Origin of the sequence: Roseovarius sp. (assembly GCF_040219995.1) — a bacterium.
GTDB lineage: Bacteria > Pseudomonadota > Alphaproteobacteria > Rhodobacterales > Rhodobacteraceae > Roseovarius.
The window spans coordinates 1-55,766 of sequence record NZ_JAVJUC010000011.1 but is presented as its reverse complement, the minus strand read 5'-3'; the positions used below and the strand labels follow the sequence as shown (position 1 = coordinate 55,766).

At 58.1% G+C, this 55,766-nt stretch carries 58 protein-coding genes and 4 pseudogenes (1 of these 62 running past the window's edge); 30 read left to right on the top strand and 32 right to left on the bottom strand.

The window, feature by feature from the left end:
- The 3 genes in view from RID11_RS02565 to RID11_RS02555 are tightly spaced (at most 48 nt apart) and all read right to left on the bottom strand, a layout consistent with a single transcriptional unit that may run on beyond the window.
- Positions 1-1,210, bottom strand: partial view of a heme biosynthesis protein HemY gene (locus RID11_RS02565; protein WP_350135739.1) — the 5' portion only. Its footprint begins 272 nt before the window's first position; 1,210 of the gene's 1,482 nt are visible here — the first part of the coding sequence; the start codon lies at positions 1,208-1,210; its stop codon lies beyond the left edge, outside the window.
- A 19-nt stretch (positions 1,211-1,229) separates the two neighbouring features.
- The gene (locus RID11_RS02560; protein WP_350135737.1) at positions 1,230-2,621 is read right to left on the bottom strand and encodes a hypothetical protein; all 1,392 of its coding nucleotides are present in this window, start codon (positions 2,619-2,621) and stop codon (positions 1,230-1,232) included.
- Positions 2,622-2,669: 48 nt separating this feature from the next.
- Positions 2,670-3,404, bottom strand: coding sequence for a uroporphyrinogen-III synthase (locus RID11_RS02555; protein WP_350135735.1), 735 nt, complete (start codon positions 3,402-3,404; stop codon positions 2,670-2,672).
- A 73-nt stretch (positions 3,405-3,477) separates the two neighbouring features.
- Between RID11_RS02555 and tsaD the strand changes: the two genes are divergently transcribed.
- Genes tsaD through RID11_RS02535 form a run of 4 tightly spaced genes read left to right on the top strand, consistent with a single transcriptional unit; the run spans position 3,478 to position 6,216 of the window.
- On the top strand, positions 3,478-4,575 hold the full coding sequence (tsaD, locus tag RID11_RS02550; RefSeq protein ID WP_350135808.1) for a tRNA (adenosine(37)-N6)-threonylcarbamoyltransferase complex transferase subunit TsaD: 1,098 nt from the start codon (positions 3,478-3,480) through the stop codon (positions 4,573-4,575).
- Complete coding sequence (locus tag RID11_RS02545; protein ID WP_350135733.1) at positions 4,572-5,528, top strand: NAD(P)H-dependent glycerol-3-phosphate dehydrogenase; 957 nt, start codon at positions 4,572-4,574, stop codon at positions 5,526-5,528. The genes tsaD and RID11_RS02545 overlap by 4 nt, the downstream gene beginning before the upstream one ends.
- Entirely contained in the window at positions 5,528-5,797 is a 270-nt protein-coding gene (locus RID11_RS02540; RefSeq protein WP_074785087.1) for a YciI family protein, read from the top strand. The genes RID11_RS02545 and RID11_RS02540 overlap by 1 nt, the downstream gene beginning before the upstream one ends.
- The gene (locus tag RID11_RS02535; protein ID WP_350135730.1) at positions 5,797-6,216 is read left to right on the top strand and encodes an EVE domain-containing protein; all 420 of its coding nucleotides are present in this window, start codon (positions 5,797-5,799) and stop codon (positions 6,214-6,216) included. Before RID11_RS02540 ends, RID11_RS02535 begins: the two co-directional genes overlap by 1 nt.
- A 536-nt stretch (positions 6,217-6,752) precedes the next feature.
- Here the strand turns inward: RID11_RS02535 and RID11_RS02530 are convergent.
- The 4 genes from RID11_RS02530 to ectA are packed head-to-tail and all read right to left on the bottom strand — an operon-like array spanning position 6,753 to position 10,483.
- Positions 6,753-8,189 carry an aspartate kinase gene (locus RID11_RS02530; RefSeq protein WP_350135728.1) on the bottom strand — a complete coding sequence of 479 codons (1,437 nt, stop codon included), beginning with the start codon at positions 8,187-8,189 and terminating at the stop codon, positions 6,753-6,755.
- 35 nt (positions 8,190-8,224) lie between these two features.
- Positions 8,225-8,617, bottom strand: a complete 393-nt coding sequence (locus RID11_RS02525) for an ectoine synthase (protein WP_350135726.1) — start codon at positions 8,615-8,617, stop codon at positions 8,225-8,227.
- A gap of 6 nt (positions 8,618-8,623) precedes the next feature.
- A complete protein-coding gene (gene ectB, locus RID11_RS02520; RefSeq protein ID WP_350135724.1) occupies positions 8,624-9,916 on the bottom strand; it encodes a diaminobutyrate--2-oxoglutarate transaminase in 1,293 nt (430 codons plus the stop codon).
- Between the two features lie 48 nt (positions 9,917-9,964).
- The gene (ectA, locus tag RID11_RS02515) at positions 9,965-10,483 is read right to left on the bottom strand and encodes a diaminobutyrate acetyltransferase (RefSeq protein WP_350135722.1); all 519 of its coding nucleotides are present in this window, start codon (positions 10,481-10,483) and stop codon (positions 9,965-9,967) included.
- Between the two features lie 250 nt (positions 10,484-10,733).
- Between ectA and RID11_RS02510 the strand changes: the two genes are divergently transcribed.
- Complete coding sequence (locus RID11_RS02510) at positions 10,734-11,207, top strand: MarR family winged helix-turn-helix transcriptional regulator (protein ID WP_350135720.1); 474 nt, start codon at positions 10,734-10,736, stop codon at positions 11,205-11,207.
- Between the two features lie 50 nt (positions 11,208-11,257).
- On the opposite strand, the gene RID11_RS02505 is transcribed toward RID11_RS02510, so the two are convergent.
- The 3 genes from RID11_RS02505 to RID11_RS02495 all read right to left on the bottom strand — a co-directional run bounded on the left by RID11_RS02505 (position 11,258) and on the right by RID11_RS02495 (position 13,582).
- Positions 11,258-11,599 carry a DUF2853 family protein gene (locus RID11_RS02505; protein WP_350135718.1) on the bottom strand — a complete coding sequence of 114 codons (342 nt, stop codon included), beginning with the start codon at positions 11,597-11,599 and terminating at the stop codon, positions 11,258-11,260.
- A gap of 201 nt (positions 11,600-11,800) precedes the next feature.
- Positions 11,801-13,195, bottom strand: coding sequence for an adenosylhomocysteinase (gene ahcY / locus RID11_RS02500; protein ID WP_350135716.1), 1,395 nt, complete (start codon positions 13,193-13,195; stop codon positions 11,801-11,803).
- Positions 13,196-13,267: 72 nt separating this feature from the next.
- A complete protein-coding gene (locus RID11_RS02495; RefSeq protein WP_350135714.1) occupies positions 13,268-13,582 on the bottom strand; it encodes a hypothetical protein in 315 nt (104 codons plus the stop codon).
- Between the two features lie 158 nt (positions 13,583-13,740).
- Between RID11_RS02495 and RID11_RS02490 the strand changes: the two genes are divergently transcribed.
- The 10 genes from RID11_RS02490 (at position 13,741) to RID11_RS02445 (ending at position 21,595) form a co-directional block, all read left to right on the top strand.
- Positions 13,741-14,658, top strand: coding sequence for an FkbM family methyltransferase (locus RID11_RS02490; RefSeq protein WP_350135712.1), 918 nt, complete (start codon positions 13,741-13,743; stop codon positions 14,656-14,658).
- Positions 14,659-14,687: 29 nt separating this feature from the next.
- A complete protein-coding gene (locus RID11_RS02485) occupies positions 14,688-15,281 on the top strand; it encodes an HD domain-containing protein (RefSeq protein ID WP_350135710.1) in 594 nt (197 codons plus the stop codon).
- 202 nt (positions 15,282-15,483) lie between these two features.
- Complete coding sequence (locus RID11_RS02480) at positions 15,484-16,710, top strand: tyrosine-type recombinase/integrase (RefSeq protein ID WP_350135708.1); 1,227 nt, start codon at positions 15,484-15,486, stop codon at positions 16,708-16,710.
- A gap of 32 nt (positions 16,711-16,742) precedes the next feature.
- The gene (locus RID11_RS02475; RefSeq protein WP_350135706.1) at positions 16,743-16,928 is read left to right on the top strand and encodes a helix-turn-helix transcriptional regulator; all 186 of its coding nucleotides are present in this window, start codon (positions 16,743-16,745) and stop codon (positions 16,926-16,928) included.
- A 208-nt stretch (positions 16,929-17,136) separates the two neighbouring features.
- The gene (locus RID11_RS02470; RefSeq protein WP_350135704.1) at positions 17,137-17,643 is read left to right on the top strand and encodes a hypothetical protein; all 507 of its coding nucleotides are present in this window, start codon (positions 17,137-17,139) and stop codon (positions 17,641-17,643) included.
- Positions 17,640-19,280, top strand: a complete 1,641-nt coding sequence (locus RID11_RS02465; protein WP_350135702.1) for a sodium:solute symporter family transporter — start codon at positions 17,640-17,642, stop codon at positions 19,278-19,280. The genes RID11_RS02470 and RID11_RS02465 overlap by 4 nt, the downstream gene beginning before the upstream one ends.
- Positions 19,281-19,288: 8 nt before the next feature.
- Positions 19,289-19,777: a hypothetical protein gene (locus RID11_RS02460; RefSeq protein ID WP_350135700.1), complete on the top strand. Its 489-nt coding sequence runs from the start codon at positions 19,289-19,291 to the stop codon at positions 19,775-19,777.
- Positions 19,778-19,820: 43 nt separating this feature from the next.
- Complete coding sequence (locus RID11_RS02455) at positions 19,821-20,600, top strand: haloacid dehalogenase type II (protein WP_350135698.1); 780 nt, start codon at positions 19,821-19,823, stop codon at positions 20,598-20,600.
- Positions 20,597-20,890 carry a nitrate/nitrite transporter NrtS gene (nrtS, locus tag RID11_RS02450; protein ID WP_350135696.1) on the top strand — a complete coding sequence of 98 codons (294 nt, stop codon included), beginning with the start codon at positions 20,597-20,599 and terminating at the stop codon, positions 20,888-20,890. The genes RID11_RS02455 and nrtS overlap by 4 nt, the downstream gene beginning before the upstream one ends.
- 123 nt (positions 20,891-21,013) lie before the next feature.
- Entirely contained in the window at positions 21,014-21,595 is a 582-nt protein-coding gene (locus RID11_RS02445; RefSeq protein ID WP_350135694.1) for a TetR/AcrR family transcriptional regulator, read from the top strand.
- Here RID11_RS02445 and RID11_RS02440 read toward each other — a convergent pair.
- Positions 21,589-21,762: pseudogene (locus tag RID11_RS02440) on the bottom strand (DDE-type integrase/transposase/recombinase); the annotation flags it as partial. The gene RID11_RS02445 and the pseudogene RID11_RS02440 overlap by 7 nt on opposite strands.
- A gap of 62 nt (positions 21,763-21,824) precedes the next feature.
- Complete coding sequence (locus RID11_RS02435; RefSeq protein ID WP_350135692.1) at positions 21,825-22,295, bottom strand: prepilin peptidase; 471 nt, start codon at positions 22,293-22,295, stop codon at positions 21,825-21,827.
- A 348-nt stretch (positions 22,296-22,643) separates the two neighbouring features.
- Between RID11_RS02435 and RID11_RS02430 the strand changes: the two genes are divergently transcribed.
- From RID11_RS02430 to RID11_RS02400, 7 genes are all read left to right on the top strand, one after another.
- Positions 22,644-22,856, top strand: a complete 213-nt coding sequence (locus RID11_RS02430; RefSeq protein WP_350135690.1) for a Flp family type IVb pilin — start codon at positions 22,644-22,646, stop codon at positions 22,854-22,856.
- 71 nt (positions 22,857-22,927) lie between these two features.
- Positions 22,928-24,130, top strand: a complete 1,203-nt coding sequence (locus tag RID11_RS02425) for a CpaE/TadZ family protein (protein WP_350135688.1) — start codon at positions 22,928-22,930, stop codon at positions 24,128-24,130.
- A complete protein-coding gene (locus RID11_RS02420; RefSeq protein WP_350135686.1) occupies positions 24,127-25,776 on the top strand; it encodes a TadA family conjugal transfer-associated ATPase in 1,650 nt (549 codons plus the stop codon). Before RID11_RS02425 ends, RID11_RS02420 begins: the two co-directional genes overlap by 4 nt.
- A 3-nt stretch (positions 25,777-25,779) precedes the next feature.
- Positions 25,780-26,721, top strand: coding sequence for a type II secretion system F family protein (locus tag RID11_RS02415; RefSeq protein ID WP_350135684.1), 942 nt, complete (start codon positions 25,780-25,782; stop codon positions 26,719-26,721).
- Positions 26,714-27,688 (top strand): type II secretion system F family protein, encoded by a 975-nt coding sequence (locus RID11_RS02410; protein WP_350135682.1) that lies wholly within the window; start codon positions 26,714-26,716, stop codon positions 27,686-27,688. Before RID11_RS02415 ends, RID11_RS02410 begins: the two co-directional genes overlap by 8 nt.
- Before the next feature lie 4 nt (positions 27,689-27,692).
- Positions 27,693-28,124, top strand: coding sequence for a TadE/TadG family type IV pilus assembly protein (locus tag RID11_RS02405; protein ID WP_350135680.1), 432 nt, complete (start codon positions 27,693-27,695; stop codon positions 28,122-28,124).
- Positions 28,111-29,877 carry a pilus assembly protein TadG-related protein gene (locus RID11_RS02400; RefSeq protein ID WP_350135678.1) on the top strand — a complete coding sequence of 589 codons (1,767 nt, stop codon included), beginning with the start codon at positions 28,111-28,113 and terminating at the stop codon, positions 29,875-29,877. Before RID11_RS02405 ends, RID11_RS02400 begins: the two co-directional genes overlap by 14 nt.
- 9 nt (positions 29,878-29,886) lie before the next feature.
- Here the strand turns inward: RID11_RS02400 and RID11_RS02395 are convergent, their stop codons facing one another.
- The 3 genes and pseudogenes from RID11_RS02395 to RID11_RS02385 form a co-directional block, all read right to left on the bottom strand.
- Entirely contained in the window at positions 29,887-30,441 is a 555-nt protein-coding gene (locus RID11_RS02395; RefSeq protein WP_350135676.1) for a helix-turn-helix transcriptional regulator, read from the bottom strand.
- 201 nt (positions 30,442-30,642) lie between these two features.
- Positions 30,643-30,981: pseudogene (locus RID11_RS02390) on the bottom strand (transposase domain-containing protein); the annotation flags it as partial.
- 37 nt (positions 30,982-31,018) lie between these two features.
- Positions 31,019-31,594: pseudogene (locus RID11_RS02385) on the bottom strand (integrase core domain-containing protein); the annotation flags it as partial.
- A gap of 273 nt (positions 31,595-31,867) precedes the next feature.
- Between RID11_RS02385 and RID11_RS02380 the strand changes: the two are divergent.
- Positions 31,868-33,103 (top strand): tyrosine-type recombinase/integrase, encoded by a 1,236-nt coding sequence (locus RID11_RS02380; protein ID WP_350135674.1) that lies wholly within the window; start codon positions 31,868-31,870, stop codon positions 33,101-33,103.
- Positions 33,104-33,283 (top strand): helix-turn-helix transcriptional regulator, encoded by a 180-nt coding sequence (locus tag RID11_RS02375; RefSeq protein ID WP_350135672.1) that lies wholly within the window; start codon positions 33,104-33,106, stop codon positions 33,281-33,283.
- A gap of 97 nt (positions 33,284-33,380) precedes the next feature.
- On the opposite strand, the gene RID11_RS02370 is transcribed toward RID11_RS02375, so the two are convergent.
- The 5 genes from RID11_RS02370 to RID11_RS02350 form a co-directional block, all read right to left on the bottom strand.
- A complete protein-coding gene (locus tag RID11_RS02370; RefSeq protein ID WP_350135670.1) occupies positions 33,381-35,582 on the bottom strand; it encodes an AAA family ATPase in 2,202 nt (733 codons plus the stop codon).
- 117 nt (positions 35,583-35,699) lie between these two features.
- A complete protein-coding gene (locus tag RID11_RS02365; RefSeq protein ID WP_350135668.1) occupies positions 35,700-36,317 on the bottom strand; it encodes a hypothetical protein in 618 nt (205 codons plus the stop codon).
- Between the two features lie 358 nt (positions 36,318-36,675).
- A complete protein-coding gene (locus RID11_RS02360) occupies positions 36,676-37,611 on the bottom strand; it encodes an IS1595 family transposase (protein ID WP_350135666.1) in 936 nt (311 codons plus the stop codon).
- A gap of 137 nt (positions 37,612-37,748) precedes the next feature.
- Complete coding sequence (locus tag RID11_RS02355; RefSeq protein WP_350135664.1) at positions 37,749-38,327, bottom strand: hypothetical protein; 579 nt, start codon at positions 38,325-38,327, stop codon at positions 37,749-37,751.
- Positions 38,328-38,411: 84 nt separating this feature from the next.
- A complete protein-coding gene (locus tag RID11_RS02350) occupies positions 38,412-38,903 on the bottom strand; it encodes a hypothetical protein (protein WP_350135662.1) in 492 nt (163 codons plus the stop codon).
- A gap of 121 nt (positions 38,904-39,024) precedes the next feature.
- Between RID11_RS02350 and RID11_RS02345 the strand changes: the two genes are divergently transcribed.
- The gene (locus RID11_RS02345) at positions 39,025-39,216 is read left to right on the top strand and encodes a ribbon-helix-helix protein, CopG family (protein ID WP_350135660.1); all 192 of its coding nucleotides are present in this window, start codon (positions 39,025-39,027) and stop codon (positions 39,214-39,216) included.
- Between the two features lie 220 nt (positions 39,217-39,436).
- Here RID11_RS02345 and RID11_RS02340 read toward each other — a convergent pair.
- A pseudogene (locus RID11_RS02340) lies at positions 39,437-39,835 on the bottom strand (YHS domain-containing (seleno)protein); the annotation flags it as partial.
- An 87-nt stretch (positions 39,836-39,922) separates the two neighbouring features.
- Between RID11_RS02340 and RID11_RS02335 the strand changes: the two are divergent.
- Positions 39,923-40,531 carry a hypothetical protein gene (locus RID11_RS02335; protein WP_350135658.1) on the top strand — a complete coding sequence of 203 codons (609 nt, stop codon included), beginning with the start codon at positions 39,923-39,925 and terminating at the stop codon, positions 40,529-40,531.
- Here the strand turns inward: RID11_RS02335 and RID11_RS02330 are convergent.
- The 4 genes from RID11_RS02330 to RID11_RS02315 all read right to left on the bottom strand — a co-directional run bounded on the left by RID11_RS02330 (position 40,523) and on the right by RID11_RS02315 (position 44,275).
- Positions 40,523-40,861, bottom strand: coding sequence for an E2 domain-associated cysteine-rich protein (locus tag RID11_RS02330; RefSeq protein WP_350135806.1), 339 nt, complete (start codon positions 40,859-40,861; stop codon positions 40,523-40,525). The two genes, RID11_RS02335 and RID11_RS02330, sit on opposite strands and share 9 nt — an antisense overlap.
- A gap of 346 nt (positions 40,862-41,207) precedes the next feature.
- The gene (locus RID11_RS02325; RefSeq protein WP_350135656.1) at positions 41,208-42,593 is read right to left on the bottom strand and encodes a sensor histidine kinase; all 1,386 of its coding nucleotides are present in this window, start codon (positions 42,591-42,593) and stop codon (positions 41,208-41,210) included.
- A gap of 232 nt (positions 42,594-42,825) precedes the next feature.
- On the bottom strand, positions 42,826-43,515 hold the full coding sequence (locus tag RID11_RS02320; protein ID WP_350135654.1) for an N-acyl amino acid synthase FeeM domain-containing protein: 690 nt from the start codon (positions 43,513-43,515) through the stop codon (positions 42,826-42,828).
- Positions 43,516-43,540: 25 nt separating this feature from the next.
- Positions 43,541-44,275: a class I SAM-dependent methyltransferase gene (locus RID11_RS02315; RefSeq protein ID WP_350135652.1), complete on the bottom strand. Its 735-nt coding sequence runs from the start codon at positions 44,273-44,275 to the stop codon at positions 43,541-43,543.
- 533 nt (positions 44,276-44,808) lie between these two features.
- Here RID11_RS02315 and RID11_RS02310 point away from each other — a divergent pair.
- Positions 44,809-44,949: a hypothetical protein gene (locus RID11_RS02310; protein WP_350135650.1), complete on the top strand. Its 141-nt coding sequence runs from the start codon at positions 44,809-44,811 to the stop codon at positions 44,947-44,949.
- A 580-nt stretch (positions 44,950-45,529) separates the two neighbouring features.
- Here RID11_RS02310 and RID11_RS02305 read toward each other — a convergent pair.
- Positions 45,530-45,700, bottom strand: coding sequence for a hypothetical protein (locus tag RID11_RS02305; RefSeq protein WP_350135648.1), 171 nt, complete (start codon positions 45,698-45,700; stop codon positions 45,530-45,532).
- A gap of 194 nt (positions 45,701-45,894) precedes the next feature.
- On the opposite strand from RID11_RS02305, the gene RID11_RS02300 reads away from it, so the two are divergent.
- Entirely contained in the window at positions 45,895-46,875 is a 981-nt protein-coding gene (locus RID11_RS02300; RefSeq protein ID WP_350135646.1) for a response regulator, read from the top strand.
- Positions 46,876-47,017: 142 nt separating this feature from the next.
- Here RID11_RS02300 and RID11_RS02295 read toward each other — a convergent pair whose 3' ends face one another.
- The 4 genes from RID11_RS02295 to RID11_RS02280 form a co-directional block, all read right to left on the bottom strand.
- Positions 47,018-47,434 (bottom strand): response regulator, encoded by a 417-nt coding sequence (locus RID11_RS02295; protein ID WP_350135644.1) that lies wholly within the window; start codon positions 47,432-47,434, stop codon positions 47,018-47,020.
- A gap of 62 nt (positions 47,435-47,496) precedes the next feature.
- Complete coding sequence (locus RID11_RS02290; protein WP_350135642.1) at positions 47,497-49,245, bottom strand: PAS domain-containing sensor histidine kinase; 1,749 nt, start codon at positions 49,243-49,245, stop codon at positions 47,497-47,499.
- Positions 49,246-49,721: 476 nt separating this feature from the next.
- Positions 49,722-50,936: an IS256 family transposase gene (locus tag RID11_RS02285; protein WP_502949333.1), complete on the bottom strand. Its 1,215-nt coding sequence runs from the start codon at positions 50,934-50,936 to the stop codon at positions 49,722-49,724.
- A 509-nt stretch (positions 50,937-51,445) separates the two neighbouring features.
- Positions 51,446-52,453 carry a response regulator gene (locus tag RID11_RS02280; protein ID WP_350135638.1) on the bottom strand — a complete coding sequence of 336 codons (1,008 nt, stop codon included), beginning with the start codon at positions 52,451-52,453 and terminating at the stop codon, positions 51,446-51,448.
- Between the two features lie 420 nt (positions 52,454-52,873).
- Here RID11_RS02280 and RID11_RS02275 point away from each other — a divergent pair, with 420 nt between their 5' ends.
- Positions 52,874-53,863 (top strand): response regulator, encoded by a 990-nt coding sequence (locus RID11_RS02275; RefSeq protein ID WP_350135636.1) that lies wholly within the window; start codon positions 52,874-52,876, stop codon positions 53,861-53,863.
- Positions 53,864-53,974: 111 nt separating this feature from the next.
- Here the strand turns inward: RID11_RS02275 and RID11_RS02270 are convergent, their stop codons facing one another.
- Together RID11_RS02270 and RID11_RS02265 are read right to left on the bottom strand one after the other, a co-directional pair.
- Positions 53,975-54,319, bottom strand: a complete 345-nt coding sequence (locus RID11_RS02270; protein WP_350135634.1) for an Hpt domain-containing protein — start codon at positions 54,317-54,319, stop codon at positions 53,975-53,977.
- 21 nt (positions 54,320-54,340) lie between these two features.
- The gene (locus RID11_RS02265; protein WP_350135632.1) at positions 54,341-55,327 is read right to left on the bottom strand and encodes a response regulator; all 987 of its coding nucleotides are present in this window, start codon (positions 55,325-55,327) and stop codon (positions 54,341-54,343) included.
- Positions 55,328-55,553: 226 nt separating this feature from the next.
- On the opposite strand from RID11_RS02265, the gene RID11_RS02260 reads away from it, so the two are divergent.
- A partial coding sequence (locus RID11_RS02260) for an ABC transporter permease subunit (RefSeq protein WP_350135630.1) occupies positions 55,554-55,766 on the top strand: 213 nt, incomplete at its 3' end.

Sequence of the window (55,766 nt, the reverse complement as noted above, 5' to 3'; positions counted from 1 at the left end):
GCGGCGCGCTGAGCGCGCGCGCCAGCCAGCCCTTGACCACGGCGTCGGGCGCACCCTCGCCGCGCTCGATGGCGGCCATGATGGTGAGCGCACGGGCATCCGGTTCAACTTCGGCGAGATCACCGAGCGCGCGGCGCGCCGCCGGGAAATCCTCGGCGGCGAGGTTCAGTTCCGCCTCGAGCAGCCGGGTTTCGCGATTGTCGGGATGCACCTTCAGCAGCTTGCCGAAGCGCTTGAGCCGCTGCGTCGGGCTTTCCTCGGGCTCGATCGCGGCGAAGGCGGCGGCGAGATCGGGATGCGGGCGCACCAGCCAGGCCTTGTTGATTACCCGCACGGCGTTGCGCTTCTTGTCCTGCTCGACATAGCCGCGCGCCGCCAGAACCGCCGCCGGGATCAGGTCGGGTGAGAGCTTGTTGGCCTCGATTGCAGCCTCGCGGGCCTCGATGCTCTTGCCCTCGTCCAGCACGTCGCGCGCCTCCGAGAGGGCCAGCACGGCGTCGCGCCGTTTATGGACGTCACGCGGCAGATTGCCGTATCTCAGCTTGGCATTGAGCGTGGCGCGCGCGCCTTTCCAGTCGCCCGACCCGGCCTGCAACTGCAACAGCGTGTCCTGCACCCCGGCATGGCGTGGCTTGAGGGCAAAGGCGGTCTGCGCCAGTTTCATCGCCGTTTCGGTATCGCCCTCTTCCAGCCGCTTGCGCAGGATGCCACGGACGCCGACAAAGCGGGTTTTCTCGTTGGTCAGAAGCCGCTTGTAAACCTTCTCGGCCTTGGCCGTGTCGCCCGCCATTTCGGCGGCCTGCGCGCTGATCAGATCGGTGAGCGCGGGCTTGCGCAGATAGCCCTCGGCCTTGGCAGCCTTGGCCATCGCCACATCGCCCTCGCCCGAGGCCAGCGCCAGAATCCCTTCGCTCAGCGCGCGATATCCCTTTTCCTGCCGGTTGCGGTCGAAGTAGCGCGACAGCGCGGTCTCATCCCCGTTGATGAAGCGCAGCACCGCGACCAGCATCGTCGCCAGTTTCATCAGCCCCCAGATCGCCAGCACCAGGAGCACCAGTGCGATCATCGCCTTGATCGGCGTCAGGTTGATCTCGACCCCGGCCATGACGATGCGGACACCGCCTTCAAGCTCCAGCAGGTGGCTTGCACCGAAGGTGATGCCAGCCACCAGGGCGATGAAAACGGCTATCTTGATAATCGACCAAAGCATATGGATCGCCTTTTCTAACTCAATTCATCGTACCGGCCAGCGCATTGGCCGCCGACAGGGCCGCGCTGCGGCGCTCGGCGTCGGCGGCCCAATCGCTGAGCGCGGCGCGTGCGCCCTCGGGCAGGGTCTCGATCTCGGCCAGCGCATCGCCCAGCCGTCCGTCGCGAACCGCCGCTTCGGCGCGTGACAGAACCGCGTCCGGGTCATCGCCCTCGCGCGGCTCCAGCGAGCGGATGCCAAGCTGGTTCTTGAAGAAGCCGCCGACACTCGACGCGGCACCGCCATCGGCGCTGCGTTCGGCTGCGAGCGCCGCCCGGGCCGCATCCGGGAAACTCTCGATCAGCGCCTCTTGCGTCGGCACACCGTTTTCAGCGGCGTCCGCCAGCGCGGCGGGCACATCGACCCCGGTTTCGCGCAGGTCGGAGAGCGCGGGGCTGAAATCATCGCCGGTATCGAGCGCCGTCATCACCCGGGTCAGGGCTGCGCGCTGCAATGTGGCGCGCGCGCTATCGCGCGCGGCGGCCTCCTCTGCTTCGGCCTCGCCCTTGAGGGCGTCGATCTCGGCGCGCTGTGCGTCGAGCGTCTCGCGCTGTGCGCTCAGTGCCGCGCTCAGTTCCTCGATCTGAGACGCGGAGACATCGCTGCCACCGGCCTCGGGGGCGGGGCGGTCTTCCAACTCGGCGAGACGGCTTTCGAGGGTGCTGACCTGCTCGGCAAGATCGGTCAGCGTGTTTCGCAGGTCGCCCAGTTCGCCGCTCAGATCGGGGGCGGTGGGGATCGACTCGACCGTGGACTGCAAATCGTCCATCGCGGTTTCCTGTGCTGCGATGCGATCCTGCAACGCCACCGTATCAACGCTGTCCTCGGCCGGCCTCAGCGGATGGTCGGGCAGGACATAGGGGGCGGCGATCACGCCGATGCCTGCGGCCACGACCCCGCCAAGGAGCATCGACCAGAACCCGCCCTGCCGGATCGTGACCTGTTCTGTTTTCGTCACCGGGGCCGCCGGGGCAGGTGTCTCGGCCTCGTCAGTCTGCTGAGCGGCCTGCGCCTCTTCGGCCTCGGCCATGGTCGCGACCTCGGCCATCGGGTCCTCGTCTTCGGGGCGGGGCGTTGTCTCGTCGCCGGGTTCGGGCTCTTGTGATGTGTCCTCTTGCGTGCCGTCCGCCTCGGTCGTGCTCGTCGTGCTCTCAGGCTCTGACGCAGGCTCGGGCTGGTCCGTGGTGGTGTCCTGCGCCGTGGCCTCATGGTCTGCCGATTGCTCGGGCGTTTCGGTTACGGAGGTTGCCTTCGGGGCATCGCTCGACGGTTTTTCGGTTGGCGATGTCTCGGTCTCCGGTGCAGGCGCGTCCTCGGCGGCCGCATCCTGCGTCTCGGTCTGGTCCGTCTTGGAAGTCTTTTTTCTTGCCACGTCCCGCCACCTTTTCGAATCTTATCACGTCAAGCTGTCAACCTGACCTTACTGCGCCCGTTTTCTACCCTCAAGCCGCTTGGCCTTTTTCACCAGATCGTGCACTGCATGGGCCATTGCCTCTGCGTCGGGGCGTTCCGCAATGCTGAGGTCCTGCGCGGTGCCGTCTGGCACCGCCTGTGCCGTATTGCGGCTGATCGCCGCGACGAAGAGGGGCGCATGGATGTGGTCCGTCTGGGAAAACACGAGCCGCGCGCTGCGCGGTGACATCAGGGGAAGGATCACCGGCCCCTCCCCGGCGAGAACGCGGCGCGCGGCCTCGCCCATGTCCTGCGCTTGCTGATCGTAGACCACGGCGTCTGTGGCGTCATGCCCTGCTGCCTGTAACGCGCCGGTGAGATCGGCGGCCACATGCGCGCCGCGCAGGTGCAGGAACGGGCCGGTTGTGCCATCCTTTGCAATTCGGTCGAGCAACGCCGCGGCATCGCCGCCGCAGGTGATCGGCGTCAGGCCCTGCGCGCGTGCGGCCTGTGCCGTGGCCTCGCCCACAGCGTAGCAGGTGAAATCGCGGGTCGTGGTCTGGTGACAGAACCCTGCCACGCCGTGCCGTGAGGTGAAGATCAGCACCTCACCGCCCGCGAGCGGCGGCAATTCCCCGCACAATTCGATCCGCATCACCGGCGCACAAAGCACGTCCACCTCCGGCCCGCACATCGCGTGCAGCCGCGCGGCAAAGCGGCCCGCCTCCGGCTCGGGCCGGGTGATGAGGATCGTCACGGGCATGGATCATCCAGAGTTGTTGGCTGCCTCATTCGGTGTTACCTGCCTTGCACCTGTCACGCAACGCATGGGCGCGATGAGCAAGCCGCTGATCTTCCTTGGACTTGAGAGTAGCTGCGATGATACCGCAGCCGCGCTGTTGCGTATCTCCGCTGATGGGGCCCCTGATATCCTAGCCTCGGTGGTGCACGGGCAGGCCTTGCTGCATGCCGATTATGGCGGCGTGGTGCCGGAGATCGCGGCGCGGGCGCATGCCGAAAAGCTCGATATCTGCGTGCGTGAGGCGCTGGCGCAGGCGGGGCTGGGGTTGGCCGATGTGGATGCCGTCGCGGTCACTGCGGGGCCGGGCCTCATTGGCGGGGTGATCGCAGGTGTGATGTGCGCCAAGGGGATTGCCGCGGGGGCGGGTCTGCCCCTTATCGGCGTCAACCATCTGGCCGGGCATGCGCTGACCCCGCGCCTGACCGACCGGGTCGCCTATCCCTATCTCATGCTACTCGTGTCGGGCGGGCATTGCCAGTTCCTGATCGTGCGCGGGCCGGATGATTTTACCCGGCTTGGCGGCACCATCGACGACGCGCCGGGCGAGGCGTTCGACAAGACCGCGCGTCTGCTTGGGCTGCCGCAACCGGGTGGGCCGAGCGTGGAGCGGGAGGCCGCGACGGGCGACGCCAGCCGTCTGCGGTTTCCCCGTCCGCTGCTGGATCGGGCGGGGTGCGACATGTCGTTTTCGGGGCTGAAGACCGCGCTGTTGCGCGCCCGCGATCAGATTGTGGCCGAGAAATCCGGGCTGACGCGGCAGGATCGCGCCGATCTTTGCGCCGGGTTTCAGGCGGCGGTTTGCGACGTTCTGGCCGAAAAGACGCGCAGGGCGCTCAGCTTGTACATGGCGGAGGGTCCTTCGGCGCCGCTGATCACCGTGGCCGGTGGCGTGGCGGCGAACGGCCCGATCCGCGCGGCGTTGAAAGACGTGGCGGCAGGGGCAGGCGTGCGGTTTCTCGCACCACCCCTCGCGCTTTGCACGGACAACGCGGCGATGATCGCCTATGCGGGGGCCGAACTTTATGCCCAAGGCCATCGTGATGACATGACGCTTGCGGCGCGACCGCGCTGGCCGCTGGACAATGCCAGCCCGTCGATGTTGGGCAGTGGCAAGAAGGGGGCCAAGGCATGACGCTGATCTGCGGTGCGGGCGCGTTTGGCACGGCGCTTGCCGTGACACTGGCGCAAAACGGGCCTGTCACCCTATGGGCGCGCGATGCCGATCACGCCGCCGAGATGCAGGCAAGCCGCGTCAACGCGCGCCGCCTGCCGGATATTCCGCTGCCCGAGGCGATCACCGTGATCTCGGGCGATGTGCCGAGGGGGGACACGCCCTGCCTGCTGGCCATGCCAATGCAGACGCTGGGCGGGTTTCTGACGGCGCATCACCGCAGGCTTGGAGCGCGCCCCCTCGTCGCCTGCTGCAAGGGGATGGACCTTGCCACCGGGCTTGGCCCTACCGGCCTGATCGCGCAGACCTGCGCAAAGGCCATTCCGGCGATCCTCACGGGCCCCAGTTTCGCGCGCGATATTGCGCTCGGCCTGCCCACGGCGCTGACGCTGGCCTGCGCCGACGCGGCGATCGGCCAGAGATTGCAATCCTCGCTGACCACGCCCACCCTGCGCCTTTATCGCACAACCGACACCATCGGCGCGGAACTGGGCGGCGCGCTCAAGAACGTGATCGCCATCGGCTGCGGCGCGGTGATGGGGGCGGGGCTGGGCGAGAGCGCGCGCGCGGCCCTGATGACGCGGGGGTTCGCCGAGATGCACCGGTTTGCCCATGCGCTGGGCGCGCAGCCCGACACGCTGGCGGGGCTGTCGGGCTTTGGCGATCTGGTGCTCACCTGCACCAGTGGCCAGTCGCGCAATTACGGCTACGGCCAGAGTCTTGGGCGCGGTGAGGATTTCGACAAAGGCGTCACCGTCGAAGGCGCCGCCACCGCCCGCGCCGTGCTGACCCGTGCCCGCGCGCTTGGCCTCGACATGCCGATCACGCATGCCATCACCGCGCTTGTCACGGGCGAATTGCGCGTCAGCGAGGCGATGGATATGCTGCTCTCACGACCATTGAAGGAAGAATGATGCTGATTGCCCTGATTGCCCGCGACCATCCCGGTGCCCTGCAAACCCGTCTCGACAATCGTGACGCCCATATCGCCTATCTCAAGGAGACCGGCGTTGTGTCTCAGGCGGGACCGCTTCTGAATGATGAGGGCGAGATGGTGGGCTCGCTGGTGATCCTCGATGTCGAGGATATGGAGGCGGCGCAGGAGTGGGCCAATAACGATCCCTATGCCAAGGCCGAACTGTTTTCGGGGGTCGAATTGATCCCGTGGAAGAAAGTGATCTGATGCGCTATTGGCTGTTCAAGTCCGAACCGTCGGTCTGGGGCTGGTCCGATCAGGTGGCCAAGGGAGACGCGGGCGAGGAGTGGGACGGCGTGCGCAACTATCAGGCGCGCAATTTCATGCGCGAGATGGCGGTGGGCGATTGCGGGTTCTTCTACCATTCGCAAAAGGAAAAGGCGGTTGTGGGCACGGTCGAGGTGATCGCGGAGGCGCATCCCGACAGCACCACCGATGATCTGCGATGGGAGTGCGTGGACATCAAGGCGCTGGAGGCGGCACGGGTGCCGGTCACGCTGGAGATGATCAAGGCCGATCCGCGCCTGTCGGAGATGGTGCTGGTACGCAACTCGCGCCTCTCGGTGCAGCCGGTGACGGCGGAGGAATGGCGGATCGTGTGCGAGATGGCGGGGGTGTCGGGGTAGGGGCTGTCGTTGTGTTGTAGCGCGACTGGCTTTGAGCGGACCTTCGGTTGAAGCACCTGCGCGAAACGCGGCCGTAAGGCCGCCGCGCATCGCCGTGCCGCCCCCCGGCGCGGCGATTTGGCTGCAACCTGCTCTGCGCTCTGATGTTTTTTGGGCTTGGCTGCCATAAAGCACTGCCAAACTACCCTAGGATCGCCACACCGCGGCACAACGATGCGCGGCTCATGGCAACGGCAGCTTCAGGCCAAAATCCCCCTCCAAAACCCGAACGGAGGATGCCAGCCACCTGGCCGACACCCTCCGTTACCCCACGTGCTCCCTACGCACCACACGTGTAACTGACTGGGTCTCGGCCATCCTGGCCCTGACCTCTTGACCATACAGAAAAAGCGCGGCCTCTCCAAACCGAGAGTGCCGCGCATTCGTTTCAAATTGTCAGAGGCCGACCGACGCGGGCCGAGGTGGAGATCCTCGGGTCAAGCCCGAGGATGACGTTCGCGCGTTGTCATCATCCGGCTAGACCGGATGATCCCGCGTCAGGCGGCCCTCTTAGGGACTTGCGCCACCGTGGCCTCGATCAGCGCGCGGTGCAGCGCGGTGATGCCGGGCTCCAGGTCTGCCGAGGACAGCACGAATTGCACATCCACGCCGCGCGGCGTCTGGTGTGCGGCGATCACCTCGATCCCGGCCTCCTCCAGCGCCGAGAGGCCCCGGCTGAGCACCTTGAGCCCGCTCAGATCGCGGCCGATGGGCGACACGAGCGAGAGCGTGCGCGCCGAGACGGTGGCCGATGTGAACTGCTCTTCGAGATCGCGGGCCACGCGGCGCACGACCTTGAGCGAGGCATGCACATAGTGGGTGATCGTGTTGGCGTTCGAGGTCTTGGAGACGATCCAGACATTGTGCCGCTTGAGCGCCTCGAGAATGGCCGCGTCATAGCCTTTGACGCCGACCATGTCCTGTTCGAACAGCTCCAATGCCACGACCTTGAGGCCGGTCACGATCTCTACATTGGCCTCCTTGGCGGGCTGATCGTCGATCAGCGTGCCGGGGTCGCCCGGCTCGAAGGCGTTGGTCACCCGCAGCGGCACCTCGGCCTGACGCAGGGTCTTGGCGGCCTTGGGGTGGATCGCCTCCATCCCGAGATTGGACAGCTGATCGGCGACGTCGTAATTGGTGTGGCCCAGTTTGCGCACGGCCTCTTCGCCGACGAGTTTCGGGTCAGCCGAGGAGAGGTGAAATTCCTTGTGAATGATCGCCTCGGCCGCGCCGGTATAGGCCGCGATGCGGGCGAAGGTCACCTCGGAATAGCCGCGGTCGAACTCGCGCATCAACCCTTCGGTGCATTGCGCATAGCCGGTGATGATGGGCATCTCGGTGGCGAGGTCCACGTCGCCCAAGCCCTGTGCGATGCGCTCCGAGAGGGTGTGCTCGGTCTCGTCGCGCCAGCCGCTGAGGTCGATGAATCGGGCGTTGACGCCTGCGCGCTGCAACAGCAGCGTTGTGACAAAGGCGGAATGCGCCTCGCCCAGGCCCGAGAGCAGTTCACGGATGACCAGCATGTGATCGCTGAGGCGGAAATGCCCGTAGGAGCACAGGCGTTGCAAATCGAACAGGCACGAGCGCGCGCCCTCGATCCGTTCGCGGACGAATTCGTCGGCCATGCTGCGGTCGCCGGGATGTTCGAGGATGTCGCCATGCGCCTCGCGCATCGCGGTGCCCACCTCGGTCAGCGCGTCGAGCCAGCCATGATCGTCATCGTCATTGGCAAAGAGGGCATAGACCCCCGGCGTGCCGGATTTCTTGTGCTCCAGCAGCTTGTTGGTGATCCCGGCAAAGGCCGAGACCACGAAGGCGCGATGATAGAGAGCCTCGCCTTCGCGGTCGCCGATAAAGAGCGTGTCCAGCAACTCGCCCACGCGGCTCATGGATGTGCCGCCGATCTTCTCGACGGTATGGGTTGGAAATGTCATATCCCTCTTCCCGGGGGCGCGCCCCCGAGCCTTTGTTAGCTGTCTTCCAGCGCGTAGGAGCCGTCGGCCTGATGCACTTCCTTGCCGGTCACCGGCGGGTTGAAGCAGCAGGCCATCACAAGCTCTTCGTCGGCGCGCAGGATGTGGCGATCATGCTTGTCGAGCGCGTACATCACGCCGGGCTTGATCTCATGCGTCTCGCCGGTGGCGATATCGGTGATCGAGCCCTTGCCCTGCATGCAATAGACGCTCTCGAAGTGGTTCTTGTACTCGAACGTGTGCTCCGATCCCGGCTCCAGAAAGGTGATGTGGAAGGAAAACCCCATCCCGTCATCTGCGAGCAGCATCCGCACGCTCGACCATTGTGCGTCCGAGACGACCCGGTTGCGTTCTTCCTCGATGATCTTGTTGAAGTCTCTGACGATCATGTCCGTTTACTCCGCTGCGTATTTGGTTGTGGCCGTCACGTCGCGCGCGGCCTCTTTCAGAATGTCCAGTCCCTCGGCAAAGGTCGCTTCGGGCGTGGTGAGCGGGGCCAGAACCTTGACCACCTCGTCATGCGCGCCCGAGGTCTCGATGATGAGACCCTTTTCAAAGGCCCGCGCGCAAATTTCACCCGCCAGATCGCCATTGCCGACATCGACGCCGCGCATCATACCACGGCCCTTGAGGCGGGCACCGGGGATGTTGTCGGCGATCTGCTCCAGCGCCTCGCGCAGCATCTCGGCCTTGGTTGCGATCTCTTTCTGGAAGGTGTCGTCCTTCCAGAACTTCTGCAAGGCGACACGCGCGGTGACAAAGGCATGCGTGTTGCCCCGGAAGGTGCCGTTATGCTCGGCCGGGCCCCAGATGTCGTGCTCGGGCTTGATCAGCAGGGCCGCAAACGGCAGGCCCATGCCGGAAAAGCTCTTGGCCATCGGGATGAGATCGGGCTCGATGCCCATTTCTTCGAAGCTGAAGAACGTGCCGGTGCGGCCGCAGCCCGCCTGGATGTCATCGACGATGAAGAGCGCGCCGTGTTCCTTGGCAAGTTTGGCGATGCCGCGCATGAACTCGGGCGATGCGGCGTTGAGCCCGCCCTCGCCCTGCACCGGCTCGATGATGAAGGCGGCGGGCGCATCGACGCCGCTCGACGGGTTGCTGAGCATTTCCTCGATGATCTTGAGGCTGTCCATGCCGTCGCCGAACGCGCCCTCAAACGGCATATGCGTGGTGCCGCAGAGCGGCCCGCCACCTGCCCCGGCCCGCTTGCCGGCATTGCCGGTGCAGCTGAGCGCGCCCATGGTCATGCCATGAAAGCCGTTGGTGAAGGCGATGATGTTGCGGCGGCCCGTGATCTTGCGCGCGAGTTTCATCGCGGCCTCGACGGCGTTGGTGCCGGTCGGGCCGGTCATCATCACCTTGTAATCCATGTTGCGCGGTTTGAGGATGATGTCCTCGAACGCGGTCAGGAAGTCGGCCTTGGCATCAGAGTGCATATCGAGACCATGGGTGATCCCGTCGGCATTTAGATGCTCGATCAGCGCGGCTTTCATGTCCGGGTCGTTGTGGCCGTAGTTGAGCGACGAGCACCCGGCGAGAAAGTCGATATAGGTGCGGCCCGATGCGTCGGTCAGTTCCGAGCCCTGCGCCTTGACGAAAGACGTGGGGAAGCTGCGGCAATAGCTGCGCGCCTCGGATTCGCGGCGTTCAAATACGGCAAGATCGGCTGACATGTCAGTCGGCATAAGATGTTCCTTTGTGTGATTGGAGTGAGGGCGACGGGGGGCCTGAGATCAGGCCGCCTTCTTCGTCCGCGCCTTCATGGTGATGGTCACCATGTATTCGGTGTCATGCTGTTCGTTGAAGTGCTGTGACTTCGCGAAATAGGGCGTGCTCGACAGCTCGCCGTCGGTGTAGTCGCTGAACTTGCGGAACAAGGCCCAGCTTCCGGGATTGTCGCGCGTGATCGTGGTCTGGAGACGCTTCACGCCTTCGCAATTCTCACGCGAGAGCAGCCCGCGCAGCATCAGCGTGCCGAGCCCGGTGCCGCGTGCCTTTTCCGACACGGCGACCTGCCAGACAAAGAACGTCTCGGGATCGTCGGGCAGGACATAGCCCGACACCCAGCCGACGACCTCGCCATTCAGTTCGGCAATGATGCAGGTATCGCGGAAATGATCGCACTGGATCAAGTTGCAATACATCGAGTTTTCATCCAGCGGCTTGCACGCCTGGATCAGTTCCCAGATCGCAGCGCCATCCTCCGCGCTCGGCTTGCGCAGGGTGGGAAGGGCTTTGTGAAACATTTCCATCGCATGTCGCATAGGATCAGTGACCTCTCTATTTGCTTCGGCTAACTAAATATATCAGGCGATCTGAAAAATCAACCACAGAGAGCAATTTGCCGCTCTATACGAAAAAATTCGCTTTAAGCCTTATAATTATGGAGTGAATGCGCTATATATTTAATTAGCTAACTAAATTAATTCGGCTCAGGAGGAATAAAAATTGCAATTGAGCGACAGCTTTGCGACCATTACTTCGATTACCGAAGGGACGAAAATGGATCGCACCGACCAAAGCCTTATCGCGCTGCGGCGCATCCTGCGCGCCACTGAGATTTATGGGCGCAAACTGGCGAATGCCGCCGGGCTGACAGCCGTGCAGTTTCGCGTGTTGCAGATCGTGGCGGAGCGTGGCAGTTGCACAGCGACGCTCATTGCCCAGCAGATGCGGGTCAGCCAGGCGACGGTGACCTCGCTGGTGGACAAGCTGGTGAAACACGGTGTCGTCACGCGCGAGAAATCGCAGACCGACCGGCGGCAGACCAATATCATCGTCACCAAGCAGGGCCGCGATATCATCCTGCACGCGCCCGACGCGCTGCAACAGCGTTACGTGCGCAAGTTCGAGGCGCTGGAGGATTGGGAGCAGGCGCAGCTTGTGGCCTCGCTCGAACGGGTGGCGACCATGCTCGACGCCGAGGGTATCGACGCGTCGCCGGTGCTGGATACCGGGGATTTGCGCAGCGCATGAAAACGCCCGCCACATCGGGCGGGCGCGGTGTCATTGCCGTTGCAGGCGGATCAGCCGTAGACTGATTCCTTGCCGAAATGCTTGGTCAGCATGTAGTAGACCACGGCGCGATACTTGTTGCGTTCGGAGCGGCCATAGGTCTCAAGCACCTGATTGATCGCATCCATCAGCGCGGGGCTGTCGGCGAGGCCCAGCTTCTTGACCAGAAAATTGGTTTTCACCGTCTCCAACTCGTCCGGCTGGCTGGCGGCCACGGTCGAGGCATCCGCGTTGTAGATCGCCGGACCGCAGCCAATGGTCACCTTGGTCAGCAGATCCATGTCCGGCTGCATGCCGCATTTGTTGCGCAGGTCATCTGCATATTGTGCGATCAGATCGTCACGCTTTCCCATAAACTTTCTCCCGAATACCCGACCGTGCTGTCGGTCTTTTGTTTCAACCCAGCCCCGAAAATGGCGCTTTGGGCACGATAGCGGCTGTTTTTACGCGCACAAAGGGAAAATTGTCCGTGCGCTCCCCTTCGGTGCGCCCGGGACGAGAAACGCCCGCCAGCCACATGGCCAGCGGGCGTGATCCTGCGCAAGGCGCGATATCTAGTAGCGGTAATGCTCGGGCTTGAACGGGCCGTCGGGGCTGACTCCGATATACTCGGCCTGATCGGGCTTGAGTTCGGTCAGTTTCACGCCGATGCGGTCGAGATGCAGGCGCGCGACCTTTTCATCGAGATGCTTGGGCAGGACATAGACCTCGTTGCCGTACTGCCCCCCCTTGGTCCAGAGCTCGATCTGCGCCAGCACCTGGTTGGTGAAGGACGCGGACATCACGAAGGAGGGGTGGCCGGTGGCATTGCCGAGGTTCAGCAGGCGGCCTTCGCTGAGCAGGATGATGCGGTTGCCCGAGGGCATCTCGATCATGTCCACCTGATCCTTGATGTTGGTCCATTTGTGGTTCTTCAGGCTGGCGACCTGAATTTCGTTGTCGAAATGGCCGATATTGCCGACGATGGCCATGTCCTTCATCGCGCGCATATGCTCGATGCGGATCACGTCCTTGTTGCCGGTGGTGGTGATGAAGATGTCGGCGGTCTCGACCACATCCTCGAGCGTGGTCACCTCGAACCCGTCCATTGCCGCCTGCAGCGCGCAGATGGGATCGACCTCGGTCACCTTGACGCGTGCGCCAGCACCAGACAGTGATGCCGCCGAGCCTTTGCCCACATCGCCATAGCCCATGACCACGGCGACCTTGCCCGCCATCATCGTGTCGGTGGCGCGGCGGATGCCGTCGACGAGGCTTTCCTTGCAGCCGTATTTGTTGTCGAATTTCGACTTGGTCACTGAGTCATTCACGTTGATCGCCGGGAACGGCAGGTGGCCCTTTTCCATCATCTTGTAGAGACGGTGCACGCCGGTGGTGGTTTCCTCGGAGACGCCCTTGATCATGTGGCGCTGCTTGACGAACCAGCCGGGGCTCTCGGCCATGCGCTTCTTGATCTGGGCAAAGAGCGCGACCTCTTCTTCCGAAGTGGGGGTTTCGATCAGGTCGGTCTCGCCTTCCTCGACGCGCGCGCCGATCAGAACGTAGAGCGTGGCATCGCCGCCATCGTCGAGGATCATGTTGGCGCCGCCCTCTTCGAATTGGAAGATCCGGTCGGCATAGTCCCAGTATTCCTCGAGCGTCTCGCCCTTGATGGCAAAGACCGGTGTGCCACCCTCGGCGATCGCCGCTGCAGCGTGATCCTGGGTGGAGAAGATGTTGCAGGACGCCCAGCGGACATCGGCGCCCAGTTCGACCAGCGTCTCGATCAGCACGGCGGTTTGAATGGTCATGTGCAGGCTGCCCGCGATGCGCGCGCCCTTAAGCGGCTTGGCCTCGCCGAATTCCTTGCGCAGCGCCATCAGCCCCGGCATCTCGGTTTCCGCAATATCCAGTTCCTTGCGGCCGTAAGCGGCGAGGCTGATGTCTTTGACGATGTAATCATTTGCCATCTTGGGGGTGGCTCCTTGCATGAGAATTTTGCAAGGCAGATAGCACTCACCCCGCGATTGGGCAACGTGCGATTACCCGGCCACTCCGTCGGGCTGTGCAGCCGCCGCCCCGGTCCAGTTCCGGCCGGTTGCGATGATGCAGCTTGTGCCATTGGGGCGGGTCACGAATACCGTGAAACTGCCGCTGTCGTCTGAGGACCAGACTTCCAGCAATTGCTGTGGGCTTTGCAGCCCGCCGCCAACCAGGTGCTCGTTGTAGCGGCCTTCCAGTCGTTCGACCAAGGCGTCGCGCGGCAGGCAGGTCATTGCCTGTGCCTGCGCGGGCTGTGGCGGGGCAAGGGCGGCCGCACCAAAGATCATCGCGGTGGAGCAAAGACGTTTGAACATGAGGGTTCTCCTTGTGGTCTGGGGCGCGGATGCGCCGGTGTGATGTCTGGAATCTGGGGGCTGACCGCGCGCGCCGCATTAAAACTCGCGACACAAGCGCGTGTGGCAGATGTGTTTGGGGCTGGCACCGGGTGCGCATCCTCTCTACCTCTGCAGACATGAGCGACCGTCACCTGACCTTCTCCGGCCCTGCCGCGCGGCTGCAATACATGCTTCTGATGGGGCTGTTTCGGCTGGCGATGACGCGCGGTCTATATGGCCGCTTCGCGCGCGGGCTGGGGCGGGTGTTCGGCCCGGAGACGGCGGTGTTTCTGCATGAGAATGGCGCACCGCCCTACCGCATCGCGCTCGACGACGGGTACTGGACCCGCTTCGCGCTTTACCGCGCGCCCTATGAGCCCGAGGTTGCCCGCGTGGTGACTGCGGCCTCGGGGGCGAGCCCGCTCTTTTGCGACCTGGGCGCGAACAAGGGGTACTGGACAACGCGCGCCGCCCCGCTGTTCGAGCAGGTGATCGCGGTCGAGGCGTCGGCGGCTACCTTTGCGGAGCTGTCGGGAAACGCCACCGAGTTGCCCAATGTCACCCTCTACCGTGCTGCCATTCATGCCCGGTCGGGCGAGGAGATGCGTTTCGTCAACACCCATCTCAGCCATGCCTCGGCGCGGTTGGAATCCGATTTGCCTGCAGGTGGACAGGACCGCATCGAGACCGTTGGGACGCTGGCGGTTGACGATCTGGTGCCCAAAGGTGCGGCGGCCCTCATCAAGCTGGATGTCGAAGGGGCCGAGATCGCCGCCGTCCGGGGCGCGGCGCGGGCGCTCGCCGATGGCGCGGTATTGATCTACGAGGATCACGGAAATGATCCGGACTGCACGGTCAGCGCGCATCTGCTCTCGGACCCCGATATGCGGGTCTATTCCATAGAGACCGGCCTGATCCCGATGACCGATGTCGCCACGATCCGCGCGTGCAAGACCGACGCGTACAAGGGCTACAACTTCCTCGCCGCGCGGGCGGGTTCGGCGCTGCTTGGGCGGATCATGCAGGGCTTTGCAAATTCCGCACGCTCGGGCTAGTCAGAGCCACCACCTGATCCGGAGGCCCCATGCCCACACCCCGCGCCTGGCAAAAGATGCTCTCGGGCCGCAGGCTCGACCTGCTCGACCCGACCCCGGTCGATATCGAGATCGAGGATATTGCCCACGGGCTCAGCTTTGTCGCCCGATGGAACGGGCAGACGCTGGGCGATTTCGCCTATTCCGTGGCCGAGCATTCGCTGCTGGTGGAGCGGCTCTATGCCCGGCTAAACCCGCGCGCGCCCGCCAAATGGCGGTTGGCGGCGCTGTTGCATGACGCGCCCGAATACGTGATCGGGGACATGATCTCGCCGGTGAAGAACGCCGTCGGGCCGGGCTATGACGCGCTCGATGCGCGGCTTGCGGCGGCGGTGCATATCCGCTTTGGCCTGCCCGCGACGATCCCCGCCGCCGTCAAGAAGCAGATCAAGAAGGCCGACAGGATCAGCGCCTGGATGGAAGCCACGGAGATCGCCGGCTTCACCGTCGCCGAGGCTGACCGTTTCTTTGGCAAGCCCGACGCGGAGGTGATCCGTGGCCTGAGCATCGCCCTGCGCCCGCCCACCGAGACCCGCGCCGCCTATACCGAACGGCATCATGCGCTCCTGGCCGAGATGGGGTGATCCTGCCCGGTCCGGATATCTGTATGGAAAAGCGGAGAAGAATGGTGCCGCTGAAGGGCATTGAATTCCTGTATCATGTGATTTCAATCTGTATCGGACCTAATAAAATTCTAAGAAAAATAGCATGTAAATGATTTCATTCTGTTTCAAACTGCATCAGGGTATACTATGTATAGGGGTGGACTGAGAGGGGGACAGAGATTTGCCCGCGCAACACAAGTTAACTGCTGCCCAGGTCAGGAACGCGAAGCCTGGCAAGTATTCCGATGGTGCCGGTCTGTGGCTACACAAGCGAAAGGATGGAGGGGCTCAGTGGGTGCTGCGGGTTACGGTTCATGGCAGGCGCAGAGAGATGGGCCTAGGTGCCCTAAGCGAGGTCAGCTTAAAGGAAGCGCGTGATACTGCCGCCCAATGGCGGGAAGTCGCCCGGCAGGGCAAGGACCCCATCAAGGAGCGTGAGCGTTTTAGGCGTGAGGCCGCGCGCGAGGATCACACACTTGCCAGCGTTGCGGTTGAAGCATTCGAAGCCCGCAAGGCCGAACTCAAAGGTGATGGCAAGGCAGGTCGCTGGTTCACGCCACTCGAATTGCACGTGCTGCCCAAAATTGGGAAAGTGCCTGTTGAGGATATCGACCAGCGGGATATCAAGAACGCGCTCGCCCCAATTTGGCATTCCAAAGCCGATACAGCGCGAAAGGCAATGAATCGCCTGAACATCACCCTGAAACATGCCGCCGCCATGGGGCTGGACGTTGATGTGCAAGCGACCGAAAAGGCCAAGGCGCTTTTGGGCAGGTCACGCCACGAGGCAAAGAATATCCCCGCTGTGCCGTGGCAGGAGGTGCCTGCATTTTATGAGAGCCTTTCAGAAGGAACGGTTGCGCATCTGGCATTGCGCCTGTTAATTCTCACAGGTGTTCGCTCGAAGCCGATCCGGTTTTGCCGCCTAGATGAAATCGATGGCGATGTATGGACCGTGCCAGCGGAAAACATGAAATCCCTAAAGGGCCATGAAGAAGATTTCCGCGTACCGCTCTCGCAAGAGGCCCTTGCGGTTATCGAGCAGGCACAGCCATTCGCTCGGGATGGTTACCTGTTCGCCAATGTCCGAAAGGGTGTGATCTCAGATGCAACCATGAGCGCATTGATGAAACGCCGGGGTCTTGATGCCCGCCCACACGGCTTCCGGTCCAGTTTCCGCACATGGTGCGCGGAAGCGGCAGGGGTGCCTGACAACGTAGCCGAGGCAGCACTGGCGCATGTGTTCGGCACAAAGGTTTCGCGCGCCTATAACCGCACTGACCTGCTGGAGAAACGCCGCCCACTCATGGCGCGATGGGCGGATCACGTCACGGGAAAAAGTACCGGTGAAGTAGTCGATTTGGAAAATTCGGCATTTCTAAACCAGCCTTTAACCAAGATTCCGTAAGTTCGAGTCATTAGAAAGAAGGAAGTCTTTTAATGACCGACAGAATACTACGATGCAGAGAAGTTCAGCAGGCAATCGGCCTAAACCGATCCACGATTTACCGCATGGTCGAGCGCGGGGATTTCTCGACGCCCCAGAAACTAGGCCTGCGCGCCATTGGTTGGCGGGAGAGTGCAGTCAGCGAATGGATGGAGGCTATCGTTCACGAACTTCACTGAAACCCGAAACCGCGCGGGTGCTGCGCGGTGCGAATGCCCTTCCTCCACAAACGCGACGACCCTCTCACGAAGTGCCATAGGATGTGGCTTACCCATCTCAAACCCCCATATCTGCCATGCAGATAGGGAATCACAAATCAAGCCTCATGGGAATCTGAATCAGAAAGCTCGCAACCCGCTCTAGCGTAAGGAGGGGCGTCGCTCACACATGACTGCTTTTTCACTCATTTCGTTGAACTGGCAGGTTTTATTTTTCTTGAATCCAAATTCAAGAAAAATTAAGCTCACTCCTACCGGCGCTTGTCGCCGCTTGGTGCACGAGGAACTGGTGCGGTTGGGGAGTTGCTGCCTAAGTTCCGACTGCCATAAAAGGGAGGAATTTTCTTTGACCGCGTACATCAAAGAAGTGCGATCCACGATGGGATTCGGAATTATATACGTCCTGCTAGGACATACTGGCCTATGGGCTGTCCTGCTGGGAACAAACAATAGTATCAGGGTGTTAGGGCTACCTGTTCACTATTTTATTGCAATCACTCTGGGCTCGATCGGCGTGCTGATCTGGTCGATAATCTGGTGCAGATACGCTAACCGGCTGGAGGACGAGATCGAGGCAGAGAACGTGGCAACACGTCAGGGCAACACTGACGTTCCGATCTCTACCGACGTTCGCTCGTCGATCGGTGCCGACAAAGTCACGGAGGCGGCCAAATGACTCCCGCTGACTGGCAACTTCAAAACATCTGGCTTGGACTGAGCATCACTTTCGCGGTTTTTGGCCTGTACTACACCGTTGCGCTGATCAATAACAGAAAGACCACGAACGCGACCGACCTGTATCTGGCAGGTCGCTCTGTCGGGCCTCTGGTCAACTCGCTTGCGGCGTCTTCGACATGGATGAGCGTGGCCACGTTTCTCGGGGTTGTCGCTCTGATCCAGCAACTGCACCTTCCATTTGTTTACATGTGGGTGCAGCTGATATTGAGCGTTCCGCTTCTGGTCCTGCTCTATGGTGCGTCGCTCTACCGGATGGAGGCTTTCACCTCGGTTCACTTTGTTCAGCTCCGCTACGGGCGGAACACCGCATTTCTCGCCGCTGGGTGGATGCTGTTGATCATGCTCATGTACATGATCGGTCAGTTCATCGGTATCGCAAAGGTCTTCGAGGTCTTGCTGGGCCTGCCGTATACGCCGTCGCTGATCCTGTCTGCATTGGTGATTACAGGTTACATCACGATTGGCGGGATGAAGGGCGCGACATACAATGATGCCATCCAGATGGTCATCATGATGATTGCCCTAATCGTTCCGTTGGCAGCCATACTCAAAGCAATGGATGTCTCGGGCTATTGGTTTCCTCCTCTGGGATATGGCGGGCTGACAGACACCCTGCTTGAGCGGATTCCAACCTTTTTCGACCTGAAGTTCGAGGCGCGGTTCTACTTGGCTCTTTTTGTGGCGCTCACCATAGGCACGCTTGGTCTTCCACAATTGGCGCAGCGGGTTCTGACCTCAGAAAGCATAAAGGCCGCGCGTATTGTTGTACCATGGTTCTGTCTCTGGGTCGGTTTGATGTTCTTGGGGACCTACGCAATGGGCTTTGCCGGCGTGTATCACTTCGCGCTTATTGGCGAGGAACTGACGCGAGAGGCGGCTGACAAGACCACACTGCTTCTCAATCTTGCCTACAACCCTGAATGGGTTTCGGCATTCGTGATTGCCGGGGTGCTGGCGGCGGGGGTTTCTACCATCGCCGGACTGATGATCGGCGTCGCAACTGTTGTCGGTCACGACATCGTCGGCGTTCTGCGTCCGCAACTGACAGAAAACAAGCAGCTTCGCTATGGCTACGTCGCTCTGGCGGGGACTGGCGTCGTCTCGCTGTTAGTGTCGCTCAATCCCCCGGCCTTCCTGATCACATCGATTTTCTGGGCTTTCGGTCTGTGTGCCACAGCGATTACACCGATGGTGGTTCTAGGGGTCTGGTCAACGCGGATCAACGTTTGGGGCGCGTTCACCGGCAGTCTTGTATCCGGCGCGCTCTACATCGCGTTGTCACCGTACATGTTTGCCGGATTCTCGGTCGGCACGGGTATCGTAGCCGCTTTGGGTTTCGCGACGTCGCTCATCTCGGTCCCGGTCGGGTTCATCCTGACGATCGTGGTCTCTTTGGCGGCTGAAAAACTGACGGCGGAGGCTGCGGCGCATGAGCGCGGTCGCGCACAGGAGCTGGTCGAGACCATGCATGGCTGGGCCCATGTCACGCGCACGCGGTATGACAGCAGTCAGTGGTTGCTGATCCTCGCCGCGCTGTGGATGCCCATCCTTATGTGGGGGCTCGTGCCATGGTGAGTGCAACGATGAGCATCGGTGGACGCTGGCCCACGCTGCTGGGCATGCCGATTGCGGGGCTCCTCTGGAGCCTCGCCACCCTGCTTGGGAACCACGAGCAAGTCGCGGCATTGGGGGTCAGCCAAACGGAGGCGCTTGTTTTCGTATCCCTGGGCGGCACGGCTCAGACCGCCGCCATCTGGGTCGGGTTCTCGATCATCGTCTGGGCGATGATACGGGCCTTCGGCGCACGCGCATCGATGGCACGGGTATCGGCACTGGTGTCCGCCGAGGCGCTGCCCTTTTGGTTCGGCGCTCCTGCCCTTGCCTACAGCCTGAATTGTGGTCTGCCCGGCGCAAAGATAGCGACGCTTGCCGCGACCGTAAGCCTTGCCTTGTTCCTGTATGGGCTGACGCGCGGCCTAGTAACCGAGATGTCGTGGACGGTCATCCGAGCCTCGGGCGCCGTGGCCGCTAGCTTCATATTCATCGCCAGCTTTGCGTATCTCGCTGTCTAGCCCCGAACCGGACTGAACCCAACGACACTAAGGAGAACCAGACATGACAATCGACGCATTCGTTTTCGACGCCTATGGAACGCTCTACGATGTGCAATCCGTCTCGCAAATCACTAAGGAGGAATTTCCGGAACATGGTGATCTGATCACGCAAGTTTGGCGCTTGAAGCAGCTCGAATACACTTGGCTTCGCTCGCTGATGAGCCGCTATCGATCGTTCTGGGAGATTACCGAGGAGTCGTTGATCTATACACTGGACGCTGTCGGTGTGGAAAGCACCAAGGCCGTGCGCGACCGTATCATGGACAAGTATCTGCACCTCAATCCGTATCACGACAGCATCTCGGCGCTCGACGCACTCGCCGGTGTACCGCGTGCCATCCTGTCTAACGGCAACCAGGAGATTCTGGACGCCCTCGTGAGGAACACTGGTTTGGAAGGCAAACTGGAGTCAGTCATCAGCATCGACAAGGGGGGCGTGTTCAAACCGCATGGCGATGCCTACGCGCTCGTGGAGAAAACCCTGGACGTCAAGCCGCAAAACACAGTCTTTGTATCGTCCAATGCATTCGATGCATGCGCCGCGAAGAACTATGGCTTTCAAGTTGCCTGGATCGAACGCGTCACTCGCGAAGCCTTGGCCACAGAGATAGCTGCGGCAGATACTGTAGGCCCGTCGACGATGTTCAAACTGCTGCGGATGCAAATGGAGAACTTCGGCATGGAACCCGATCACCGCTTGAAATCGCTCGATGACCTTGCATCGCTTGGGAGGGCCCGTGATCATGAGCGGTCGCCGAATGGCAATGCTCCGGTAGCATGAGCGGCAAAGAGCACGCCGCAGATTCCGTCCCAAGCATCTGGCGCGTGGCTTTCAGCAAACCTGTGGCCAAGAGGGCAATACGGGTGGCGATGATCGTCGGGGTTATCCTGGCGGTCATCAATCACGGCGACAGTCTGTGGCAGCGCGATATCGATGCGTCATCGGCAATGAAAATCATGCTGACTTTCTGCGTACCCTACTTGGTTTCCAGCTACTCATCAGTGATTGCAGTTCGCGAGTCTGCGGCCGTTGAAGCAACCGGAACTGAAAAAGCACAAGAGGGATCGTGAAGCTTACCGGGTCGGGATCAGAGGCCGTAGCAGGTGCACGCATCGGGGACGGTTTCATTCGACCCTGTAATGTGGCGGTAGAATGATTTAAGTACTACCGCACGATGACTATGGGTACTTTTCATGGGACGACATAGAGAATTCGACGAAGCCGAAGCCTTGGCCCGCGCCATGGATGTGTTCTGGCGGAGGGGCTATGCTGCGGCGCCGATCCAAGAAATCTGCGATGCGATGAACCTCAAGCCGGGGAGCGTCTACGCTGCCTTCGGCAGTAAACACGGCCTTTTTCTGGCGGTAGTGCAGAGTTACCTTGAGAAGATGAACCGCCCCGGTCTCGACCTCATGCTTTCGAGCCGCAGCGGTCTTGACGGCATACGCGCGTACCTTGATTTCATTGCCGATGGAATCCTTAACGGCAATCGTCGCTGGGGCTGTCTGGGGACAAACGCTTTCATGGAACTCCAGGAAACAGATCAGGAGGTCGCGAGCTTGATGACGGAACACCTGGACCGCCTGAGAGAGGCATTTCGCGATGCACTAGAGCGCGATGGCCTAGAAGACGCCGAGGCGCGCGCCCAATACTTGCTTTGCATTTCACAGGGTCTCAACGTAATTGCGAAGACGGCTCCGGGGCCCGACGAACTGAGGGCAATCATCGACTCCGCCATGTCGGCCTTCGATCATCAAGACATCGCCGCAGAGTAATCGTCCAGGATAGTCGACAGGTAGAACCAGCCCCAGCCCAGGACTTTCAGATAGGTAAAGTCAGTTTGCCAAAGCTCGTTGGGATGCGAGGTTTTGTCCCGGAACTCATTGGACGCCTTCATCACGATATGCGCAGGTGCCGTGACCAGGTCTTCCGCCTTCACCACGGCATTGGCACCGGACCTTTTCGGGGATGGCGCCGACGCGCCTGGACTCGCCCGGTGGCATCTCAGGCGATCCAAATGAATGCCAGTCCCGCCAATCCGATACTCAACCCCACCGGATACCGCTCGCGTTCATTGAGGGCTCGCCAGTTGGTCGGTTTCTCGACCACGCTCCGCAATAGACCAAGGCCAAGAATACCGAGCAACAGCATCCCGCACAGCAAGGCGGAGAATAAAAGCAGCCCGTTCAGGGTTATATTCAGGACGAGGGCAGCCAACACCTTGACGTCCCCCCCGCCCACAAGACCCGCCCGGTTCGCAGCGATGCCAAGCCCGTAGATGCAAGCGCCCACACCAAACCGGGGCAGCGCCCAGTTCAGTGATGCGGCGTTCAACAGGCTGGCTAGAAAGACCAGGACGAAGAGAATGGCCAACGTGTCGGGAAGACGCATGAACCGCAGATCGTAAAGTATCACCGCGACCAGCAGCGGCGCCAGAAGCCAGTGCGCCGAGATTGCGAAATCAAAAATAGGCATATGCGTTCGCCCTTCTCCAAGCACCTGTTTTCACCGATCTTTGTCGCGGTCACCTGGCTTCAACAGCTAGGCTTCGAGGCGAATGATTCGTCGAATAGTGTGCGGTTTGTGTAGTAGATGTGGCATCTTCTGGCGGCGCCTCAAAGCCTCCACATTTGCGCCTGATCCTGCCCAACTTCGCTCATAAACGCATCCGACCTTGGTATGATAGACCTATTTCAAAAGGACGGATCAACCGGCGTCGACCATGGAAGGATATCGCAAAGCCGTCAGCAACGGTCACTCTCGCCGTGTTCACTTCACTCACCCGGGTCACTGCGACCTGACAAACGAAAGAGAGACACGACCATGACCTTTGCACGCAAAACACTCCGCTTTGTCGCCCGCACCGTTTCCATGGACGACGAAGGTGCCACCGCGATTGAGTACGGCCTCTTTGCCGCGCTTGTCGGCGCCGTCATCGTCGGCACGGTCGCCACGCTCGGCGGTCAGACCAACGAAGGCTTCAGCCAGATGAGCACAGCATTGTCCGACGCGGGGATCGAGGACACCTCCGAGTGAGTGCGAGCATGGAGTGGAGGGGCCGTCCTGACCCCTCTGAGCCCTCTGACCGACACCTGCGGAGACCAGCCATGCCTTTCGACGATCAAAACAAGCAAACGGTCGCCTTCGAGGCCTACATGTGCACCGATGAAGGGGCCGCCGTGGCAAAGTCCGTCTTGTCCGAGACAGGCAAATCCATGCAGTCCCTGCATGGCGGCGGGCTGAGCGGTGCGGCACGACTTTTGTCCGAGACCGAGCCGGGCACCATCGTGCTGGCCGAGCTGGGCCTGCTCTCGATCTCGATGGCCTGTGAATGTGTCGAGGAATTGCGCCGTGCCAATATCAGCGTGATCGTCTTGGGCACCTACAATGATCTCGCAACCTATCGCGCCCTGCGCCACGCGGGCGCGCTGGATTACTATCCATTCCCCGTTTCCGCACAGGACATCCTGTCAGCCAGCCTCACTCCCGCGCCGCCGCCGTCTCCTGCGGTGGTGGTGCCCGGGGTAAAGCACGGGCTGTCCATTGGTGTGATCGGCTGCAAGGGCGGCGTCGGTGCCAGCTTGCTGGCACAGAATCTTGCCGCCTATGCCTCCGCGCCGAAAGGGGCGCGGAGGCGCACCGCGCTTCTGGATGCCGATCTGGAATTCGGCAGTCAGGCCATCGACCTCGACCGCGACGAAACGCGCGGCATCTTCGATGCGCTCAGCGCACCGAGCCGCGTCGACAGAACGTTTCTCAGCGCGACCATGGAGCACCTGAGCGATACCCTGTCATTCTATTCAGGACAGGTTCGCGCGGAACAGAACGCCCACACGTACGAGCCGGGTATAAAGACGCTCGTGCCACGCCTTCGCGAAGAGTTTGAAACCGTCATCGCGGATCTGCCGCGTGGCACGGTCATGCGTCAACCGGATCTGATCGGCGCCTTTGACAAGCTGATCCTGGTGCTGCCCGCAGGCTTTGCCGGCGTCAACGCGGCAAGCCGCCTTATGGCGCAGCTGCGCAACGATCACCCCGACTTCCCCGTACTGACGGTTCTGTCGGACATCCGACAGGATGCAGGCCTGCCGGTCAAGGATATCGAGACGACCCTGAACATCACCCTGACGGCCACTTTGCCAAGCTGCGCGGCGGCCTTGGCCAAGGCGCACAAGGCCGCGAAACCACTGGTCGCGCTTCAGCCGCGTTCCCCGTGGGCAAAGGCCGTGCGTGGGATCTGGGATCAGGCGCAACAGGCGCCAGCCGACGCGCCGAAGCAGCGCAAGAAGCGGAAAGGCCTCTTCGGATGAAAGACCACGTGATCGATTTCTCCGAACGCCGCACCTTGGCGCAGGTCCTCGACATCGCCCGCCGGATCGATGCCGATGGACTGTCACCCGAAGAGCGTGCCAACACCGCCCTGACCTTCGTTGTCGAAGCTGCCGACTCGCCGATCCCGCTGGTCCGGCAACGCAGCCTGCTGACACAGGCCACCGCCGTCTTGGCGGCGGATGAACCCGTACCCTCGCATACGGACCAAGACGCGCCGGCGGATTCTTTCGCACCCGTGACGCAACCACACGAGGGGCCTGTCACGACCGGCCCGGACAGTGCCACGCCGATGCGGCAGGTGTCACGCGACCCCGCGCCACAGCCCGCACCGGAGCAACCCGCGGCACCCGCTGTCGCGCCGGGCTCGGACATGATGAGCATGGCCACCGACATGATCCAGTCCTTGTCCGAGGTCCTTGATTTCACCGAGATGGCACATCTGCCACGCGGCGAACAGGAAACTCGAATTCACGACGCGATCCACAGCCTGTCCGAGGAACGCAAGATGCACCTCAACGGCCGCGAAGTGGCCGATCTCGTGCAGGTGGTGCTCGCGGATATGCTTGGGCTCGGCCCGCTTGAGAGCCTTCTTGCCGACGATGAGGTCAGCGATATCATGGTGAACGGGGCCACGCAGGTCTACGCCGAACGTGGTGGCAAGCTTGAACTGACGCCGGTCAGGTTCCGCAACAACGCCCATGTGCTTTCGGTGGCTAGCCGGATGGTTGCCGCCGTTGGCCGCCGGATCGACGAGGCCCAGCCCATGGTCGACGCCCGGCTAAAGGATGGCAGCCGCGTCAACGTCACAGTTCCGCCCCTGGCGATCGACGGTCCAACCATCACGATCCGCAAATTTCCAGCCGCACCGATCAAGCTGGAATCCCTCGTACAGGGCGGAAGCCTGTCCGAACAAATGGCCGGGTTTCTCGGGCTGGCGGCCTACCTGCGGCTCAACGTGTTGATCTCGGGCGGAACGGGCTCTGGCAAGACCACCCTTATGAATGCCCTGTCGCAATTCTTTCCAGCGGGCGAAAGACTGGTCACCATCGAGGATGCGGCCGAGTTGCGTTTCCAGCAACCGCACGTCGTGCGCTTCGAGACGCGCCCGCCAAACGTCGAGGGCACCGGCGAAGTGACCATGCGCACGCTGGTGCGCAATGCGCTGCGGATGCGGCCCGACCGCATCATCATCGGCGAAATCCGTGGCGACGAGGTTCTCGATCTCTTGCAGGCAATGAACACCGGTCACGACGGATCAATGAGCACGCTGCACGCAAACTCCCCCCGCGAGGCGCTAACCCGGATCGAGAGCATGGCCGCCCTTGCCGGGTTCGACATGGCGTCGAGCGTGGTGCGCCGCCAATTGGCCGACGCGGTGCATCTGGTTATCCAGGTGTCGCGGATGCGGGATGGGACACGCCGCATCACCTCGATCTCGGAAATCGCGGGATTGGAGGGGGACGTGGTCACCCTGCAAGATCTCTTTACCTTTGAAACAGACGGCGAAAGCACACGCACCGAGGTGCGGGGCACCTACCGGTATTCCGGTTATCGGCCGAAATTCGCGCGTCGGGCCGCCAACTACGGTGTCACCGCCGAGCTCGACGCGGTTCTGAAAGGCTAGGCTGTGACCGTCTTCTATCTTCTCCTGGCGTCCAGCCTGTCGATCTTCGCGGGGCTTGCGCTCTGGGTGCTGGTCCATGCGGACCGCGCCAAGCGCAGGCACCATGCCCGGCTGCAACGCGGGATCACGGCGCCAAGGGTGGCACCGCTCAGCGCGCCGCGTCGCCTGCTCATTAGGGACAGGTCCCGCGACAGCCTGCATGCAAGGATCGACGCGCTGATTTCGCAAACCGGACTGCACCTGACCTCCATGGAACTTTGCGTGCAGGTTACGGTGCTCGCCTTGGCGATCTATGGCCTGTCGGTGCTCTTTCTCGGCATCCATCCCGTGTCGGCGATGCTCGTCGCCGTCGTCATCCCGGGCGTGATCGCCGCGATGGGCCTGCGCATCGCGCGCAAGCGCTACCAGGCGGCCTTCAGCGAGAGCCTGCCCGAAGCCCTGGACGTGTTTGCCCGAGGGCTCAGGGCTGGACGCCCGATCTCGGACTCGCTCAGGATCGTCGTCGAGACGACCAGCGGCCCGGTCAAGGCAGAGTTTGCACGCTGCCACGGTGAAATCTGCATGGGAACATCACTGCCCGACAGCCTTGCGGCCTTGTACGGTCGCCTGCGCACCCCCGAGATCGGGTTCTTTGCAGTCGCAACAGCCCTTCAGGCCGAAACCGGCGGCAACCTGATTGAAACGCTGGAGAACCTTGCCGGGCAACTGCGCGAACGGCGCAAGCTGCGCAAGAAGGCGCGCGCCCTGTCCTCCGAAGCGCGGGTCAGCGCATTGATCCTCGCGTCGCTCCCCTTTGCCATCGCGATCGCGCTTTTCGTGCTGAACGGCGCCTACCTGGCACCGCTCTATACCGATCCGCGCGGGCAGGTCATGGCGGCGGTTGCCCTGACCAGCGTCAGCATGGGCGTCTACATCATGGTTCGAATGGGAAAACTGGATGTCTGAGCAGATGATGCCCCCCCTCGCCTGGCTGGCATTTGTCGGCCTTGTCGCCGCGTTTCTGGCGCTCGCGGCACTCGTGGAGTCTGAACGCAGGCGCGCGGGCATCGCCCTGCGTCTGCGCCGCGCCAATGGCGATGCGGGCGTCGCGCGCGCTGCCTCGGCCGATGCGCGCCCGTCTGGCCTGTGCCGACACGTTGGCGCAAGGCTGCGCAGGATCATCCTGCGCATGGGCGAGCGCCTGTCGGTCATCCTGGGCGGCGAGGCCCGCGATACCGCCGCCGATCTGCGCTCGGCCGGATACAAGGGTCGTGACGCGCTGCTGGTCTTTGCATTTCTGAAAACCGTCCTGCCACTCGGGGCGTTCCTGTGCGGAAGCGTTTGGGTCCTGGTGACCTACCCCGTCGGCCTGCCGATGCTCATGCCTGCGGCCAGTGTGATTGCCGTCGCCCTCGGCCTGTCGATGGGTGTGGACGTGGTCGTCGACAGCCGCCGGAAAACACGGCTCGCCCGTATTCGGCGCACCTTCCCGGATTTGCTTGAGCTTCTGGTGATCTCGTCAGAGGCGGGCCAGGGGCCACAACAGGCCCTGCATCGCGTGGCCCGGGAGATGCACCATACCTGCGAAGAGCTTTCCGGCGAGATGCAGCAAATGGTCTCGGAAATCGCCATGACCAATGATCGGAACGCGTCCTATGCAAAGCTCAACGCGCGTGTGCCCTTGCCCGAAATGGCGATCTTCACGCAGGCGCTCGAGCAGTCCGACAAATATGGCACCCCGTTCGCCCGCGCGATGCGCAACCTCGTTGCCGAACAGCGCACCAATCGCCTGCTCTGGATCGAAGAAAAGGCTGCACGGCTTCCGGTGATCATGACGATCCCCTTGATCTTCTGCATCATGCCAGCGGTTTTCGTGGTTCTGGTCGGCCCCGCCGCCTTAAGCATATTCGACAACATCCTTTCGGGGGGCTAAGCCAGTGCTCAACCGCGTCATCGACAGGGCAGAACGCTTTCGGCACGACGCCTCGGGCGCCGTGGCAATCGAATTCATGCTGATCGCGCCGATCCTCTTCGCACTGCTCTTCGGCATCATCACGCTTGGTTTCTTCATGGGCATCAGCCATTCGGTCAACCAGCTTGCAGCGGGGGCCGCGCGTGCGTCGGTCGCGGGCCTTGATCAGACCGAGCGGCGCAGCATCGCGAACGCCTATCTTGCGGACGCCGAGAACCGCTATCCGCTCTTGGCGAACGAGGCCATCAGCACCTCACTCGATCTCACAGCAGGCACCAACAGCGCCATCACGGTCGTCGTCAGCTATGACGCCAAAGGCACTCTGCTGGATGTGGCCAACGGGTTCCTGGGGTTGGGGATCAACACCATCAAGGGAAACGCCTATGTTGCCTATTGAATTCTGCAAACGGTTCCAGCGCGACGAAGACGGGGTTGTCGCGGTTATCGTGTCCTTGATGATGACGGTCCTGATCGGTTTCGTCGCTTTGGGGGTGGATGTGGCGTCTCTCTACCGGGACCGGGCAAAGCTCCAGTCGGTCAGTGACCTGAGCGCGATGAGCGCCGCGGCAGACACCGACGCGGCGCAAACCCGCGCAATGGCCACGATCACGCGGAACGGGCGCGCCGAGGAAACGCTCAAGACACTGCAATTAGGGCGCTACCTTCGGAATCCTGCCATCCCGCGCGCGAAGCGCTTTCAGCCGCTGGACGCTGAGGCCCCGGGTATCAACGCAGCGCACGTGACACTGCGCGACAGCTCTCCCCTGCATTTCGCGCAGGTCTTCAGCGGTGCAACCAGGGTCGCTCTCGAACGCTCCGCGCTGTCATCGCGCACCGGTGCCGCCAGCTTTTCGCTGGACAGCCACCTGGCCAAGCTTGATGCCGCCTCCTTGAATGCCCTTTTGACCTCGGAATTCGGGGCCGGCGCTCAACTCTCCGTGGCCGACGTCACGGCCCTCGCCGATACGCAGATCAACCTCGGCGCGCTTACCGAAACGCTGAACAGGGTGCAGGATTCCGGTTCGGCCAATCCGGCCGAGATCCTGAACGCGACACCCAGCATAGATACCCTGCTCAACGCCGTGAGCGCGGAACTCCCGCCCTCGCTGGCCACAAGCCTTGACAGGCTCGCAAGTGCCTCGTCCGGGCAAACTATCCCTGTCTCCGCCGTCGTCGGCGGGATCGACACCGATCTCGGCCTGACCGTAACCGAGTTCCTGGACCAGATGACCCTCTCGGCGCTCGACCTCGTCAAGGCGGCTGTCGGGGCCGATGGCCTTGATCCCGCCGTGACGCTTGACCTTGGTACGAACGTCGAGGGCATCCTGTCGACCGAGGTCAATCTTTCCGCGGGAGAGCCGCCCGCACGATCCGGCTGGGTCGCTCTCGGCGAAGAGGGCGTGCAACTGAACCGGGCGGAGGCCCGTCTGTCACTCGATATCTCCGCCGATCCCGGCCTGCTGACCGGCCTGGGCCTGAACGTTCTCGCCACAAGGCTGGACGTGCCCATCCACGTCGAACTCGCCGGCGCCACGGCCACCCTCGAGGAAATCAGCTGCGGCGGATCGGCGCCATCCGATGTTGCGGCGGCTTTCTCGGTGTCGCCAACACCGTTGCACTCGCAGAACGGAACGTCGGTCGCGGCACTGTACCTGGGCAAACTGCCCGCCTCGACCCCGATCGATCCCGCGACACTCGACTTCGCGGACCTGCTCACCGTGCGGATCGAGATACCGCTTCTGGTGACCAACCTCGTCCTGGCCGACCTCGTCATCCAGGGCAAGGCTCACACAACGGTCGGCACATCGGCCGTCGACGAGATCGTCTTCACCCGCAGTGACGTATCGACGGGCGATACCACCCGCAGTTTTGGATCCCAAGAGGCGGTGACCTCCGCGGTATCCGCACTCCTGTCCGGGGACAACACCGTGTTGCGCATCAAGCCCGGCCAAGAGGGGTTGATCTCGGGCGTGGCCGCACCGGTGGTCAATAGCTTGCTCAGCGTATTGCCGGCAGAGCTGTTCGCGTCTTTGGCAGCGCCGGTGGACGGCGTCATAGACAGCGTACTTGCGGCGGTCGGCCTCAAACTCGGGGCAGGTGAACTGACGCTGACTGGCCATCATTGCGAGAGATTGCGGCTAGTCCAGTAACCTCTGCGGTTACGCGGCGTTTTCCGTGCGCCGACTGGCCAGCGGCAACGCCTTCTGCGTGTCCAGTTTCGCCTCGGCCTTGTCCGACACTTTCGCCATCGAACACACCTCGTCGGTGACAAAGGCGATCAGCTGATAGCGCGTTTCCAGCCCGGATTTCTGGTAGATCCGCCCAAGCTGCGATTTGACGGTCGTGACAGCGCTTCCGCGCATCTCGGCGATCTCGGCATTCGAAAACCCCTTGGCCACGAAGATTGCCACATCCGCTTCGGATTGCGACAATCCCCAATCCGGCGCATAGCGCAAGACAACCGTTTCCTTGGCGATCGGTTCGCTCGCGCCCGGGGTCAGCTTTTCCTTACGCTGCCGCGAGATGTAGCCGCGCAATTGCACGTAGCTCAAGTAGGCCACGATCGCGGTCAGGGCGAAAAACAGGGCGAACAGTCCTGACAGAATGGCCCAGCCCGGATTGGAACTCGTAAGAACCAGATTGTAGACGATGAAAGTTTTCAAAGCCGCAATCGCGGTGACAATGCCAAAACCGGTAAGCCAACTCAGGGTCATTCTTCCCAACTCCATGTGTATTTTAAGTCAACTTTTATTGTTTCCTGCGATTCAGGCACTTCTGGGGCACAAAAGGTGAGTTTTTGTTGCACGTTATGAATAAGAACGATCCCGGTGCGTATTGGAACAGCGTGACCGGCGATTTTTACAAACAGAGTCCAAAATACAACGTCGGCGGTTTCGACAATCGTAAGCGTTGCTTCAGGTTTCGAAGTTCCAGGGTGGCAGCTGGTCGATGTCCTTTTGTTTATGGCCATTTTCGATAGCTGTCAGGATGCCGGTCAGGTAGCTGTGCGGCTCGATCTGGTTCAGTTTGCACGTTTCGATAAGCGACGCGAGCATGGCCCAATTCTGAGCTCTGGCGTTGTGACCAGCGAAGAGTGCGTTCTTGCGCTGCAGGGCGATGGTGCGAATGGTGCGTTCCACGGCGTTGCTGTCCATCTCGATGCGACCATCGCCGAGGAACAGAATCAGCCCGTCCCAGTATTCTGCGATGCATTTGTGGGGGATTGCCAACTTGTTTGCGGTGGAGAGCCTGGATAGGTGGTCTGCCCCACTGAGTGGTCCGTTTTAAATGTTAGTGCATGGTCGGTCTTTGGTCTATCGGAACGATGCTTTTGGGCGCTGGTGGGCGGTATCCCAGAGCGCTGTGCGGTCTGACTGTGTTGTAGTGGCGGCGCCACTTCTCGATCAGAATCTGGGCCTCGCGTAGCGAGTAGAAGACCTCACCGTTCAGAAGCTCATCCCGGAACCTGGCATTGAAGCTTTCGCAGTAGCCGTTCTCCCACGGTGATCCTGGCGCAATAAAGGCCGTCTTGGCGCCCACCGCGCCGATCCAGGCGCGTACCTTTTTGGCGATAAATTCCGCGCCATTGTCGAATCTTATGTATTCCGGCGGACCGCGCAGGATGAACACGTCGGTCAAGGCGTCGACCACATCGACGGAATTGAGTTTGCGTTTGACGCGGATCACCAGGGCCTCCTTCGTGAACTCATCGATGATATTGAGCGTGCGATATACCCATCCGTCGTGGGTCCGATCCTGGACGAAGTCGTAGGACCAGACATGGTTCGGGCGCTCAGGTCGGAGCCGGATGCATGAGCCATCGTTCAGCCAGAGCCGGCCCTTCTTTGGTTGTTTTTGCGGGACTTTGCGCGTAAGGAAACAGCGCACACCGCCGAGAGCCACTGAGCACAGCGTTTGTGGCTGAGCACCTATCCCGTCCACTTTCCAGCCGGGCGCCTCGCGCCCGGCCCCAAAACAAAAGCTACCCCGCTGGAGGGGTATTCTCATTGTGTCATACGTTCTCACCAAGTGCCATCGGAATAAATTTTCCTTTAATGTCGTTAGGTTAAGGTGTCACGGCGTCCCGGAATGAACCGGGCAGCGTCACGCCAGAACGTATATAACAAAGAGGATATTAGCATGGCAAAATCGAACGCATTCACGGTTGCAAAACTCAAGTCTCTCCCGGCCGGAAAACACTGCGATGGGCAGGGTCTGTGGTTTCATAAGCGCGCTGACGGAGGCGCACAATGGGTCTTTCGCTTTCAGCTCTGGGGTCGGCAAAGAGAAATGGGTCTTGGGTCTTTCAAGAATGTCTCCCTGGCCGAGGCTCGCAGGAAAGCGGATTGGGCCCGGCAACAGGTGCAGTCTGATATCGATCCGGTCAAACAGCGCCGTCTGATGCGGCAGCAATCGAATGGACATGACGGCGGTCTCGAACAACTCGCGTGGGACGCCTTTGACAAGCACAAGGGGAACCTGAAGCATTCCGGCGGAAATGGGCGCTGGATCAGCCCGCTACGCCTGCATGTCCTCCCCAGGTTGGGAAAGATGCCGATTGTAAAGATCGACCAGGATGACATTGCACATGCGCTGGTGCCGATCTGGCACGAGAAGCCGGTCACCGCGAAGAAAGCCATCTCGCGCCTGCGGACGGTATTCAAATATGCGCGGGCAAAGGGATTTCTCGTGAACCGTGCGGTGATCGAGGAAGCGGTCATCATTCTCGGAGAGAACAGGAAACTCGCCAAGCCAAGTCTCGCACTTCCCTGGTCGGACGTGCCTGCATTCTACGCGAGCCTGTCGGATGATGATCCGGCGCAGCTCGCCTTGAGACTGCTGATCCTGACCGGGGTTCGTGCGGACTCGGTAAATAACATGCAACGGGATCAGATCAGGGGACCGGTTTGGGAAATCCCACCGCTCCATGTAAAGGGTCGCGTCGATAGCGCTCATGGGTTCGATGTCCCCTTGAGCCGGGAAGCCCTGCACGTGATCGAACTCGCGAAAGCGCATCAACGCAACGGGTACCTGTTTCCCAATGCCAAGGGTGGTCCTTTGAACAAGATGGCGATGCGCAATTATCTTGTGGAGAACGATATTCCGGCGCGCCCTCATGGCTTCAGAACCTCGCTGCGGACATGGCTCTCGGACCAGAGCGAGTGCCCGTTCGAGATCGCGGAGGCCTGCATTGGCCATGTCAGAAAAGGCGATGCCGCCATCGATGCCTATAATCGTACAACCTACATCATGAAACGGGCCCCCTACATGAATGCCTGGGCGGCTTTTGTAACCGGAATTTCTGAACAAAACGTAAACATGGCTTTAACCGGAAGCGTGGTAAGACCGTCGTGTCAAAACAATAAGAGGACATAAATGCACGACAAAATTCTAAGACAAAAAGAAGTTCAGACTATTACCGGGCTGAGCCGCTCGACCATTTACAGACATATCGAAGCGGGCACATTTCCGGCCCCGGTCAAACTGACCGAACGTCTCATCGGATGGCATTACAGCACCATATCTGATTGGCTGGCCAGTCGCCCCGAAGCCTGATCGCCTGACAGGCCAACCTCACAATACCCCGCCCGCCGCAGGACGCGCCGGGCGGGGTGTTCAGTGTCGTATGAACTGGCTGGTCTTCGGAATGCTCTTAGCCGTTCCGGCGTGTAGCGCGCAGATCAATTGCATCGCCCGCTGTCGCAGAGCTTTGGTCGCTGTCGGGACGGCTCTGTACGATTACCTCGATATCCTGCCCGGACATGTCTCTGACACGCAACAACTGTTTGGCCAAACGCAGCAGAAGCGATTTATGGGCTCGGATAAGCTTCAGCGCTCCGGCTTCTGCCTTCCGCATATGCTCCTCAGCTTGTTCCCGAACGTCCGCTGGGGCACGCCACGTATCCCCTGCCGACAGTCCGTCCCAGAGCAAGCCGCTGTCGCCGAACCCCCAGTGCCGCTCTATGGACAGGGCGAGCGTCGTCGCCTGTGCCAGGTCACTTTGCGCGCCCATGCCCGCGCCCGAGCTCGGACTGCCGTATACAGCGATTTCAGCGGCACGGCCTGCCAGCAAGACCTGCAAGCGCTCTTGCGCCGTATTAGGGGTCAGCATCCCGACCGGCCTGTGCTCGACCTGCCCACCCTGTGACGTGAGACAAACTCGATTTGGCAGCGGCCAGCCCAGTTCCATCATGACCAGAACGTGCCCTGCCTCATGGATTGCAGCCCGGCGTAGTGTCTCTTTGTCCAGCTCCGGTGCAATCTGGTCCGCGGCACTGTCGAGATGTTCTTGATGAACCGGGCTCCGATCCGCCCGCGCCCGACCTGACGCATCCCGCACAATGGCTTCGGCCACGGCCCCGGACTGACCCAATAGCCGGTCTGCGAGAGAGCCGAGGTCCAACTGCTTGGAAGTGGTCGTGCCCAGCTTCGCCGCCAGAATGGCTTCAAGCCCGCGTTTGTCCGGATAGGGCACATGCAGCTTCAGATCGAACCTGCCGCTGCGAATGACGGCCGTGTCGACCGTCTCCAGGTCGTTGGTCGCGCCCAGCAGGATCAGACCGTCGACGTCATTGGCGCGGTTGATCTGTTCGAGGAGCCCGTTCACGACCCCTCGCATGTAGGACGAGTGTTGATGTTCCGAGTCTCGTTGCGAGAAGCCATCCAACTCGTCGATGAACAGTACCGCAGGCGCGGCCTCTTTTACATCGGCAAAAGCCCTGTTCAGCGCCGCCAGCATGTCGCCCTGATGGCCGTGCTTCTGACAATCAGCATAGGAAGTAGCAATGATCGGGATACCAGCAGAGCCTGCGAAGGCCCTGGCAAGGGTGGTTTTGCCGGTCCCGGGCGGGCCGTGGAAGACCGCGCTCGAGATCACCTCCGACCATGCAAGCTCGCCATTCCGCCAAGCATTCAGATCGTTCAGCATCCGGTCCAGAGACTTGCGGACCGCGCCCAGGCCCTGCACCGCACCGAGCGTCAGGTCAGGCGCCGGCGGTGTCAGTCTCGTCGCGATCTCCGCGAGCCGGTCCACCACGCTCAACGTCGTCGGAGCCCCGAAAGCCGCATCGATCTGGCCTGTACTGAACGTTTTCAACACGTCCCGGTCAGGCAACCGGTTGCGGATCTCTGCCTCCGCTAGTTCTCCGGTTGCGCTGTGGGTCAGGCGCAGGGTTTCGATCACGATATCCGGGGTGAGACCCGGCCACGCGAATGTTCGCGTGACGACCGCTGTCAAAGCGTCAGAAAGTGGCATTTCTCCGGTCGTAATCAACAAGACCGACGCATTCTGGGCCAGGCTGCGTTCTACGCGGGTATCCAGCATGCTCCGTTTCCGTCGCCGGTTTCTGCGCGCAATCGGGTCATCATCATCGTCGACAATGGAATGCGGTGCCGCAACGTCCTGAAATGATAGGCGACGTTTCCAATGCACCATTACGTTGGGCAGGATCTGTTCGAGACCCCACATGACCGGCCCTGCCGGGCAAATGAAATGCGTCACGCGGCCGGGCTCAAAGAGAGCCTGCAGATCGGTTTCGCTCTCAACGAGCCGGGCGGTGGCCAGCGCTGTCACGATCAATGAGGCAGGTGGATCCCCCTCACACCGCACGCGCCCTTGGGCGCCTTGTGCCTGTGCCCAGGGATCGCAGCCATCCTGGATCGCGACCGCGATCTCCGCCTGTGTCATGGATTTGGCCATGGGCGTTTGCGGTGCCTGCCAGGATCGCCTTTGGGCTGGCCGGGTCATATCGTCCGGCAAATTGACGAGGACGTCATCGTCATCCGGCTCGTCAGGGGCATGGCGCGTCTCGACGAACCCGTTCCAGGCCGCCTTAAAAAGGGGGATTATATACATGACAAAGCAGGCCGAAAATGGTAGATAGAACAAGACAGGCCGGTGATCCAACTGAGGTTACTGATGAGATGGTTGAGGCGGGCGCTAACGCTATGTGGTTCATCGGGTGTGACGGCCCTAATCCGCCGGATCGGAATACTGCGGTCGTAGAAATTTTTTGTGCGATGATGCAAGCCAAACGTAATGTTGCGGCCTAGAAGTGATCGCCATGGCGAACTGCTCGGATAAGCGTTCTACCGCCTCTACGTGGCGCAAAATCTCACTGACGCTTATGTCTGAGACATCAAAACGCTCGGGGTTTCTTGAGTTTCCAACTAGCAGTTGAAAGTCTTTTGCGTGCCCAGAATGAATCTCGCCGTGAACAAGGTTGTTCCTGAATTTTGCCAATCTCCTGGCTTTTGTGATTAGGCTGATAAAGCCATCTCTTTCATCACAATAGGGAACCACATACTTTGCAACGGATTCGATAATATCTAGCCGTGCTTTCAAGGAGTGCATGGAGTAGTAAACAGCGTGCGAGGCGTCTTGGTTTCCTTCAAATAGAATCACTAACGATTGACGCAGCATGCTTTCGAGCCACGACCACGCTTCGATTACTTGCCCAAGGCGCTTTAATAGGTCAGGATCATCATCGGAAGGCTTGCCAACGGATGTTCTGGAGATGACAATGTCAACGAGAGAGAATGGTGGCCAAGATCGTGTGTTTGCAGGCACGGTTAAAAACCTTTTGAACATGAAGCCGAAGCCCCATAAGGCCAAGGCGAATGATGAAGGGGAGAAGGGGCGAAAAGAACCCGCCCCTTCAGAGGTTAGTCACTCAGAAAGTGACTAGCAGTTGCGGGGCTTTCGACGGGTGTGGCCGCTAACCTTAACCGTCTTTCGTCCCGTTGGCTTAGTCTTGCATCCGCAAGACTTTGTTGCCTTGGTTGCCATTGGTTCATCACCTCCTTTCTTGCCGGATTTGGTGTGATAGCCATTGGCGACCCCAATATACTGAGTGTTGCCCCAACGAGTCGAATCCTATTTGTTCTTGTCGTGTTCTCTTAGGATTCTGGCAAGGAAGCGTTGAAACCCTTTTCGGGACCAGCGCTGGTTAGGCACTCGTCCGTGCGTTAGTCCGCCGATAGGTGAGGCGCTTGCCTTCTGCCCCTTTAAGGATCGCAGCGGCGCGGGCCGTGTCGTCGATTTCTTTGCTGGCGCGGTTGTTATAGCGGAACTCAAATTCCGCCGCATAGCGGTGCAGGTGTTGACGGCCACAATGCTGATAGACGCCCTTCATGCCGCGCTTGAAAATGGAGAAGTAACCTTCAATCGTGTTCGTGTGAACGTCGCCGCGCCCATACTCGCCAGCGCCGTGACGCACGAAATCATGCGAGGCAAAATCGCGCTTGAGGTTCACATACTGCCCCGCTTCGTCGGTATAGATCACGGCTTCTTTGTCGATGTTCTCTTGCAGGATCGGCAAAAGCGTCGATTGCTTAAGATCGTCCACGACGATTGAGCGGGCCATGCCGGTCGTGCGGTCAACAAGGGACAGGATTTTGTATTTGTGTGCGTAGCCGCGCCCCTTCTTGGAACCACGCGGCTTCTTGGATTTGTCGTGACCGATAAAGGTTTCGTCCACCTCGACGGTGCCGCCGCCGCCACCAAACGACACGGGGTCGTCGTTGCGCATAGCCTCACGAATGCGATGGAACATGAACCATGCGGTTTTGTAGGTTACGCCAATGGTGCGGTGCAGTTGATGGGCAGACATGCCCTTCTTGGAGGAAGCCATAAGGAACGTGGCAAGGAGCCACTTGTTAAGCGGAACCTTGGAGCGCTCAAACACAGTGCCAACGGTGACAGAGAATTGCTTGCGGCAGTCGCCGCACTGGTAAAGGCCGGGGCGATGCTTCGTGCCTTCCATTTTCTTGCACTTCTCGGTGCCGCCACAATGAGGGCAAAACACACCATCGGCCCAGCGGGAAGCCTCCAGATACTCTCTGGCGGCGTCTTTGTCGGTGAAAATTGGGTCAGTCAGGTTCATGGTATCAACTCCTTGAACCTTATGTATAATCGGGCGGTTGCTTTTTCAAGTATATAATCGCCTTAAAAAGGCACTGTGCGGTAGAGCGCGCAAGCTCCAGTGCGAAGCCGGTCTGGGGTGCTGTGTTGCGTAGAGCCTTATTGGTCATGGGCAGCCCCCTCATCTGACAACGCTGCAGGTGTGGCCTCGGACATGTTTGTATCCGACAGCCCCAGATCATCGATGGCGCGCTCAAGGCTGGCGCAGGGGTCTGCCCGCAATGCAGTCAGTTCGGACACCGCAACACGATGTGATTGATGCCGCTCGGCGGTGAACTTCACGGCGTTCTCCGACAAGGCCACGAGAGCCACGAGATCGAAGTCGCTCGTTGCATAGGATTGCACGCCGGTTGGTGAGCGGTGATACCCTTTAACCAGGTTGAAGTGAAAGTAGCCGCCCCGCGACCGACAGCAGGTCTTGATCTGTAGTCGCAGGCCGCCATTCGGATGATACACAATTCGGTCAGCGGGCAGCATCTCCGGCAATTGCGAGGTGTAGATGCCGAAGCGCAGCAGAATGCTGTCGACAAGATGTTCTCCCGCGAGGCCAAACCACTTGGCATTATGCGTCAGCGTATCGCGTGACAGATCCGGAAAACGTCTGATGTCAGTGACGGAGGGCGGCGGGCGTGAAGAGAACAGCTCTTCGAAACCGCTCAAAAGCAGTTGTTTGGACATATGTCATTCCTTTTGAATGTGATGGATGCCCGTCGACGCAACAGCGCCGACCGGGTAAATTGAGTGTTCGGGAATTTCGGAAACTCAGGCGGCCAGCGGCAATGCGGGCTCTGACATTTGATCGTCATCGCAGGCCAGGACATGCTCGATCATCTGGCCGATGGAGGTCACGGTTTCCCGGCCGAGGTCCAGCACCGGGCGTGCGAGAGCCATCGGCGCCTGCGCCATGCAGTGCCTCGCCCGCGCCTGTACCCACTGCAACTCGGGCAGATTGGTCGCCGCGAGCGCGCGCCGAACCAGCCCTGCCAGGCGGTGAAGAAGCAAGTCATTTGCCGAGAGTGGTGACATGGCTGTCACGGTGTCGGCCTGCAGCGCGACCAGTTTCCATGCGGCATCGGCATCAGATACAGACCGTCCAAAGGCAGTGTCCCATGCTGTCTCCGTGGCCCATTCCTCTTCTTCGAGGGCCATGAACATCCGGGTCACGAGTTCGCAGTAATGATCAAACAAATCCGTCTGCGCCTTGTCAGCGCCTTTCGAAGCCAAAGTGTTGGTGGTAGTAATATTTTTATTCATGAGGATCTCCCTTGCAGATCTTTGTGATTAGAGCGGGGCAGGAGTTGCTGCTCTTGCCTCGCTTGCAATACTGTGGCATCATGACATCATAAAGTCAATAGCCGATTCTGGGATCATTGAAATGACACAATTCGGACGTCCAAAAACTGACACCAAAGCTGTGACATTACGTCTATCGAACGATATGCTAGAGGTCATTGATAGTGAGAGGCGGAACCAAAAAGATATTCCAACCCGTCCGGAAATGATCCGCCGCATTCTTGCAGAATGGTTAGAGCATAAATCTAAAGCAGAGGACTCAGGTCTCTCATAATTTTCTGGCGATCAGAGAGCGAATGCCGCGTGTAATCGTGGGTCGCCATTGGGACATCAATTAGAGGTCTTCTTGCTGATACGCACTGTGTGAAATCAGATAGGCAATGACTTCTCCTGAATGCGGAAACTCGCTCCCATACTCGGCTACAAAATTGTCAGGGTTGGTGCTGGCTCAGATTTGGGAGTTTCAAGAAGCGAACAAATTCAATTTGAGATTTCTAGCTGCTCTCCCCATTACTCCTACAATCTGTAACTCTGCGTGTTGAAAAACATAACAGAAATGTTGAACCAATCTGCCAACACACACCGTTACAGGCTTCAACAAATCCGTTATACAATTCAACACATACCGTTACAGACTTCGGTAAATTTAGTATTTCTTGGCGTGGTTGGGTGCCCTCGACGATATCGGCATAGCGGACATCACCATCGAGCTTCTTTCCGACGAAGACGCCAAAGGCGCAGAAGCCGCCGAATTGAGGCAGGTAGCTTGTCGGGCTCGCTTCGAACGCCTGCTTTGCCGCCGCAGAGGCGAAGTAGTAGTCTATGCCGTCATGGCTCGAGGTGAGTGAGGCGTCGCCGGTCAACGGCCCTTGGTCGCCAAACATCGACACCGGGTCGACCCCGTGAGGGTGCGCTAATCAGGTTTCTCTTGCCCATTCCTGCGATACGATAACAAGAGATAACCATTGGGAGATCGTACAATGCCTCTGACCATAGAAACTGTCCCATGCAACTTTGTTGGAGACTTCAAGGTTGGTGATAACCTCGTCTACAATTCTGTCGTACTTTCCGATCTTGCGCAGAACAACGATGAAGGACGATTTAACAAGATGATGTCTTTACAGGCCGGGTCCATCGTAGAGGCTTCGATGGCCGAGATAGTCTTCCGCGCACAGCATTATAACCGGGAGGGCGTACCGAATATTGTTGAAGCCGACAGGCAAGAGATTGCGGGCAAGAAAATCGACAAATTCAACAACACAATCGATGTTTTCAGGAAGTACAATATGCTAAATGGAATGGTAGGAGATATATACGACGATTTGCACGTAATCAGGAAATTTCGGAATAAAGTTCATATCCAGGATAATATAAATATTGCTGGCGTATCACGTGATGAGGTCGTTTCATTTGATAGGACTAGGATGGAATGGATCATAAACAAGTCCTATGATATTATCATCTTTCTTTCCGAGAACTACTCTCGGCCAAGCGGCATTGCAAAATTTGTCGGCGATCTCAGTCTTCCCCATTTTGAACAATGCGCAACAGGGCAAAATGTAAAAAGGTTCGTAGGGAGCTCAATTTGATTTTAACGGGCAGTGCTTCATGGAGCCGCAACAAATTTTTCCTTGCTTTCTCAATTCATCGAAAATTTTGGATTCTATACGCTGCCGCTCGTACTCGCGCAAAACCAGCTCCTCAATGACTGCTCGATTAGGGCACTCCATACGCAAGATCGGCTTATGGAGTCGATTGCATCCTGAATAACACTCGGAGATCCTGCACGAGTCTTTGTGCAAGAGTTTGTGTTTCCACGTGCAACCTCGTGGACAGGGCGAGCGTGCATTCAAGACGCGGTCACGCTCCTTGGATATGCGCGGCAACCGGTCGGCCAACCATCCCTTGCCACGAAACATCGCCAGCCACAGATCGTCATTCCATCCCAATGGTTCGGCCAGTGCTTCCATAGCGACCTGAATATGCGCGGCTTGGATCGCGCAGTAATCGAGCCTTCATCGGCTTGGAGAACCGCTTTGCGGCTCCGCACCGTTTTCCATAACAGGCTGACGTCTCGCCCCTCTCAATTTGGCGAAAACAAGTTGGCAATCCCCTACGGACGGTTCATGATCTTGATCGCCCCTTTTCGTCATCTGGTGCGACCGTGCGGCCGCGTGCCTTCAGGCGGCGCACATCGAGCGCTTCGATTCCGGTCTAATGCTGCGCTCCGGCCCATAGCCATGACGGACGATCCGCTGACGACCATCAGGCCGCTTGCGCGCCCTTGTCTTGGCCAACGCGTGCGCCTCCTCTTTCTGTGAGGCGGTCAAATTCTATACGAAAGGTAGAACCGACGCCCAGTTCACTGGCGTAATCAATCGTGGCTTTGTGGCGCTCGATGATCTGCTTGGTGATGTTGAGACCAAGACCAGTGCCGCCGACCTTGCGCACATCGGAGGAATCTACTTGGCTGAACTTTCCAAACACGCGGTCCTTGGCACCTTCTGGAATACCAACTCCTTCGTCTTGGACTGAAATACGTATGCGGGAGCCAAGGATATCCACCCACACTTTTACCGTGCTGCCCTCTTCCGAAAATTTCAGGGCGTTCGACAGCAGATTATTCATAACCTGTATCAGGCGACTTCGGTCGCCCATGAAACGGCAATCCTCATCGCAGGGAACTGTAGTGACATGGATCCCCAACTTTGTAGCATACCCTGCCATCGCTTCAACGGCCTCATTTACCAAGTCGTTCGCGTCGACCGGTTTGAAATGAAACGCTATCTCGCCTGCTTCGATCTTTTGCAGATCGAGCAGATCGTCGATCAGGTTGGCAAGCCGATGCCCGTTCTTGGCCGCCATGCCGATGACGGGCTTTAGATTATCAGGCACCTCGCCAAGTATTCCATTGTTGACTAGGTCTAGCGACCCCATGATTGAGGTTAACGGCGTTCGTAACTCGTGGCTGACAGTCGACAGGAATTGTGTCTTGACCTCCAAGGCAGCCTTAGTTGCTTCGTGTTCCGCCTTGATGAGTTTCATTTGGTCAAGCCGGTATTGATAGCTAAGATAGAATTTCACTGATATGTCGGCAATAAAGTAGAGCACGAAGATAATCGTGAAGAACTCCAGCCATATTACGGAACTGAGCGGCGGGAGAAAACGCAACACATCGAGAAGCGCGATGTATAGGAACGCGAAAGCGTAGATACACAGACGCAAAAGCAGAATGCCGATCATTTGGCTATTGTACATTGCCGCGAAGACCGACGCAGAGAATAGGAAGAAGAGAGGCGTGAAATGCCCACCTGATGTCTGCTGAACAGCAATATTGATAACAAAAAAACTGATCGCGGTAGCGCTTAGGACTGTGTTGCGGGCGATGCGTTTGAGAATCTGTCGGCCCATAACTGGGTCCTGACCATCCCAAGCTCTGGACTGGCGCCCGAGAAGCACGTCTAGCATCTCGGTAAGGACCACGACTCCATAGAAAGCGAATATGGAGATGGGGTCAAAGTAGCACGCCGTCAGCACGGCCGCAGCTAAGAAGCTCGCCTGCCGCTTCCAAACAAGCTGATTGGCAAGGAGTATGTAATCCTTGATCCTCTGTTCGCGACCGTCAGAGCTGAACCAATCGACCCTGGTCACCCAAAACGATTTTAGGTGCTTCATGCGTACCTCTACCGCTGTGGTAAGTTTTAACGTTATAGCGCCAATGTGTTGAAAATCAGCCGCTCTACAGGCAAGACGCGGCTTTTTACTTGCACAATCTGAGGCAGAGTCCAGAAAGTTTGTATTGCTTGAGGCGGCATGTGCCGCAATCACACTTGGGCATCGATCACCATATGTGACCCCACCCAAGGCGCACGCCTTGCTGTGGTCACGCCGCTCGGGAACGACCCTCCTTGGAAGCGATATAAACCTCCGACAGGTCCGGGAATACAATGTTGGAATGTGGGATTTCGTCCACAGGACCGAAAACAGGCGTGCGTGCCAGAACCGCGCCGCGCTGCTCACGAAATTTGGCGGTCAAAAGCTGGACGGGCTTTTTCAAACCCGGGTAACTGCGAGGCTTCATCGCCACGTCATAGCCGAGATAGCGGCGGTAAAACGCGGCGTGCTCTGGCCGCACTGGGGCAAGGACCAAGTCGATGTCGTAGAACATAGCAGCGAGAAACGGGATGCGCAGAGCCAAAAAATGCAATGGCACTCGATTCTTTCGGGCCTCGGGATCGATCACGAAGCGGGTCGGATCGAGAACCGTCTGTCCGCGCTTGAGATTATCCAAAACCTCGGGAAAAACTTCCAGCGTCGGCGATATGAGACAGAGCTTCGACACAAGATGCAGCCGCACCGACGCCAAAACCTTCCCATCCATTTCAACCCCGACGTGGACGCAATTCGCAGTCTCGTCGAATGCGTCGGCCATGATTCCGCGCTCGTTTTCCGCAATCGACCGTTCGGCACGATAGCATTTGTAGCGTAGACGATATACCTCCTCGAGGTCCTGGCTTTCCGTGAAAACCTTATAGCGAGAGTGCTTCAGCGCCTCGATAACTTGCTTTTTCATGATGGGTCCTTCCATTCGTGCGCGACTATGGCATTGCCTTGCACACGAGGAGGTCGCTATAGCCGCGATACACGGATTTCTGCCTGAAGATCTCGAAACCCGCTGAAGCGATGACCGATGCTATCTCTGCCTCGGTGTGCGTCCAGTAGACGCCTTCCTGTTGTGCTTTGAGGATAGCTTTGTTCTGCTTGGCGATTTCTCGCCCCTGCCAGAACACCTGAAGCGCGCCGAGCAGCCCGCGTTCTTTTTTCAAGTTTGAGAAAAGATACCTGCGCCAATCGGCTACATTCATGTAACGACCGAGATCTACGAGGTAAAGCCATCCGCCGGGACGGAGCAACCGCCGCAGGTCGCGTAAACGTAGTTCGTGCTCAGGCATCGCATAAAGTGCGTGAACGCATATGACAAGATCGGCAGCACCCTGCCCATCAATCTCTTCAATCGCTCGCGTGTCGTATGTGATATTCCCGCAAGTTGCCAATTTGGCTCTTGCCAAGCCGATCATGCCTGCATCGGGTTCAACCAAGCGGATTTCGCTCTCGGGACAGGTGCGAGCTGCGATTTCGGTATAGTTGCCTGTTCCGCCGCCGATGTCATAGATCAAGCGCGGTGTCTTTATTGCTTCAAGAAAATCTTCGAACTCGTGCATAAGCGCCTGATACTCTGGGTTGTGTGCAGACAGAAGGTCGTAGGCAACTGCATAGGCGCTCCAATCGACAGATGCCGACCGGTCATCGACTTTAGACCTGTTGAAATTCATGGGGCTACGCCCCTCAGCACTCGCGTGTGACGGCATGAAAGAGAGACTCCAAGATTTGATTGGGAATGGCTTGCTACACGACCTCTTTTGTTAACAGCAGGTTACGTGACGAAGCTGATATTGCAAGGGCTTTTGTCAACAATGTGCCCGAGTAGGCTCCAACGTTTCTGATCTCGCAACAGGCTGCCTGCCCACTGGTACCTGCGACCTAGGCAATCTCTGGGTAAAACTCCATCATAGGTAGTTTAAGCATCGTCAAAAAACATACTTTAAAATCAACGAACAACCTGAAATTGCAGCGTGGATCGACTGAAACTTTAAGCATTTTGGCGCCAGGTGAGCTCGCCATTTCGACCGCTTGCGACATCCCCACCCACTCCACAGCGCCTGGGGTCCGCAGCAACAAAAATGTGCTCCAAAAGAGGCAACGAAGGCTAATTCCGAGCGCAAATTGTGCTGACCCGACAAAATGCCACCGCAATTCTGAGCGATAAATCGGCGAATCTATTGGGCGGAAAGAATCTGGAGGCGGAATGAAAGTACACGCATTCGATGACGACCAGGCCATGCTTGATCTCGTCATGCATTTTCTAGGCATCGCAACTCATCACAACGTCAACGCGGCCCCGTCGGCGATGGCGGTTCTCAAGTCTGCTTCCGAAGAGGAAGTTTAGAATTATTTTCGAAATCAAGAATATCGCACTTGGATGGCACGTTGGATTTGAGCAGCCTGATCTGACTGTTTCAATTTGATTGTAGGTGTAACTCTCCCACTATCCCTCAGCATGAGACAGGCCCGGGCATCCGCTCAGAAATGCGCAAAGGTATAGATTCAAACATGGGTCCGTTACTCCGGCCCGAGCCGCATGCATGACCCGCCATTTAGCAAAGGCGACCATTATTCGGTTTTATTGACGGAACGTCGAGACCCTATCTTCTCCACAACCGCTCAATGCGACCGGCACTAACTTGCATGCCAGAATGCCTTAGCAGTGCAGCACACTTCCGAAACCGGCCTCCCCTATTGCCTCGCCAGAAGTGGAAGACAGCGGCGAGCGGTGCGCCCTGTTCCTAGGCCGGTCATCACGAACATAGGTCCAAAGCCGGGCCTTTTTCGCACCAACCCGTGCCGGAAGTGGCTCGGTCGTGTCGTCGCCATGCAGGCGGTGAGCGGCACGTACACGGTCACCGGCGCGAACGATACCGGGCGAGAAGTAACAAGCTCACCGTTTTGATACTGCCGCCGCCAGACAGTCAGCAGTGATCAGCAAATGCCATGTCGCCGCGCTTTGGCTGCCGCCCGGCCGTGGTGGATAAAGCTTTCCTCCAAAATGCGCAGTTTGTCGTCATCTGACCAATACCGGCGGCGATCACCATCGACGGCGGAAAAAACTTCAACTTGGAGCGACTGATAAAGTCGGACATAAGGTCGGACTTACCATCGGATCTATGCCGGAATCAGACAGTCGACGCCGGAGGCTTACAGTTCGGCCATGGAGGCTCAATAAAGAATGCACCACATTATGAGCCAAACGGTCCCACAAAAATGCCATCATCAAAATCCAACCATAAGGTGAGCGGAAGAGATCTAGAGTTGCAAGCTGGCAGGATATGGAACCATGAGAATTCTCATTGTCGATGACGATAGTACTTTTCTCGATTTGCTTGAAATGAGCTTGGCGGAGAATGGCTTCAAGGAGGTTGTTCAAGCGTCATCGGCGGACCTGGTACTTGAGTTTTTGGATAACGAAGACCCCTATTTCGATTGCTTCGTTCTGGATATCCAAATGCCTGGTACAGATGGGATCAAGCTTTGTTCGGAGATTCGATCCAGACAAGCTTTCCGATTGGCCCCGATTATCATGCTGACATCTTCGGATAGCAAACACGCGATGCGGCAAGCATTTAATGCAGGGGCGACAGATTTTCTCCATAAGCCATTGAACTCTCTAGAGCTTGCCGCCCGGATCAACACGGCATCCCTTCTGGTGGAATCTCTGAAAAGGGAAGCTGCGCCAGTGCTGACAGTCTACGAAAACCCAAGTATTGACGGCGAGTTGAATGGGTTCCATCCCGGCACTCGCATCACCTTCTCCAAAATTCGCTCAATGCGTGATTACTTCGAGTTGGAAAACACCTTCCTCCGTATGGATCAGAGTTTGTATGCCGTCAGTCTCTTCACGGTAGAGCTCAAGGGTTTCGAGGCAGTCGCAGAAAGTGCAAACCATCACGAAGCCCTCCACTTGGTGCATATGACGGCAAGCATCATTCCACGTGTTCTGATGTCTCAGCGGCTCCTTTTTTCTTACGTCGGATATGGAAAGTTCACTTGCGCACTGATGGCACGCACTCCTGTTGTTCCGCAGTTATTGCAGTCGAGGCTCCGTGAAAAACTAGACTTCCATACAAAACCGCGGGCCAAACTTAATTGGGAGAGCGATGCGCTGATTGTCACATCCTTGTCCAACCGTAGGATTATGGCTCCCTCGGAAGCAGTGCGGCTTTTGCGACAAGAAACTAAAAGGTTAAAAAGTTGTACAGATAGACCGGTACCCGCGTTCGAAGACGAGGCAAATCGGCTTTTCAGCACCAAGATCTAGGCAATGCGAAGTTGCCCCCAAATACGCTAGCGCCTTGCTTCGTAATTTTGGAATCCAAGTATAAGCGCGGATGTCATCCGCAAAATCGTTTTAAGGTCAGGGACGTTTACCTTGGGGCTCCGTTCGAGAGGCACCTTGGAAGTTAGCTTCCCAACACCGCCCTCTCAGATTCAACATCGTTATGAATCTGCCAGAGTGCGCGGAGTTGAGCGGCGAGGTCCATCGGATCGAAGGGCTTTGCTATGACGCCCAACGCACCATCGCGGCGAAGATCGTTTGACAAATCTTCGTTGACCCGCGCTGTCATGAATACAACGGGTACATCATTTAGGCCGGGAAGTTTCTGGAGCTCGCAGAGTGTCTCTTTGCCATCCATATCGGGCATCATGTAATCCAGAAGCAGAAGGTCTGGACTAAAAGATGCCGCTTCTTCGGTTGCCTGTTTGCCAGAAGCACATTGCAGGAGCTCAAATAGACCAATCAACTCCAGAGCCATAGCTGCTATAGCTCGAATGTCATCATCATCATCTACGTGCAGTATTCGCTGCAACTCTCTCATCACGCCGCCCTTCTAGTGTGTCGCACTTCAGCCAAATATAGAAATAACTCGCATGACAAAGATTAAATTTCCAGTGGTTCAGCATCATCTAATAGAATCTTCCCAGGGTTGTTGAGGCTTTCCAGCGTCCCCTCTACTTTAAATGCGTGATCAAGCTGTTGAGATTGAATTTTGTGCATGGGTAGTTTTACAAAAAATGTTGTGCCTTCGCCGCATTTACTCACAAAGTCGATCTCCCCGTCATGTGCATGAACTATTCTCTGAGCAATAGCCAACCCCAAGCCTGTTCCTTTGCGTTCTTTTCCATCTGGGCTGCGCAATTGAGCGAAACTTGCGAAGACCATGTGGTACGCTTCCTCAGGAATTCCGGGCCCTTTGTCCGTCACGGATATTTTCCAGAAACCATTTTCAGGATCTAGCATGACTTGAACGGTTTCCCCCGCAGGTGTGAATTTTGCTGCGTTTGATAGAAGGTTTGCCAGCACTTGTGTAAATCGTGCCGCGGACACACTTGCGATCGCGTCGGTGAGGTCTGTCTCGAACTGGAAGTTGACGCGCAACTCGTCCCCATACCCCCTGTTCATTTCGACGACTTCATCGACAAGCGCCACAAGGTCGACAGGTGCCTTGTCCATTTTCATTTTGCCCGCCCGGATTTTCTCCAGATCTAAGATGTCGTCGACTAGAAGGAGTAGCTGCTCTGTATTGCGTACGGCGATATCCAAAGCTTGCTTGGCGTTGTTGTCAAAGATGCCGAGAGCCCCCGAATGCAACAGTCGAAGCGATCCTTTGATTGAAGTCAGTGGAGTGCGCATCTCATGGCTTACGACCGACACCGCCTCCGCCTTGGCTCGCTCGATCTTCTTGCGCTCGGTAGCATCACGCAGAACGGACATAAAGAGTGTCTCTCCATTTTCCCCAACTGCAAGTCGAGTGGTTATCTCGCCAAACTTCGTGCCTCGTTCAACAACTATTACAACGACATCTTTCTCTCCAGAAAACAGGGGCGCTACATGTGCTCGAAAAAGGCTTTCATCCATATGAGGATCTGCGTCGAGTATGCTCTTCTGGTCCAATTGGTCATTTGACCAGCCGCTGGCCTTAAGCGCCGATAAGTTGGCAAAGACCATCCCCAGAGATTCCGTATCGTAGACGTAAATTTCATCGTGGAGGTAGTCGAACAGGTTTTTCAAAAACCGTGATTTGTCGGAATTTGGTGCATCCTTGTTGTCCGTGCGAACTACGATTGCTCCAACAAGGCATTGAGCGAGATCAAGAACCGGAGTGACAGTGCATCGAGAGAGAAGGCCATGACCATCGGCCGTCACATCATCGCTCACAGCCCAACACGTACTCTCCGACAGGCAAGCTTGCAGAGCACGATAAGCACGATTTGATGTACCGCCCACATAAATTATGCTGATCGGCTTCCCAACAAGTTCGGAAGCAGAATATCCGAAACGATCCGCAAAACTTTGATTGACCGAAGCTATCCTGCCTTGCGCATCAATTTCGCAAACTTGTAGATGACTTTCTGTTGCGGCTGTGAGTGCTTGACCCTCACGTTCGATTATTTCAATACGGCCTTCCTCTAATTGGAGTGCGCGGCGTTGTCTGTAGATCAACAGCAGGGTCAAGCCTAACAAGAAAGCAAGAACCACTTGGGCAATACCGGTTGGTATTGAAGTAAATTCAATTATGCCAACGCCTGACGCCAATAACCCGAAGGCTACAACACCGCCGGTGATTAACGTGACGTTTATCGCTTGGTTGAGCTTCAATGGTCGATTGAAACGAAACAGATTGATCATCTACCAACTCCGGAACCGTTTTAACATACACAGGCGTCATAGGCGATTTAGAGAACTCTACTCTCATTACTTGGCAAAAGTAGGGCGCCTGTCAGGCTTAGATGAGATCAACGCCTTTCCTTGACGTTCGAACTCCCAAGCAAAACCTCTAAACGCCTAAGGTACCTCATCCTAAAATGTGCTGAATCCTACAGAGTGCTATGAAAAAACGTTCTCTGAAGGTATCCCTCAAGTATGTCGAGCACAATTTTAAAGAGATTTTCTCAGTTGTAGTCCAGTCAAATTATTGTTGGAAATTGTTACGGTCTATCAGGCTCCAGTTTTGGCCTGTTGCTGCTCATACTCCTATGGAGAGTGAATTTTCCGAGCGTTAAGTGTTACATGATATTATTAGTGATGCTCAAAATTGTTGCAAATGCGCCCCTTCGAGGTAGTGCCCCGAGGAGTGGTGTAGGAACTGGCGTCCACCTGCTTCTTCATAGCTGGTGCTGTTTCCACTGAGCGGCGATCATCGCCGTCTCACTTTCATCGTGGCACATGGCGGTCAGCTTTTCCACCGGCATGTAGCGACGGGAGACGGCCCATTCGTCGTTCTGCTCCAGCATCAGCGCGCCGACGAGCCGGATCACGGCTTCACGGTTCGGAAAGATCCCGACGACGTTGGTCCGTCGCTTGATCTCCTTGTTGACGCGCTCCAGCGGGTTGGTGCTGTGCAGCTTCGAGCGCAGGCTCTCGTCGAAGGCCGTATAGGCCAGCACGTCGTGCTCGGCCTCGTCCATGAGCTCAGCGACATCGCGGAACCGCTCGCGCAGATTGTCGGCGACCTCGCGCCAACGGGCATGTGCCTGATCGCGGTCCTTTTCGGCGAAGGCGGTCTTCACCACCGCGCTGACCACCGGCTTGTTGGTCTTTCCCACACGGGCGAGGAGGTTGCGCTGGAAATGCACGCGACAGCGCTGCCAGCCGGTGCCCAGGACCTTGCGTGCGGCGGCTTTGAGGCCCTCGTGCGCATCGCTGATGACCAACTGCACGCCACGCAACCCACGACGCGTGAGAGACCGCAGGAAGTCGGCCCAGAACGTCTCGGCTTCGGAGGGCATGACAGTGATCCCCAGGATCTCGCGCCGCCCGTCAGTGTTGACCGCGACGGCCACTATCACCGCCATCGAGATGATGCGTCCGCCCTCGCGCAGCTTCACATAAGTGGCGTCGAGCCAGAGGAAGGGCCAGTCGCCCTCGAGGGGCCGGTTCAGGAATGCCTGTACCCTCTCGTCGATCTCCTCGCACAGCCGTGAGACCTGGCTCTTGGAGGCGCCCGTCAGTCCCATGGCGCGCACCAGATCGTCGACAGCCCGCGTGGAGACCCCGTGGATATAGGCTTCCTGTATCACCGCCATCAGCGCCTTCTCGGCTGTCCGGCGCGGCTCCAGGAACGTGGGGAAATAGCTGCCCTTGCGCAGCTTGGGGATGTTCAGGCCGATGGTGCCTGCCCGGGTATCCCATTGCCGCGGTCGGTAGCCGTTGTGCTGGTTCTCCCGGTCCGGGCTGCGCTCGCCGTGCCCGGCACCGCAGACAGCAGACACTTCGATGTCCATCAGACGCTGTACAGCATCCTGGATCAGCTCGCGCAGAAAATCGGCATCATCGCTCTTGGCGATCACGCTCGGAAGGTCAATCATGGTCTCGGTCATCGTGCTCTCCTTCGTTGTCATCGGTCTTTGAACAACCTCAGACTACGAAGAAGCGCGGTGGCCGCCAGCCCGGCCGCACGCTACGCTACGCCAAAAGGCTCCGCGTGCGGCCTCTTACACCACACGGTGGGGCACTACCCCCTTCGAAAGGGTGATCATGGGAACGAAATAGTTAAAGTGACCGTACTTCGATGGGTGTCAGAAAACAATTAAAGGTTGTTTTTTGGCCCGAGCTGGATTACCAATCATGCGTTGTGTATTCGGGTTATGAGTTGCGGTGCCTCCATGCGATTGGGGGCGCCGCACGCTTCAGCTCTTAGAAGGGCGAACGACAGAGACAACCCCGTGATCTGAACTGGTTTAGGAGCGCGCTCGTACTTTAAATCTGTTCAAGATTTGGAGTTCATTTTACTGGTTGGCATATTCTCGTGGTTTTGCACGCCCGAGGTTTGAATACTGACAGTTATGATTGTAGTTGTCGCGACATACCTCGACTTCCTTGCAACTCGCTAGGTCACGTCCTGTTTCTTCTCTTCGGCGAAGGCTTTTTGAAACATTTTCTCTTCGATTTCGTCAACCCTTGGCAGATCAAGAACAAGCGCGTCTTGGTTTAGCGAGTGCTCTTCCTGCCGATCAGAAGTTATTGAATTCACTGACTCTGAAAGTAGCCCGGTGATGTCAGAAACCTGAAGCTGCAAAGCGATCAACCCAGAAGCTCGAGCCTGATCCAGCAGAAGGTTCGCTCGATCTTGCAAGTTCACGGCCGTCTCGCCAACGTTTCTTGAAGTACCGTCTTGCAAACATATGATAAATTGGCCTCGACCGAGATAGGAAAATAGGAAATGCTTTTCACTTACCACGTCAGAGATCACACAACTTACTGTGTGCAGATGTCGCTTCAACTCCGTCAAGTCGAGCTGCCTAAAGAAAGCGCCGAAATCTTTAATATGAGCACGGTATAGCTTTGGCGTCTCATTTCGAGAGCGCAGTTCTGAGAGATTTTTCTGGAACCGAGAGAACTGTGCCATGCCCTTGATTTGCGGAAACCAGACAGGTTTGAGTGAAACGTTATCATTCGAGAGATAGTTGGGTCTCGGGGGAATCTCAGTAGCTCCGATCGGCGCATTAGCTTTTCGTGTGAGTTCAACGAGTAACATTGCAGTCTTGATGCGTCCGACAACTTCGTTGTGATCCAGCGGTTTGCGCATAAAGTCGGTCGCGCCTACGCTAAACGCACGCGACATCAGGGCGCTACCGCGCTGCGAAGTTACCATGATGATGGGTGCCAATTTGTTGTCGGCGCGCATTCGCAAATCCTGACACAGATCAATCCCGTTAGAATCCCCCAGGGCGATATCCAAAAGAAAACAGTCAAAAGGTGATGGCTCTTCGTCGAGGAGGGCCAGGGTCTCCTCGGCGCTGTGAGCTACGGTCACGTCGTGCAGGCCCAGCTCCGCGAGTTTCGTGACTACGAGCTTTGCAAAGACGACGTCGTCATCAACAAGAAGAATTCGCATTGCCGAAGCTCACCACAGGTAAATAGAGACCGCTTTTCTGCTTCTGATTGAGTAAAGCAGAATGATGTCATTTTATGGGCGTTTTGTCTTTTGATTGTTTTAGTGATTGAGAAGGCAAGCTCTTGAACGCAAGTCGAAAACTCTGAATTATGAGTTTGCTTTGTTAGGAGTTGGGCGAAGTTGTGAATCTGCATGGCTAGAGTCTTGCGACTGACTCGGCTCACTCTTTGGTCTTAAGTCAGTTTGTCCTCGTGGCATTCTTCTACCGACCTTGTGAGGCCGTCCATAATTTGAACAAAGTTTCGAAATACCACCTATAGGTGCATAACGGCCTGTTAAACTAACGTTACATTGTGGCGGGCGTAGCGACAGGCGTCAAGTTTTGGTGTGAGGCTGCAGTATGCAGGGGTTAAAAGCGACATGAAGATCATAGCGGTAGACGATGACCTGGTTTCGCTGAACTTGCTAAGTGATTTTCTGCAAAAGGAGCGACACCACGACTTAACATTAACGTCTTCAGCCTCGGCCGCGTTAGAAACTCTTCAAAAAGAAGACCCGCCTTTCGACTGCATACTTCTAGATATCGAGATGCCAGAGATAAATGGTATCGAGGTATGTAGAGAAATTAGAGCCCTTGAGGCTTATAATAGCGCTCCGATCCTTATGATCACCAAGTATAGAGATCACGTGTCGATATCGCAGGCCTTTGCGAACGGTGCCACTGATTACATCAAGAAGCCATTTGATGCTTTCGAGGTTCTCACGCGGATTAATGTTGCGGAGCGACTCGTTCAAGAGCGGCAGGCTGCGATAGATAGTTACATCGCTGTGAGAAATATTACGGGCTGTAAACCGCCTCTTGCATCGTCCAATCATAGGCAAGACAGCGATGCTCTGTTCCCATCGAAAGCTATGCAAATCCAGCTAGAAGGACTCCTACCCATTTCGGTATTTCAAAACTACCTTGAAAAAGTCGCCGAAACTGAAGGCTGCGGCGCCAATCTGTTTGCGGTCAGGATCCGGGAGATTAACAGGATATTTGCAAGTACGGACGCAGCAGGTTTCTTGAAATTTTTCGAAGCATTTACATGGGCGCTTAAAGCCGAGTTTGGTGCCGAAGACACTTTACTTTCACATGCGGGAAATGGCGCCATTCTTTGTGCGACCACGACTGGAAGTAGGTTTGTAACCGAGGGTGCGCAAGCGTCCATTCATGACAAGCTGCAGAGCTACTACTCTCAACGATGGCACTTCGACTTAACATCCGAGCATATTGTTTTGGGTCATCCAATAAGGTTGAACAAGACGCAAAAGTTAAACTTCAAGAGGGCCGTGAAAGCTGCTGTTGCGCGCCTTGATCAACGCTCAGGGGACATGGCTCCCTCATATATTTCCAAGCTTGTGGGCTAGAAAGTCTGGTGCATGATCAGACAGTTTTTTGGGGGCCAGACTTGAACAATTCGGCTCCGGTTGCTGTCAGCATGTGATCTGTGTGTCGGCATGTGTTCACAGCTGATAGTATTATGCAAACATGGATTCGTGGTCGAAAATAAGGGACATAAGAACCAACAAATGGTCCGTGTGGTCGCGCATTTCAGATTGGGCTTCAGGTCGCTTCGCATAATTCGAAGCAACAAAATCGTCGATTTCCGCAGCGATATTCCCTAGGTCTGGAAATCCGAGGGTCGCCGCAGTCCCGGCGATCTTATGGCAAATACGCCCTATCGCGTAGCACGTTTCTGAATGATCGGCTACCTGATCTAAACGACCGCGAAGCATTTCCACTTCAAGATACTGTTTTTCGAGTTCGGTGAGAAAATGAATTCGAATCTTTTCAAGCCGAATGGCCGTGTTCTGTTGAAGCATGATTTGTTCCTGATGCCTAATTCAACCAAAGCCTAGCAGGCGCATGAGTTTGCCTGATGGAGCGCGATTCTGTGCATTTGGATTTATCGCCCGTTCCTCTGCGGATTGCAGTGCGTGAACGAGTGCATTGGATATGCCCCGCGAAGACTTGAGCTGAAGCGAATTGCCTTCACCAACTACGGGCATCAACGAGATTGCGCGACCGTCGCAGAAATGAAGGTCCATTTCGCGTACTGTTTGGTGCAGTTGTCGTTCAAATTCTTCAGGGGCGAACGTGTGCGAATTGGTTAGCACGCAAACAAAATGGCCCTCTCCAGCATGGCTTGCAAAGAAACTCTCGGGTTTCAGGGTTTCAGAAATAGCTTCTGCAAAGTCACTCACCGCGGCTTCAAATTCAAAGACGCTGCTCGCGCGGAATGTGCGAGCCATATCTGGCACCACAATGCCAAAGGTGATCATCCCGAAAAGCGAGACTCGTGACACTTGCATCAAGTAGTTTTCAAGCGCCAGATAGTCGATGAACCCGTCGATATCTAGAAGAGCGAGCCGCTTTTCAAAGTCGGCAGAAGTAACTATCGATGCTGGCGACTTCTCCTGAGCGGTGGGATTGCGCTCCTCGAGGCTGAGGTGCTCTGCGAGCAGAGATTGAATCAACCGCAATCTGGAGTGGATCTCCACAACGTCGAACGGCTTTGTGATATAGTCGCTGGCACCTGCCGCAAACGCTCTGTCAATGTAGCTACGGTCTGACATCGCAGTGATCATGAGAATAGGGGTGTTGCGATAGTATGCCATCCGGCGAAGTTGCTCAGTCAATTCGATCCCATCGATCCGGGGCATTTGGATATCAAGGAGAAAGCAATCGAACGGGGTATCGGCTTGATGTATTTTCTCTAGTGCTTCGGTTGCAGAATGGCATACCGAGAGATTAGAAAAGCCAGCCGCTCGGAGTACTTCGACTAGAAGCTCCAAGATGAGTGGATCGTCATCAACTGCGAGAATTTTCATCTTATCCCCTTCAAAAGGAAGTGGTTCGGATGCGATGCATGGCCGAGGTGTGCTATAAAATGCTATGTGAACTTGGCAAAACTAAGGCGGTCATGGCGCGCGCCTTGCGCAACCTTAGGTTTTTAGAGATTTTGCTGAAAGAATGCGCCAGCTTAATGAGCTGCCCCCCGAAATTCGGACACTGATGTGAATTGCCCCGAGTTTGTCGGAGACCCTCTGGCCGGATATGATCATCAATTTCTTCATCACCGTGCGGCTGACCTTGCCAGTGGTGCTGGTCGCTCTTGTGGTGGCCGCGCTGATCGGCAGTTCGCTCTGGCTTCTGATCCTGGTGATTGGGCTGTTGTTATGGGACCGCTTTGCTATCGTTGTGCGCAGTGCCACGCAGCAGCTTGCGCAACGTGAATACATCACCTCAGCCCGTGCCATCGGCAGTTCG

Bases quoted from the DNA above. Each gene is read 5' to 3' on its own strand.
- RID11_RS02490 (WP_350135712.1), top strand. From the start codon at position 13,741: ATGAGCGACCGTCACCTGACCTTCTCCGGCCCTGCCGCGCGGCTGCAA.
- RID11_RS02455 (WP_350135698.1), top strand. From the start codon at position 19,821: ATGACAATCGACGCATTCGTTTTCGACGCCTATGGAACGCTCTACGAT.
- RID11_RS02305 (WP_350135648.1), bottom strand. From the start codon at position 45,700: ATGTCCGACTTTATCAGTCGCTCCAAGTTGAAGTTTTTTCCGCCGTCG.
- RID11_RS02315 (WP_350135652.1), bottom strand. From the start codon at position 44,275: ATGAATTTCAACAGGTCTAAAGTCGATGACCGGTCGGCATCTGTCGAT.
- RID11_RS02475 (WP_350135706.1), top strand. From the start codon at position 16,743: ATGACCGACAGAATACTACGATGCAGAGAAGTTCAGCAGGCAATCGGC.
- RID11_RS02495 (WP_350135714.1), bottom strand. From the start codon at position 13,582: ATGTTCAAACGTCTTTGCTCCACCGCGATGATCTTTGGTGCGGCCGCC.
- RID11_RS02430 (WP_350135690.1), top strand. From the start codon at position 22,644: ATGACCTTTGCACGCAAAACACTCCGCTTTGTCGCCCGCACCGTTTCC.
- RID11_RS02320 (WP_350135654.1), bottom strand. From the start codon at position 43,515: ATGAAAAAGCAAGTTATCGAGGCGCTGAAGCACTCTCGCTATAAGGTT.
- RID11_RS02285 (WP_502949333.1), bottom strand. From the start codon at position 50,936: ATGACCGAGACCATGATTGACCTTCCGAGCGTGATCGCCAAGAGCGAT.
- RID11_RS02425 (WP_350135688.1), top strand. From the start codon at position 22,928: ATGCCTTTCGACGATCAAAACAAGCAAACGGTCGCCTTCGAGGCCTAC.
- RID11_RS02540 (WP_074785087.1), top strand. From the start codon at position 5,528: ATGCTGATTGCCCTGATTGCCCGCGACCATCCCGGTGCCCTGCAAACC.
- RID11_RS02445 (WP_350135694.1), top strand. From the start codon at position 21,014: ATGGGACGACATAGAGAATTCGACGAAGCCGAAGCCTTGGCCCGCGCC.
- RID11_RS02270 (WP_350135634.1), bottom strand. From the start codon at position 54,319: ATGCTTCAACAGAACACGGCCATTCGGCTTGAAAAGATTCGAATTCAT.
- RID11_RS02485 (WP_350135710.1), top strand. From the start codon at position 14,688: ATGCCCACACCCCGCGCCTGGCAAAAGATGCTCTCGGGCCGCAGGCTC.
- RID11_RS02375 (WP_350135672.1), top strand. From the start codon at position 33,104: ATGCACGACAAAATTCTAAGACAAAAAGAAGTTCAGACTATTACCGGG.
- RID11_RS02290 (WP_350135642.1), bottom strand. From the start codon at position 49,245: ATGATCAATCTGTTTCGTTTCAATCGACCATTGAAGCTCAACCAAGCG.
- RID11_RS02410 (WP_350135682.1), top strand. From the start codon at position 26,714: ATGTCTGAGCAGATGATGCCCCCCCTCGCCTGGCTGGCATTTGTCGGC.
- RID11_RS02465 (WP_350135702.1), top strand. From the start codon at position 17,640: ATGACTCCCGCTGACTGGCAACTTCAAAACATCTGGCTTGGACTGAGC.
- RID11_RS02265 (WP_350135632.1), bottom strand. From the start codon at position 55,327: ATGAAAATTCTCGCAGTTGATGACGATCCACTCATCTTGGAGCTTCTA.
- RID11_RS02330 (WP_350135806.1), bottom strand. From the start codon at position 40,861: ATGTTTCGTGGCAAGGGATGGTTGGCCGACCGGTTGCCGCGCATATCC.
- RID11_RS02395 (WP_350135676.1), bottom strand. From the start codon at position 30,441: ATGACCCTGAGTTGGCTTACCGGTTTTGGCATTGTCACCGCGATTGCG.
- nrtS (WP_350135696.1), top strand. From the start codon at position 20,597: ATGAGCGGCAAAGAGCACGCCGCAGATTCCGTCCCAAGCATCTGGCGC.
- RID11_RS02360 (WP_350135666.1), bottom strand. From the start codon at position 37,611: ATGAACCTGACTGACCCAATTTTCACCGACAAAGACGCCGCCAGAGAG.
- RID11_RS02365 (WP_350135668.1), bottom strand. From the start codon at position 36,317: ATGTTCAAAAGGTTTTTAACCGTGCCTGCAAACACACGATCTTGGCCA.
- RID11_RS02275 (WP_350135636.1), top strand. From the start codon at position 52,874: ATGAAGATCATAGCGGTAGACGATGACCTGGTTTCGCTGAACTTGCTA.
- RID11_RS02530 (WP_350135728.1), bottom strand. From the start codon at position 8,189: ATGACATTTCCAACCCATACCGTCGAGAAGATCGGCGGCACATCCATG.
- RID11_RS02555 (WP_350135735.1), bottom strand. From the start codon at position 3,404: ATGCCCGTGACGATCCTCATCACCCGGCCCGAGCCGGAGGCGGGCCGC.
- RID11_RS02355 (WP_350135664.1), bottom strand. From the start codon at position 38,327: ATGTCCAAACAACTGCTTTTGAGCGGTTTCGAAGAGCTGTTCTCTTCA.
- RID11_RS02310 (WP_350135650.1), top strand. From the start codon at position 44,809: ATGAAAGTACACGCATTCGATGACGACCAGGCCATGCTTGATCTCGTC.
- RID11_RS02510 (WP_350135720.1), top strand. From the start codon at position 10,734: ATGGATCGCACCGACCAAAGCCTTATCGCGCTGCGGCGCATCCTGCGC.
- RID11_RS02400 (WP_350135678.1), top strand. From the start codon at position 28,111: ATGTTGCCTATTGAATTCTGCAAACGGTTCCAGCGCGACGAAGACGGG.
- RID11_RS02295 (WP_350135644.1), bottom strand. From the start codon at position 47,434: ATGAGAGAGTTGCAGCGAATACTGCACGTAGATGATGATGATGACATT.
- RID11_RS02370 (WP_350135670.1), bottom strand. From the start codon at position 35,582: ATGTATATAATCCCCCTTTTTAAGGCGGCCTGGAACGGGTTCGTCGAG.
- ectB (WP_350135724.1), bottom strand. From the start codon at position 9,916: ATGCCGACTGACATGTCAGCCGATCTTGCCGTATTTGAACGCCGCGAA.
- RID11_RS02300 (WP_350135646.1), top strand. From the start codon at position 45,895: ATGAGAATTCTCATTGTCGATGACGATAGTACTTTTCTCGATTTGCTT.
- RID11_RS02435 (WP_350135692.1), bottom strand. From the start codon at position 22,295: ATGCCTATTTTTGATTTCGCAATCTCGGCGCACTGGCTTCTGGCGCCG.
- RID11_RS02380 (WP_350135674.1), top strand. From the start codon at position 31,868: ATGGCAAAATCGAACGCATTCACGGTTGCAAAACTCAAGTCTCTCCCG.
- RID11_RS02525 (WP_350135726.1), bottom strand. From the start codon at position 8,617: ATGATCGTCAGAGACTTCAACAAGATCATCGAGGAAGAACGCAACCGG.
- ahcY (WP_350135716.1), bottom strand. From the start codon at position 13,195: ATGGCAAATGATTACATCGTCAAAGACATCAGCCTCGCCGCTTACGGC.
- RID11_RS02545 (WP_350135733.1), top strand. From the start codon at position 4,572: ATGACGCTGATCTGCGGTGCGGGCGCGTTTGGCACGGCGCTTGCCGTG.
- RID11_RS02280 (WP_350135638.1), bottom strand. From the start codon at position 52,453: ATGCGAATTCTTCTTGTTGATGACGACGTCGTCTTTGCAAAGCTCGTA.
- RID11_RS02470 (WP_350135704.1), top strand. From the start codon at position 17,137: ATGACTGCTTTTTCACTCATTTCGTTGAACTGGCAGGTTTTATTTTTC.
- RID11_RS02535 (WP_350135730.1), top strand. From the start codon at position 5,797: ATGCGCTATTGGCTGTTCAAGTCCGAACCGTCGGTCTGGGGCTGGTCC.
- RID11_RS02505 (WP_350135718.1), bottom strand. From the start codon at position 11,599: ATGGGAAAGCGTGACGATCTGATCGCACAATATGCAGATGACCTGCGC.
- tsaD (WP_350135808.1), top strand. From the start codon at position 3,478: ATGAGCAAGCCGCTGATCTTCCTTGGACTTGAGAGTAGCTGCGATGAT.
- RID11_RS02350 (WP_350135662.1), bottom strand. From the start codon at position 38,903: ATGAATAAAAATATTACTACCACCAACACTTTGGCTTCGAAAGGCGCT.
- ectA (WP_350135722.1), bottom strand. From the start codon at position 10,483: ATGGAAATGTTTCACAAAGCCCTTCCCACCCTGCGCAAGCCGAGCGCG.
- RID11_RS02335 (WP_350135658.1), top strand. From the start codon at position 39,923: ATGCCTCTGACCATAGAAACTGTCCCATGCAACTTTGTTGGAGACTTC.
- RID11_RS02420 (WP_350135686.1), top strand. From the start codon at position 24,127: ATGAAAGACCACGTGATCGATTTCTCCGAACGCCGCACCTTGGCGCAG.
- RID11_RS02345 (WP_350135660.1), top strand. From the start codon at position 39,025: ATGACACAATTCGGACGTCCAAAAACTGACACCAAAGCTGTGACATTA.
- RID11_RS02460 (WP_350135700.1), top strand. From the start codon at position 19,289: ATGAGCATCGGTGGACGCTGGCCCACGCTGCTGGGCATGCCGATTGCG.